Here is a 57,032-nt window from a genome sequence, read left to right as displayed (position 1 = left end):
GCTCGCCAGCCTCACCAGCCAGCGGAAATTTCGCGGGCAGATCGCGCCCACTCATTGCCCCCAGTTTAGGCACTGCGGCGAGCAGCGAACGCGTATACGGCCGTTGCGGGTGGCTGAAAATCGCCTGCACGCTGCCGCTTTCTACCACGTCGCCGCGATACATCACCTGTACCCGATCCGCCATCTCTGCCACCACCCCCATATCATGGGTGATAAAAATCACCGCCATCTGCATCTCTTTTTGCAGCACGCGGATCAGTTGCAGGATTTGTGCCTGAATGGTGACATCCAGCGCGGTGGTCGGTTCATCGGCAATCAGCAGCGACGGGCGGCAGGAGAGCGCCATCGCAATCATCACCCGCTGACGCATGCCGCCGGAAAGCTGATGCGGATAGCGCGCCAGCACATTTTTGGCTTCAGGAATGCGCACCAGGTCGAGCATACGCCGCGCCTCGGTCAGTGCCTGGGCATGGCTTTTCCCCTGATGCAGACGAATTGACTCGGCAATTTGTTCGCCAACCGAAAATACCGGGTTTAGCGAGGTCATCGGTTCCTGGAAAATCATCGCCATATCTGCGCCCCGGATCCTGCGCAGCTCCGACTGCGTCAGGGTAGCCAGATCTACCGCAGGCTTCTGCTGGCGGCGCAGCCATATTGTGCCGCTGTCGATGTTGCCGCCCCCCTGCTCTACCAGCCGCATCAATGCCAGAGAGGTCACTGACTTGCCGGAGCCGGACTCACCCACAATCGCCAGCGTCTCACCGGCATGCACATCCAGCGACAGATTTTTCACCACCTGGATTCGCTGCTGGTCTTCACGCGCAAAGCTGACGCTAAGGTCGCGCACCGAGAGTACCCTGTCATGCTGAGAAAATGCGCTCATCAGGTATCCTCCCGATAAATAGCCACTACGGGCTTTTCGCCCGCCACGCCATATGCGCGGTACATGCCCTCGCTGTTGAACGGCAGTGCCAGATTGCCCGCCGCATCGACGGCGATAAGTCCCCCACTTCCGCCCAGGTCGGGAATTTTTTCCATAATAACCTTTTGCGCCGCCTGGGCTAACGACAGCCCGCCATACTCCATCAGCGCGGCGACATCATAGGCCGCAAGCAGGCGCATAAAGACTTCTCCACTGCCGGTACAGGAGACGGCAACCCCGGAGCTGGCATAACAGCCCGCACCGGGCAGCGGCGAATCGCCTACGCGCCCGGCCTGCTTATTGGTTATGCTGCCCGTTGAGGTGGCTGCCGCCAGTCGTCCGGCACTGTCACAGGCAACAGCTCCCACGGTGCCAAATTTACGATCCGGGTCGAGGGGGCCACCGTCGTGGTCAAGCAGGATTTGGTTGTCGGCAATGGCACGTTCCAGCTGTGCGCGGCGTTGTGGCGTGGAAAAAAAGCGGTTTTCAACCATCTCGAGTCCTTGTGCTGCCGCAAACGATTCCGCACCCTCGCCAATAAACAGCACATGCGGGCTGTTTTCCAGTACGGCACGCGCGGCCAGCACCGGATTACGCACCCGGGTGACGCCAGCCACCGCCCCGGCCGCACGCGTTTTGCCCTCCATCACGCAGGCATCCAGTTCATGTCGTCCCTGGTGGGTAAATACCGCGCCGCGCCCGGCATTAAAAAGCAGGCACTCTTCCAGCTGTCGAACCGCTTCGGTAACCACATCCAACGCGCTATGCCCTGCCGACAACCTGGTCTGCGCGTCGGTGATAATGAGTGATAACGCCTGACGATAGCGCTGCTCATTGCGGGCATCCATGCTGGCGCGCGCAATGGCTCCGGCACCACCATGAATGGCAATCGTCGCTTTGGCCATTATTCAATTTACCCTGTGACAAATCAGCATGAAAAACACTGAGTTAGAATATATTTATCGAGAAAATAACCTTTTTGACTATAGGTAGGCCGTATAGATATGTAAAGCGGAATGTTTGCCCCTCAGTTATAACCAATAGTTATAAGTTAGGCAGCGCAGCGATGAGTGTCTGTTGGTACAGGCAAACGTGACCCTGTACCCGATTCACGCCATAATGAAGCAAGCCTATTCCTTCGTATGCTGGAGAAACAACCGATGGACGCATTTACGACGGGGTTAATCTCCCTGGACGATGCCTTGACTACCCTACTGGCGCGAATTACCCCGCTTGCAGACAGCGAAACCGTTAGCCTGGCACAGGCTGCGGGGCGTATTACTGCCAGTCCGGTGATTTCCCCGCTGAATGTACCGCCTTTCGATAATTCGGCGATGGACGGTTATGCCCTGCGCATGGCGGACCTCAACGCGCGAGAAGCGCTATCGGTCGCCGGAAAGGCCTTTGCCGGTAGCCCGTATAACGGCGAATGGCCCGTGGGCAGCTGCATTCGCATTATGACCGGCGCACCGCTCCCTTCAGGATGCGAGGCGGTCGTTATGCAGGAGCAGACCGCTGCGAAGGATGGCATGGTGAGCATAACCGCTCATGTCAGCGCCGGGCAAAATATTCGTCGGGCGGGGGAAGATATCTCCGAAGGCGCTGAGGTGCTGGCTGCCGGGGTCAAACTCGGCGCGGCGGAACTGCCGCTGCTGGCCTCGCTCGGCATTCCCCAAGTGAAAGTATTGCGCAAACTGCGCGTCGCGATTTTTTCTACCGGAGACGAGTTGCAGGCGGTTGGTCAGCCGCTGGCGGCCGGGCAGATCTATGACACTAACCGCTTCGCGGTACGGCTGATGCTGGATAAACTCGGCTGTGAAGTGATTGATCTTGGCATTATCCGTGACGATCCGGCGGCGCTGCGTGTGGCATTTAAAGAGGCTGATGCCAGCGCCGACGTGGTTATCAGCAGTGGTGGTGTATCGGTCGGCGCAGCCGATTACACCAAAGAGATGCTGGAGGAGCTGGGCGAAATTGGCTTCTGGAAGCTGGCAATCAAACCGGGCAAACCGTTTGCCTTCGGCCGCCTGCCGCACAGCTGGTTCTGCGGCCTGCCGGGTAACCCGGTCTCGGCCGTACTGACCTTTTACCAGCTGGTGCAACCGCTGTTGGCCAGGCTAACCGGACAACATGGCCCGTCATTACCCCCGCGTCAGCGTATCCGCAGCGCCAGCTTTCTGAAAAAAACGCCGGGCCGCCTCGACTTCCAGCGCGGTATTTTACAACGCGATGCTAACGGCGATCTGGAGGTGAAAACCACCGGCAACCAGGGGTCGCACATATTCAGTTCATTCCATCCGGCTAACTGTTTTATCGTGCTGGAGCGCGAGCGCGGCAATGTGGCAGCAGGTGAATGGGTCGACGTTGAGCCATTTAACGCGCTGCTGGAGGGCTGATATGTTACCTGAGCTAAGCGATGAGGAGATGCTGCGCTATAACCGTCAAGTCGTGCTGCGCAGTTTTGATCTTGACGGCCAGGAGCAGCTAAAAGCCGCACGCGTGCTGGTGGTCGGGCTTGGCGGACTGGGCTGCGCCGCCAGCCAGTATCTGGCCGCCGCCGGAGTCGGCCAGCTGACGCTGCTCGATTTCGACGAGGTGACGCTTTCCAATCTGCAACGCCAGGTGTTGCACGGCGAGGCGCAGCTGGGGATGGCAAAGGTCGACTCGGCACGAGCACGCCTCTCCGCCATCAACTCACTAATCGCCATCGAGGCGGTTAACGCCCGCCTTGATGATGACGCGCTGGCGCAGCTTATTGCCCAGCATCAGCTGGTGATCGACTGCTGCGATAACCTCGAGACGCGCGAACAGCTGAACCGACTCTGTTTTGCCAGCAAAACCCCGCTGGTCTCCGGGGCGGCGATTCGTATGGAGGGGCAAATCAGCGTATTCAGCTGGGGCCGCGATGAACCCTGTTACCGCTGTATCAGCCGCCTGTTCGGCGCTGCAACGCTGAGCTGTGTGGAAGCCGGGGTGATGGCACCGCTGGTCGGGGTTATCGGTTCATTACAGGCGATGGAGGCCATTCGCGCCCTGACCCACTACGGCAGCCCGGTAGCCGGGAAACTGCTGCTGTACGATGCCATGACATTGCAGTTCCGCTCAATAAAAGTGGCGAAGGATGCAGGCTGTGAGGTGTGTGGGGATGGCGATCGGCGGGGTGGTTGATGCAGTCATAAGTACTTCAACATGTGAAATTATCTTAATGCAGGAAGAGTTATATGGAGTGGGGTTCTGTTAGCGACTGGATTAGTTCTCTTAGTAGTTTCGGTACCTTAGCTGTAGCCTATATGGCCTATAAAGCAGCGCCGGATTGGATCAATAGAAAAAACATTGAAGATGGTAGCAAGATTGCTCAGGAATTTATCAAAAAACAAGTTGAGGAAGCTTTATTTTAAATTAACAAGACTAAATCACATCTTATATCTCTAATAAAAATAGCCAATTCAAGAAATGCTTTCTTGGCAAGGAGAGTAAACAATAAAAAAATGACTTATTTTCATATATCTATGCTAACTATCGCCAAAAACTGCAATACGCTCAATGAATCACTTGTGAAGCTTCATCGATATGGCTGGAATTTAAAAGATGAATTTAATGAAGGGTTAATGGACTATTTCATTTCAGATGACTGGATTGATGGTTATAATGAAAACATCAGCTACTTTTACTATACTTTGGAAGCCCACGAATTAAAGCATACTGACGATTTTTCTGATTATACCTACGAAGAGGCCAAAGCCATTTTTGATGAAGATACAAATGAATTTATGCTTGAACTGATAAAGTGGCAGGATGCCTTAAATAAAATATCTCATAAATCAGGAAAGTATGACTCTTTCTTCAAAATTATTAAATAGTTGGCATAAATATAACAAGTGGCCTATCTATCATTGGCAAAAAAAAGCGAGATTCCAGTCAAAGGCATGGTGAAGCGGTTAAAGCAGAGGCTGGGAGGGTGTTCAGTATTCTTCTTCATACCATGCAGCGCGATATTCATCATCCTGCATCCACTCACTATGCCGCTCTTCATGGTTTATCAGTTTCACCGGGTACCTCAAGATTCACTGTACTGTGCTTTTTTAGTATCAGTAATTTTGTATGAAAGCACACCAAACAGAACACAAAGGCCAATGCCTATCCACTTATCGGCGGCACCGGAAGCAAGGAAAACGACCAGCAAATAAGCATAGATTGAAAGCAACATCATACGCAGAAAATTTGGTGTCAGAGAGATTCTTTCTTAAAAATCACGTTGAGAATACATCATTAAATACCATCAAGAAGAAAATCAATTGCAGCTTTGACTTCGGTACGATAAAGGGAAGCATCGCAGAACACAGCCCCCAAAGAACGGGCGGGAATACTCGCCATTTCATGCGTCATAACTGCATATTCTTTATCGTCGGTCAGTCTGACAAGCGGAATCAGCCGTTCCGGGCGAGTGCTGGCTGGGTACTTTTCAACAGGCAGCAGCGGGATCACAATCCTGCGGTTCAACTGGCCGATAATATCGCTGGTTACATCAAGCAGCAGGGGATAGACGGCGCTCTTCCCGATATTATTGTATACAGTGAACTGCATTTTTAAAATGTCCTGTACTCATCGCTGAAACAACCGTGTTCGTCGTGAAAACGATTAAGCGCTTCCAGCGCTTCGTTGTTTTGCTCCTGCCATTTTTTCGCTTCATACTGGCGGAGTTCAGCGTCAAGGGCTGCGGTCAGGGTGGCACTGAGATTAATTCCAGCCTCACGCGCACGGCTGAGTAAGGCTCGTTCTACGGTCATAGTAACGCTTTGCGTTGCTCGTCGTGTTGTTGCCATAAATACCTCGCGTCAAGTGTCGTGTAATAAACACGGCTAATTAGACGTAGCATAACATCAAAAAGGCCTTGTTGATTAAATCGGATTTAGATAAAGCGGCTCCCGTCACTGACTTCCTCAGCCAATCCGCGCACTTTCTGGCATCCCTGCATGCGTCATTTTGTTTAAGGCACGGATCATGGCCATCGCCTCACCAACCTGTGCATCGCGCGACGCGTAGCGTGAGGTGAAAACGTGTTTGAACATCAGTACGGTAGAAATAGCGAGCTCAGAATAAAGCGGTGACATATATATTTCTATGGCTTACGAATTTTTACTACACACAGGCTGACTGCGCTTGCAGCCAGCCTGATACTGCTTTCAGGGATTAGGCGATACCCTGGCTACGCAGATAGTCTTCGTAGTTACCGGTAAAGTCATTCATTTTGCCCGGCGTCATTTCAATAACGCGGGTCGCCAGTGAGCTGACAAATTCACGGTCGTGAGAAACGAAGATCAGCGTGCCTTCATACATCTCCAGCGCCATATTCAGCGCTTCGATCGATTCCATATCAAGGTGGTTGGTCGGTTCATCCATAATCAGCACGTTCGGTTTCTGCATCATCAGCTTACCAAACAGCATACGGCCCTTCTCACCACCGGACAGCACCTTAGCCGGCTTTTTGATGTCATCCTGGGTAAACAGCAGACGTCCGAGAATACCGCGTACCGCCTGCTCATCGTCGCCTTCCTGCTTCCACTGGCTCATCCAGTCGAACACGCTGAGATCGTCGCTAAAGTCGTGAGCGTGATCCTGAGCATAGTAGCCAATACGCGCGTTCTCAGACCATTTCACCGCACCACTGTCCGGTAACAGGTCACCGACCAGGGTTTTCAGCAGCGTGGTTTTACCGATGCCGTTCGGGCCGAGGATCGCCAGCTTATCGCCCACTTCCAGCAGCATATTAACCTTGCTGAACAGCGGACCGTTGTCGAAGCCTTTGGTGACGGCTTCCAACTCAAGGGCATTACGGAACAGTTTCTTATCCTGCTCGAAACGAATAAACGGGTTCTGACGGCTGGATGCTTTCACTTCATCCAGTTTAATCTTATCGATCTGCTTAGCGCGTGAAGTCGCCTGACGGGATTTTGAGGCGTTGGCGCTAAAGCGACTGACGAAAGATTGCAGTTCGTTAATCTGCGCCTTTTTCTTGGCATTATCCGACAGCAGGCGATCGCGTGCCTGGGTGGCCGCCGTCATATATTCGTCGTAGTTACCGGAGTAAACGCGCAGTTCGCCGTAATCGAGATCGGCCATATGGGTGCACACCATATTCAGGAAGTGACGGTCATGCGAGATAATAATCATGGTGCTGTTACGTTCGTTCAGCACCTGCTCCAGCCAACGGATGGTATCGATGTCCAGGTTGTTCGTCGGTTCATCCAGCAGCAGAATATCCGGATTAGAGAACAGCGCCTGCGCCAGAAGTACACGCAGCTTCCAGCCGGGAGCAACTTCGCTCATTGGACCATAATGCTGCTCCAGCGGAATGCCCACGCCCAGCAGCAGTTCACCGGCGCGCGCTTCGGCGGTGTAACCATCCATTTCGCCATATTTCACTTCGAGATCGGCGACTTTGTAACCGTCTTCTTCGCTCATTTCCGGCAAGGCATAAATACGATCGCGCTCTTCCTTCACCGCCCACAGCTCGCCGTGGCCCATGATCACCGTGTCCAGCACGGAAAATTGTTCAAAGGCGAACTGATCCTGACGCAGCTTACCGATACGCTCGTTGGGATCAAGGGCTACATTGCCTGCAGAAGGCACCAGGTCGCCGCCGAGAATTTTCATAAAGGTGGACTTGCCGCTGCCGTTGGCACCGATCAGACCATAGCGGTTGCCGCCGCCAAATTTGACAGAGATATTTTCGAACAGCGGCTTACTGCCAAACTGCATGGTGACATTGCTGGAAACTAGCACAGGATAGCCTTTCGTTTGCGAGATGAGTGGGTAAATCAGCGCGCATTATGCCAAAAAAAAGGCGCGGGGCATACAGCACTCTGGCAGAGGAAAAGCGGCAGGCAAAATCAGTACAGCCGGGGGGATCCCCGGCTGAAAGGTTTAATGGCCGGCTGCCTGGCGTTTTACTGCCGCCAGAGACTGCCGTTCATCGTCATCGTTACTTAGCCAGTCATGCAGATAATGTTCGATTTGCTCCAGGCTGCGGTTGCGCGTTTCCGGTACGCACCTGATAACAAAAATACCCGACAGGATACCTATCAGCGCAAAGCTCAGGAATGCACCAGACAGACCTACGCTGGCTAACAGCATCGGGAATGCCAGTGAAATCAGGAAGTTGGCAATCCACATCGCGAAGATCGCACTCCCCATAAACACCCCACGCAGACGGGTCGGAAAAATCTCCGACAGCAGCAGCCAGGTGGCTGGTGACAGGAAGCCCTGCTGGAAGCTGAGGAACATCAGCATTCCGAGCAGCACCAGATAGCCGCGCAGTGCATCCACCTGGCCATTCACGGTTTCCGGCATAAAGAAGCTGACCGCAGCAATAAACAGCAGGCTAAAGGTACAGCCAAACTGGCCAATCAGCGTCATGGTGCGCCGCCCGATTTTGCCCAATAACCAGATGCCCACGCACGCCATCAGTACGGATGCCGCGCCGTTGGCAATGGTGGCAAACAGCGCCGCGTTGGTGCTCATACCCACGGCCTTCAGCATGGTCGGCGCATAGTACATAATGGTGTTCACGCCGGAGGTTTGCTGGATCACCGCGATACCGATACCTATAAAGAACAGCTTCAGCAGCCACGGCTTTGCCAGATCGCGCAGGCCAACTTTTCCGCGATCCTCTTCTTCTGCCAGCGTCTCCTCAATCTCTTCCATTTCCCAGTCAACGTCTTCCCGTGCACGGGTGCGTTCGAGCACCCGTCGGGCTTCCGCCAGCCTGCCGTGCATCGCGTACCAGCGCGGGGTATCCGGCATAAACATCATGCCGAACCACAGCAGCACCGCCGGGACAGTGGCTAAAGCCAGCATCCAGCGCCAGGTTTCGCTGCCACCCCATGCCGCATTGAATCCGGCATTAGAGATATAGGCCAGCAGCTGACCGCTGACGATCATCAGTTCCTGCAAAGTCACCAACTGGCCGCGTTTGTTAGCCGGAGCAATTTCGGCGATATACACCGGCACCGTCGCCGAAGCGCCACCGACCGCGACGCCGAGGATCAGACGGAAGAAAATCATCCACCCGACGTTAGGTGCCAGAGCCGTACCGGCGGCTCCAACAGCAAAAATCATCGCCAGGATAATAATGATTTTCTTACGTCCGGCCGCATTAGCGAAGGCCCCGGAGAGCAGTGCGCCAAAGGCGGCACCAAAGAGCAGTGAACTGGTGACCAGCCCCGTGGTGAAAGGCGTCAGATGAAGTTCATCGCCCATAAACAGCAGTGCGCCGGAAATAACGCCAGTATCATAACCAAACAGCAGGCCGCCGAGCGTGGCAACAGCCGCGATCACCTTCACGAAGGGTTCCGTTTTAGTGCTGCTGTTCGGCCCTGATGCCCGGTTAAGGGTAATATATTGTTCTCTAGTCATGGTGCTACCTTGACCTCTTATCAACCTGGTGAGTAAGGAAATGGACCAGATACGCATCCGTTGGCATCAACAATGGTCACATGCCAGTTTTAATTTAAACCATTTAATTCGTTTTTGTTGATAATGAAATTAAATTTCTGCGTCATAGATCTCATTTTTTCCCACAAACTGTGATCATGGCAGCAATATCGTCTATTTAAGGTTTATTCTGGATAAATATGCTTGCTATCACTGTCTTTTTTTTCTATTTACAATAAAAATGAAATAAAAAATACAAAAAATTGTCGTCGCGTGCCGTGGAGCAAGAGGACTCCGGCGGGCTGCACACTTCGCAAAATGTGGTGGATAGTGTGGGAAATTTATCGTTTAGGTCTGGCTAAAGTTTTGCGCAGATGTTGACGATAACTAATTAACATAGCTCCTCCCCACCACTGGAAATCCCATGCTAAAAAAAGTCAGAACCTCGACCCTGGTATCAAGCATTATTATTGTTTTTGTCCTGCTGCAATGTATCACCGGAGGATTTTATCTTTACACCAGCAACAGCAACAAAAACAGCTTGTCGACCATTACCGAGTCCAATAAAAAAGTCGCACTACTGACTAACACCTGGTTTGCCATGAATGCTGTGCGTAGCAATATGAACAGAACGGTAATCTGGTTGCAGGATGGTGGCCCGGACAGCGAAAAGGCCATCGCCATGATTAATGCAGCAGAGGAGGAACTGCAAAAAACTCAGCAATGGTATACAGAGTTTAAAAAAGCGGGAGACGTTGAAGGACTGGACAGTCAGCTTTCGACAGATCTCGATAAATCATTTGATGATTTTCATCTGCAATTACAGCAAATTGTCACAATCGCTAAAGGTAAGGATTTAAAGCAGATATTATCTTATAATCTTGCGCCTTCTTTTGAACAAATGCTTCAGTCATATGACGCCTGGCGTTCGGCTGCTAATGATATTTCCAGCAAAACCTACGCTGAAAATCAGCGCGTATTTGATTCCATGATCGTCATTCTTTCCTGCCTCGGACTGGTAATGATATTAATGGTGTTTATTTGCTGGAGCGCGCTGCGCACGACGTTGATTACCCCTTTAAATAAAGCGCTGCTGTTTATTGATTCAATAAAATCGGGCGATCTTAGCGGTAAGATTGAGACAAACTCCTCTTCTAAAACCGAAATGAACTTACTAGCCATTGGATTAATGGAAATGCAGCAGTCGCTGTATGCCACGGTGAAAAGCGTGCGTGCCGGTTCAGAAGTGATCCTTGCTGAAATTAACCTGCTGGTGGATGGCAATAACGACTTATCTTCGCGTACTGAACAACAGGCGGCTTCGCTGGAGGAGACTGCGGCCAGTATGGAGCAGATCACGCAAACCGTTGCCAGAAACTCGGAGAATGCCAACCAGGCGGCCAGCGTGGCTTCACTTGCCGCAGAAACGGCAGAAGGTGGCGGCAAGGTGGTGAATGATGTGCGCGATACCATCGCCGATATAGAAGAGAGTTCGAACAAAATTTCCGATGTGACAAATCTGATAAAAAGCATTGCCTTCCAGACGAATATATTAGCCCTGAATGCGGCAGTTGAAGCCGCACGCGCGGGCGAAAGCGGCAGAGGATTTGCCGTAGTGGCTGGAGAGGTAAGAAACCTGGCCCAACGCTGTTCCGATGCGGCAAAAGATGTGGAAAGTCTGATCAAAGAGTCGTCGGGACGCGTTGACAAGAGTTCAGCGCTGGCCGTAACGGCAACAAACAACATCACCGATATTGTTGACTCAGCGAAGAACCTCAGAGATATCATCAATGAGATATCCGTCGCCTCGCAAGAGCAGAAAAGTGGGATTACGCAGGTAGGGATTGCCGTTAATGAGCTGGATAAACTGACCCAACTGAATTACAGCCTGGTCCAGCAATCTTCTTCATCCTGCAATTCGTTAAAAGAGCAGGTTTCACATCTGCACGATACGGTTAAATTGTTCAATCTGGAGCAGGCGCGCTAAGCCTTTTGCTCTCCAGCCATCCGGCTGATAAGCCACGCACGGCCTGATTGATGGCCGTGCGTACTTTACCCCGAATTCCTCACGGCTCCCCAGCCGCGCCAAATACCGGGTAGTCTGGCAACTTAACGTTCTGCCAGATCTCCCACCCGCCGCCGAGCGCCTTATACAGCGCCACCAGGTCAAGACGACTTTGCACCCTCGCCTGCTCAGCCTGCTGCTGCGCCTGCGCCAGCTGGCGCTGCGCGTCAAGGGGTTCAATAAATGATGACAGCCCCTGACGATAGCTATCGCTGGCAAGATGAAAGGCGTTTTGCAACGCCTGTACGCTATCATCCAGCCCGGTGACCTGTTGCAGATCGCTGCGGTAGCTGACTAACGCATTTTCTACGTCCTGTAGCGCCGTCAGTACCGTCTGGCGATATTGCAGCGCAGCGCTGGCCTGCTGCGCTCGCGCCAGTTTTACGCTGGAAACCAGTCTTCCTCCCTGGAAAATCGGCAAAGTCACCGACGGCCCAAAGCTGTAAAAATGGCTGCTCCAGTTATCCAGATAGCTGGCGTCGCTGTTACGCATGCCAAACTGCCCGCTAAGCGACAGGCTGGGGAACAGTTGCGCCACCGAAACGCCAATATTGGCCGTGGCCGCATGCAGACTGGCTTCAGCGGCGCGTACATCAGGACGGCGGCGCGCCAGTTCGGAAGGCACGCCAACCGGTATAGCTGCGGGTAAAACCGGTAGCGTTTTAGGCGGCGTCAGTTCAGCATCCAGCGCGCCGGGCATCCGACCGGTTAAGACCGCAAGCCCGTTCATTGCCTGATGGATCTGCGCCTGGTACTGCGGCAGCTGCGCACGCAGCGAATTTAGCTGCGCGCGTGAATTTTCTACGTTAGTCTGCGACGCCAGCCCATTTTGCTGCTGGCTTTGCGTCAGAAACAGCGTCTGCTGTGCCACATCAATTTGCGTTTGTATCGTCTGGGTTATGGCCTGTGCGCCGCGCAGCTGTAGATAAGCGCGGGCTACTTCGGCTTCCAGCGATACCAGCGCGTCATTGCGCTCTTCTACCGACTGCTGCTGCCGGGCATCTGCCATCTCAACCTGGCGGCGCACCTTGCCCCACAGATCCAGTTCCCATGAAGCATCGAAACTGCCCTGATAGAGGCCAATGGGTTTCTCCAGGCTGTCCAGCGCCGGACGCACCGTGTCAGCGCCGTCTACCCCATTGAGCTGATGGTCGATCCCTTGCGATTCCAGTTCACCTTTGACTCCCAGCTGCTGGCGCGTAAAACGCGCATTGCTGCTCACCGCAGGTGCCCACGCCCCGCGAGCCTGATTTAGCTGCTGACGCGCCCCGGCAATGCGCAGCACCGCCTGTTGCAGGGACAGATTGCCCTGTACCGCCCGCTCTATCAGGCTATTCAACTGCGGGTCGTTAAACGCTTTCCACCAGTCGGTGCGGGTGGCTGACGTCAACGGTTTCGCTCCCCCTTGCGCCTGCACGCTGTTAAATGCAGCCGGTGTGTTGGCCTTGGGTGGCTGATAATCCGGCCCCAGCGCACAGCCGCTAAGCGACATCGCTGCCGCTATCAGCACGCCGTTTCCCGAGCGGCGAAAATAAAAAGGAACGTTCATGTCAGTGTGCTCCCGCACTGCCCTCGCTCTTAATCGGAGCCAGCAGTAAACAAAATGGAATAAGGATCAGGGCAACAATGCTGAGGCCCATAAAAACGTCAATATAGGCAAGGAAACGCGCCTGTACGATCATCTGTTTATACAGCTGCCCGGTGGCAACGGTGAGCGGGTCGCCAGCGGTATGCACAAAGTCCCTGACGCCCTGCGTCCAACGCTCCAGCGCCAAATTAAAGGGTTCGTTGAGTGGGGTCATGCTGTCCGCCAGCTGCGCGCTGCGCACCTGTGAACGCTCGGTGATCATCGCGGTGGATAGCGAAATACCGATCGACCCGGCGACATTGCGGAACATGGTAAATAGCGCCGATGCATCGGCATTCAGCCGCTGCGGGATCGTCACAAAAGCAATGGTGGTCAGCGGCACAAACAGGAAACCCAGACCGATGGTCTGGAAGCTACGCATCAGCACCAGAGTGGTGAAATCAATATTCGGCGTCAGGGTTGAGGAATAGATAAACGACACGCCCAGCAGCATAAAACCAAAGGCAATCAGCAGGCGCGTTTGCACCAGCGGCATGAGTTTTAATACCAGTGGAATAGAGAGCACAATCAGTACTGCTCCCGGCGACAGCACCAGACCCGACAAGGTCGCGGTGTAACCGAGATCCTGCTGTGCCAGCTGCGGAATAACCACCGAACTGCCGTAGAGAATGGCCGCCATTCCCGCCATCAGCAGGCAGGCCACCGCAAAGTTACGGTCCTTCAACACATGCAGATCCACCACCGGCTTTTTGGCATACATCAGCCAATAAATAGCGCCGACAATGCCGGTCAGTGCTAACAGGGCGAAAGTGACAATAAAACTGGACTGGAACCAGTCTGCATCTTCACCGCGATCCATCATCACCTGTAGACAGCCAAGTCCGAGAGTGATCAGCCCGATGCCAATATAGTCAACGCTGAGTTTACCCTTCGCCCATTTGCGCTCCCACGGCGGATCTTCCAGCAATTGATAAATAGCCAGCACGCTGAGGATCCCCACCGGGATATTGATGAAGAACACCCAGCGCCAGCTGTAGTTATCGGTGATCCAGCCACCCAGAGTCGGGCCAAGCACGGGGGCGACGATCACCGCGATGGATGACAGGCCAAATGCCTTACCGCGATCGGCGGGTTTAAAGTAGTCCAGCAGCACCGACTGCTGAACCGGCTGTAAACCACCGCCAAAAAAGCCCTGCAGCACGCGGAACAAAATGATCTGCCACAGCTCCGTGGCAATACCACACAGGAAGGAACAGACGGTAAACATGACGATGCAAATCAGAAAGAACTGTTTACGACCCAGCAGGCGACTAAGAAAGGCCGAGATGGGTAAAACAATGCCGTTAGCCACCAGATAAGAGGTCAGAACCCAGGTGGATTCGTCGTAACTGGCCGATAGCGACCCGGCGACGTGTGGCAAAGCCACGTTGACGATCGTGGTGTCAAGGATCTCCATAAACACCGCCAGCGTCACCGTCATCGCCACCAGCCACGGGTTACTGGCTGGCTTCCAGCTCTGGCCGGAAGTCATTCCAGCGTCACCTTAGGTTCAACCGACAGGCCAATCGGCAAAGGACGGTTGGCATCCAGCCCGCTATCAATCACGATTTTCACCGGCACACGCTGAACGATTTTCACGTAGTTCCCGGTGGCATTTTCAGACGGGAAGGCAGAAAAGCGTGAACCACTGCCCATCTGCACGCTGTCCACATGGCCTTTTAGCTTCAGATCGGGCCAGGCATCGACGCTGATATCCACTTTGCTACCCGGTTTCATGCGCGCAAGCTGGGACTCTTTAAAGTTCGCCACGATCCACATATCCGGTGATACCAGAGAAAACAGAGAAGATCCCGCCTGCACCAGCGTGCCCACCTGCACATTGCGTTTGGTAATAAAGCCATCATAAGGCGCACGCACCTCGGTGTAAGAGAGGTTAAGGCTGGCGGTGTTGAGCTGCGCCTGCGCCTGATCGACCTGGCTCTGACGCGCTTCGACGCTGGTCTCCTGCTGACGGATCTGTAAAGCCACCTGCGAGGCGACGGCAACCTGAGCCTGCGCATTTTTCAGCTCTGCTTTAGCACTGCGTAGCTGGGCGCTGGCGGCATCGATATTACGCTGCGAGGTTGCCCGCGGATCGACGCCGCGCTGACGTTTATCATCTTCACGCGCGTTAAGATAGTTGGCTTCAGCCCGAGCCAGCTGCGCCAACGCCTGCTCTTTCTGTGCCGGATACTGTACCCGCGCCAGCTCCAGCTGCGCCTGTGCCTGATGTAACTGCGCCACGGCAACGCCGAGTTGCGCTTTAGCCTGATCGCGCTGAGCGCTGGCGTCGCGCACATCAATCACCACCAGCAGATCCCCTTTATTCACCCGCTGGTTATCTCGCACCTTTAACTGCGTGATATAACCCGATGCTTTCGGCGCGATAGTCACCGCATCCGCCTCGGTAAAAGCATCATCAGTGGTTTCAATATTGCGGTTCATCAACCAGAAAACCAGCGCAATCAATAGCATGACAACAATCACCATGCCCAGAATAATCAGCGGTTTCTTGCCCGGGCGCGGACGGCTTTTTTCATCGTCCTGACCATCTTCGGCCGGGTGTGATTCAGTTTGTGGCAGGGATTCATCATCGGGTGCGGAGGGGGTTTGCTTAGCCATAGTATCCATCAATGCAGGGCGTCACCAAAGCGGGGACGCAATTATTCAGCCTGATATAACCATAGGAGCAAAACTGACAAATACCAGGCTTTCCTGACAATAAAGATTTATCTGTGGTTAGATGCGGTGAATCAGTACATAAAGACCCCAGCCACTGAGCAAAGACCAGCCTAATACGGGCAGCGAATAATAGTGAAAGCTCCACCAGATACAGTTTCCCTGCGCCATTCTCAACGCAATCAGATTTGCCAGTGAGCCGGGCAGCAGGCCAAAACCGCCGATATTTACCGCCCAGGCCAGGAGTACCGAAGGCGGCTGGTTGCCAAGCAGCAGGATAGTGGCCGGGACATTGCTCATTACCTGCGATAAGCCTGCCGCCAGTAGAAATTGCCCACTTTCCGGGAGTTGATTCACTGTGGGTAACCATGACTGAACAAGCGGCAATCGTGAGAATAAAAACACATCGATGAACATGACAATAAATACCGCCAGCAGGCACCAGTCGATGCTCAACAACAGCCGCCGGGCCAGCACCAGCCAGGTTGCCAGCACCAACATCAGCCCCCATAAGGCAATATCCAGCTCAAGCGTGATGATAAACAGGACGTAAAGCAGCGCGCAAATAAAGAGCAAGCGCCGCTGCCAGGGTGTCTCATTCTGCGGCGAATGCCGTTTGATTTTTCTCGCAGAAAAACAGCAGGCAGTCAGTATAAGAAGAGAGAAAAACAGCCATAGCGCCAGAGGCATCATCTGCCAGATAAATGCACCAAAGCCGGAGGTGCCATGACGCCACAGCAGGATGTTTTGTGGATTACCAATGGGCGTTAACAGTGAACCGGCATTAACAGCCAATGCTTCAAAAATAATCAAACGGGCAATGGGAAGTGACGAATACTTACGCAGAGAAAGCGTGAGAGGCACAACGATAAACAGCGCCACATCATTAGTGAGAAAAGTGGAGAGCAATGCCGCTGCGCTTACCAGAAACAGCGCCAGGTGACGCTGATTTTCAAATCGCTGCAACAGGCGGCGGCCCAACATATCGAAGTAACCGCTGGCCTCAATCCCCTTAGTCAGCATTAGCAGACCACACAAGATGATCATGGTGGGCCAGTCCACGGCCTGCGGGAGTTCAGTGAGCCTGAAAGGCACAAAACAGGCCAACATCACACCCAAAACAATAAGCAGATGCAAAAACCGATCGTGCAAAAAAGGCTTAAAAAGCGACATCATCATAGCTTGCTGAAATCCGGTTAGCTTTCGTGTCACATCGGCGATGGTCAAATAAAGCGATGCTACTGGCACTGGTCATATGACGGTTATTGTCGACTTTCACTAAATTTGCGAAAAATGGCCAAAGTTTCATCGCTGACATGGTGCTCAATGCCTTCTGCATCGCGACGGGCCGTATCCGGGCTGATACCGAGCGCCAGAAGAAATGTTTCTACAATGTGATGGCGTTCACGGCTTTCGCTGGCGAGCTTCTCCCCTTCAGGGGTGAGGAATACGCCGCGATAGGGTACCTGCTCAACCAGACCGCCGGTGGCGAGACGTTTCAACATCTTAGCCACCGTTGGCTGCGATACGCCAAGACGAGCGGCCATATCAACCTGACGCGCTTCGCCAAATTCAAGGATCAGGTCTGAAATCAGCTCAACATAGTCATCGATTAATTCACGACGGTGCGCTTCACGTACCTGGCGGAAGCCTTCGACATGCTCTTCGACATCTTTCAGTGGCGCGGACACTGCAACTTTTGCGCGACGACTCATTCAGCTTCCTCTTTTTATTAACCAATACATTCAACCACCGTATCGGCCGCTTGGTGGCACATTGTAAACGAACCGCCGGGAAGCACAAAATTTTGCATATTAGCTCTGGCTATAGGATATAGCCTATGCTATACCTGTTGATAATTCGTTCATAACCTGACTGACCGGAGGGCCATCAGATGAAACTTCCACTACTGTTAAAATTATTTTGCCGCTCGCCGTTTACGCTGCGCCTGATGCTGCTGGAAATGCTGATAAAACCAGCGCCCACTGCCCGGCCTTCCTGACCCCTTTCCGCCCGACTCCATAACCTACCCTTTATTCACGCAGGATAATGTCGCTGTGTCAGCGCGGCCATCTTGTCGGCCTGACCTGAAGCAGCAAGCCTGAACCGCCAGCCAGCAGGCTCCCTTTTTACGCGTTACACACTCTATCAGCCAGCTGCGGCAGGATGTTGCGCAAAAAAAATCCGCCCCGAAAGGCGGATTTCTACAACGTGAGTCCGGAAAACGGACTTGCGGCGGACAACTTAGAAGCTGTAACCTACGCCAGCAGTCCAAGTGCCAACGTCAACGCTGCGGATACGGCTCTGCTCATAACCTACATCCAGAGCAACGTTCTGGATTGGGTTGAACTGCATGCCGGCACCGTAGGAGAAGCCTACGTCGCTGAAGTCAGACTTGGCGCGATCTGCGCCAGTTGACTGGAATTTACCGTAGCCGATACCGACAACACCGTAGATGCTCGCCCAGTCATTCAGACGGAAAGCAGGACCACCGGTAACGCCATAGTACTGGCCTTTTTTGTAATCACCAGCATCAGTACGATCTTTCTCTGTGTAGGTGAAAGAACCGATCCAGCCCAGTGGATCGCTGCCGTTCTCGTAGCGGTATTTCAGGTTGAAGCCGTTGGCTTTGTTAGCCTGGCCCTGATAATCACTCTGAGCGTAACCGCCAGTAACGGTGCTCTGTGCCATTGCTGAACCAGCAGATACCGCCAGTACACAAGCTAAAGCTGAAAGACATGCAATTTTTTTCATAACCACCTCAAATGTGAAAGTACTTCTCTCCTGACAACGCTGAAAATATAACAAAAAATGACCCGAAACTCTGCCCCGATTTTGTTGTCAAACGAACTGTTTGGTGTAACAGAAAGTTAATGAAAGGACTTATGTCATTCTTTTTTATTATATTTTTGTTAGGAATAATCCCGTTTAATAAGTGAAAAAAAAACCTCATTGAGATAATTCCTAATAAAAGATGACAAATTTTTACCTTCAACGCTTATATTTTGAGCTTTTTTTAGACTTTTTTTTTACCTGTAGAGTCAGTTTATTCACTTCATCCGGTACACTAAACGCCGGGTCTTCACCTACTACGGATCATTAAAGGCTGGAAACAGGATGTCTTCTTTACCGGTAAAAAATGCTATCTGGCAGCCTGTCGCGCTGCTACTTATTGCCATGACGTCTATTCAGGGAGGAGCCGCATTAGCAAAGACGCTGTTCCCCACCGTCGGCGCGGCAGGTATTACCGCGCTGCGCCTCGGGTTGGCTACTCTCATTCTGTGTATCATCTTTAAACCCTGGCGACTGCACTTTAACCGTCAGCAGATTGTGCCGCTCATTATCTACGGTCTGGCGCTGGGTGGAATGAACTACGCGTTCTATCTTTCCATCCGCACCGTGCCGCTGGGTATTGCGGTGGCGCTGGAATTTACAGGCCCGCTGGTGCTGGCTTTAGCCGGTTCGCGCCGTGCGCTGGATTTTGTCTGGATTGCGCTGGCCGTGATTGGGCTGTTCTTTTTATTGCCAATTGGTCATGATATTGGCAGCGTTGACCCTATCGGGGCCTTGCTGGCGTTGACCGCCGGGGGGTGCTGGGCCATCTATATTCTGGCCGGACAGCGTGCAGGCAGTCAGCACGGTCCAGCGACCGTGGCAGCAGGAACGCTGATTGGTGCGCTGGTCTTTGTTCCGCTCGGGCTGGTGTATGCCAACCCAGGTATCTGGACACTGTCACTGATCCCTATTGGGCTGGCGATAGCCGTTTTGTCCAGCGCTCTACCCTATTCGCTGGAGATGATGGCATTGACTCGCCTGCCGGCACGCACCTTCGGAACGCTAATGAGCCTCGAACCCGCTATGGCTGCGATTTCAGGCATGCTGTTCCTCGGCGAGGTGCTAACGCTGACTCAATGGCTGGCGCTGCTCTCCATTATTATTGCATCGGCAGGATCGACTCTGACCATGCGACCAGCGAAACCGAAAATTACCCCGATAAATAAACTCAACGAATAAGAGTTGACTGCCTGCGGGGATCGACTCTCGCAGGTCATGCTCTGGCAGAGAATAAATTATCTGCCAGACATTGACGTATCGTTGACACATTAAGTCATTCGCAAGTAACGAAATACCCCCTCCGACAATGAAGATAAAAAGGGGGAAAACCCGATTAAAAACAAAAAATTAAAATACGAATGAAAATAAAACTCATTATTAGCTTTATTAAGTCCTGAGAATTTAATGTGTTATTCCGTCAACAGCTCACCACTATGTCATCAATAGGTGCGACCTTTCCGGCAGGCTTTAAAATCGGTGCTATACTGATCCCCGTATTCAATTTTGCACAACAAGACCATTAAGAGGATATTAATGATGAGTACCGCTAAACTGGTTAAAACAAAATCTTCTGATCTGATTTACACCCGTAACGATGTGGCTGAAGACGAGAAAAAAGCCACCATCGAGGTGCTTAATCGTCTGGTTACTGAACTTATCGATCTGTCTTTGATTACCAAGCAGGCCCACTGGAACATGCGTGGAGCCAACTTTATTGGCGTGCATGAAATGCTGGATGGTTTCCGCACCGCCATTACCGATCATCAGGATACCATCGCCGAGCGTGTTGTTCAGCTGGGCGGCGTTGCGCTGGGTACTGCCCAGGTTGTTAATGACAGAACGCCGCTGAAAAGCTACCCGCTGAATATTCACAGCGTACAGGATCACTTAAAAGCGCTGGCAGACCGCTACGGCGTGGTGGCTAACGATATGCGTAAAGCCATCAGCGAAGTCGAGGACGAAGATACGGCTGATATCTTCACCGCCGCATCGCGTGACTTGGATAAATTCCTGTGGTTCATCGAGTCCAATATTGAGTAATACCGTCTGACACATCGTCAACGTATTAATCAGGGAGCAGATGGCCAAGCCACCTGCTCTTTTTTATTTATTTGGAGGTATTATGGCCAGTGGTTGGGCACACGATGATGCCGTGCAGGAACAGATTGATTCCACCGTTGATGATGCCGTAGTGCGCGCACGCCGCGCCCTGCATCAGGGTGTTAGCGCCACCGAATGTGAAGAGTGCGGAGACCCCATTCCCGAACCCCGTCGTTTAGCACTACCCGGTGTCAAATTCTGTATTCAGTGTCAGCAGTTGCACGATGACCGTCAGGCAGCCAGCCTGTACAACCGCCGTGGCAGCAAAGACAGCCAGCTGCGCTGAATAGATTTCAGCTCAAAACATGCGCCAACTGGCATTAACAACATTTTCATCTCTGACAGAGTTGTTTTCATCCTGATATTAGCTAAGTATCGTACGCACCATTATGGTCATCATGCACCATAATAGAACCCCAAAAAGGTGCAACGCGCTAACCGTGCCAGGTTTGGTGACACCTGACATATCCAACCTGCTGTTTTAAATAAAAATTAACAAACTGGCACGATTTTTTCATAGGGCTGCGGGCATGTAATTGGGTAAGACCTTTCCCAAAAGCGATAAGGATAAGATGATGAAGTCGATTTTTAAGGTTTCAATTGCCGCTTTGACGCTGGCATTTGCTGTCTCTTCCACAGCTGCCGAAAAAAAATTGGTGGTGGCTACCGATACCGCCTTTGTACCCTTCGAATTTAAGCAGGGTGGCAAATATGTCGGTTTCGATATCGATCTGTGGGATGCCGTTGCCAAACAGTTGAACATGGAATACACGCTGAAGCCGATGGATTTCAGCGGTATTATTCCCGCGCTGCAAACACGTAACATTGACCTTGCGCTGGCCGGGATCACCATTACCGATGAGCGTAAAAAAGCTATCGCTTTCTCTGACGGTTACTACAAAAGCGGCCTGCTGGTGATGGTCAAGGCAAACAACGACGCCGTAAAAGGCATCGATGACCTGAACGGTAAAGTGGTAGCAGTTAAGAGCGGCACCGGTTCCGTTGACTATGCAAAACAGCACATCAAATACAAAGACCTGCGCCAGTTCCCTAATATTGATAACGCCTACATGGAACTGGGTACCAATCGCGCCGATGCGGTGCTGCACGACACGCCAAACATTCTTTACTTTATCAACACCGCTGGTAAGGGTCAGTTTAAAGCCGTAGGTGACTCCATTGAAGCCCAGCAGTATGGTATTGCTTTCCCGAAAGGCAGCGACGATCTGCGTGAAAAAGTCAACGGCGCGCTGAAAACCCTGCGTGAAAACGGCACCTATAACACATTGTATAAAAAATGGTTTGGCAGCGAACCTAAATAAAAACGAAGACTGGTATTAACTTAACGCAAGGGGATTTGCGAAAGCTGTCCCCTTCGTTTTTCCCATAAGCAACAAAGGGTTTTCGACCCGGAGAATAAACATGCAGTTTGACTGGAGCGCTATCTGGCCTGCTATTCCCATCCTGCTCGAAGGCGCGAGGATGACCCTGCTAATTTCCGTCCTCGGGCTGGTTGGCGGGGTGATTATCGGTCTGGTAGCCGGTTTCGCCCGTGCTTACGGCGGCTGGCTGTCACGTAACATCGCGCTGGTTTTTATTGAGCTGATCCGTGGCACGCCGATTGTGGTGCAGGTGATGTTTATCTATTTTGCCCTGCCGATGGCGTTTAACGATTTAAGAATCGACCCGTTCAGCGCGGCGGTGGTCACCATTATGATCAACTCCGGCGCTTATATCGCCGAAATTACCCGTGGTGCGGTGCTGTCCATTAACCGTGGATTTCGTGAAGCGGGACTGGCGCTGGGCCTTTCCAGCCGTGAAACGCTGCGCTATGTCATTATGCCGCTGGCACTGCGCCGTATGCTGCCGCCACTGGGTAACCAGTGGATTGTTAGCATTAAAGACACGTCGCTGTTTATCGTGATCGGCGTGGCAGAACTGACCCGTCAGGGCCAGGAAATTATTGCCGGTAACTTCCGCGCGCTGGAAATCTGGAGCGCCGTTGCCGTTATCTATCTGATTATTACCCTGGCGCTGAGCTTTGTGCTGCGTCGCCTTGAGAGAAGGATGAAAATCCTGTGATTGAATTTAAGAACGTTTCCAAGCACTTTGGCGCGACCCAGGTGCTGCATAACATCGACCTGAACATTAACCAGGGTGAAGTGGTGGTGATAATCGGGCCGTCAGGTTCCGGCAAATCGACCCTGCTGCGCTGCATTAACAAACTGGAAGAGATCACCAGTGGCGAACTGATTGTCGACGGCATAAAAGTTAACGACCCTAAGGTTGATGACCGCCTGATCCGCCAGGAAGCAGGTATGGTGTTCCAGCAGTTCCATCTGTTTCCACAGATGAGCGCGCTGGATAACGTCGCTTTTGGCCCGATCCGCGTGCGCGGCGCTAAAAAAGAGGATGCGCAGCGTCTGGCTCGCGAGCTGCTGGGCAAAGTAGGCCTGGCTGAACGTGCCGATCACTTCCCTTCCGAGCTTTCCGGTGGACAGCAGCAGCGCGTTGCCATTGCACGCGCGCTGGCGGTAAAACCTAAGATGATGCTGTTTGACGAACCGACCTCGGCGCTCGACCCGGAACTGCGTCATGAAGTGTTAAAAGTGATGCAGGACTTGGCCGAAGAAGGCATGACGATGGTGATCGTTACCCACGAGGTTGGCTTCGCGCAGAAAGTGGCATCCCGGCTGATCTTTATCGATAAAGGCCGTATCGCCGAAGATGGTCATCCCGACGAGTTGATCACTAACCCACCCAGTGCGCGTCTGCGTGAGTTTTTGCAGCACGTTTCGTAATACCCTCCAGGGGCGAGCGAATGCCCGCCCCTGCTTTCCTTTGAGTAACAAAATGGCTGTTATTGCTGCCAGCCCGTTCTGACGGTCTATACTTTTCTGCTGCACGTCATGAAAGGAGAAGAGGATGTCGGGACTTACCTCGCTGCTGCGTATACTGCTGTTATTAACGGCCATTGCTGGCTGGCTGCCACAGGCCCAGGCCGTGACATTACCTGCGGCGCTCGCCGCCACGCAGTCGCAGTCTGGCAGTAACAGCCAGCCAGAACCCAGCCCGGACGAGAAAAAAGCCGCCTGGGCCGCCCTTGCCAATATCCTCGACAATGACAGCTCGCGCAGGGAGCTGATCGAGCAGCTACGCACGGCGGCGACCACGCAAGCAGCCTCAACTGAGCCGGTACTGACGCCGCCCGCTGAAGAACAAGAAGATAAAACCGTTTTGCAGAGCGTGACCGACGTCAGCCGTCATTTCGGCGGACAATTTGCCACCCGTCTACAGGTTCTGCATGACAGTATCGTCTATGCCCCACATAAGCCTTTCAATCAGCAGACGTTTTTGAAGGCACTGCGTCATTTCGCCATGCTGACAGCCGCACTGTACGCCTTTTACTGGCTGTTACGCTGGGCGGTCTCACCGCTCTATCGCCGGATGGGAGACTGGGGCCGCCGGAAGAATCAGGATCGCCGCAACTGGCTGCACCTACCGGCCACCATTGTGGGTGCTTTTATTATCGACCTGCTGCTGCTGGCATTAGCGCTGTTTGTCGGCCAGATACTCAGCGATAACCTGAATGCCAGCAGCCGCACTATCGCTTATCAGCAGGGCCTGTTGCTCAACGCCTTCGCTCTGATTGAGTTCTTTAAGTGCATCCTGCGTATGATATTTTGCGCGCGCTACCCACAGCTGCGTTTTTTCCACCTCTCGGACGTGCGCGCCGCCTACTGGAATACTCGTTTAAGCTGGTTGAGCGGATTAATTGGTTACGGGCTACTGGTGATTGTCCCGATTGTCTCCAATCAGATTAACGTGCAGGTCGCAGCACTGGTTAACGTGGTGATTATGGGGCTGGTCACGATCTGGGCGCTGTACCTGATTTTTCATAACAAGCAGCATATCCAGCAGGAGCTGACTCACCTGGCGGATCGCTCTCTGGCCTTTTTCGCGCTATTTATCCGTGCATTTGCACTGTTCTGGCACTGGCTGGCCTGCGCCTATTTTATCACCCTGTTTCTGTTCTCTATATTCAACCCCGGCAACAGCCTGAAGTTTATGATGGCTGCCAGCGTGCTTTCACTGGCGATTATCGGCAGCGCAGCACTGGTTTGCGGCGTGCTAACGCGCTGGATCCATAAAACTATCGTTCTCTCCCCGGAACTGCGCAACAGCTATCCTGAGCTACAGAACCGCGTCAACGGCTGGGTTTCAGCCATGCTTAAACTGGCACGCGTACTGACCGTCTTTGCTGCCACCCTACTGCTGCTGAATGCCTGGAATCTGTTCGACCTGTGGCACTGGCTAACGGAAGGAGCAGGCGAGAAGATGGTCGATATTTTGATCCGCATCGTGGCTATCCTGTTCTTTTCCGCCGTGGGCTGGACCTTACTTGCCAGCCTGATAGAGAGCCGTCTTGCCTCCGACTCGCACGGACGACCCATGCCGAGCGCCCGCACACGCACGCTACTTACGCTATTTCGTAACGCCTTGGCGGTGATCATCAGCAGTATTACCATTATGATCCTGCTCTCCGAGATTGGCGTTAATATCGCTCCGTTGCTGGCGGGTGCAGGCGCGCTGGGGCTGGCGGTATCATTCGGCTCACAAACCCTGGTGAAAGATATTATTACCGGGGTGTTTATTCAGTTTGAAAACGGCATGAACACCGGCGATCTGGTGACTATTGGGGCGATAACCGGGACGGTGGAACGCATGTCGATCCGTTCGGTCGGCGTGCGGCAGGACACCGGGGCTTATCACATTATCCCCTGGTCCTCGATCACCACCTTTGCTAACTTCGTGCGCGGCATCGGCTCTTTCGTCGCCAATTATGATGTCGACAGGCGTGAAGATACCGGGCGGGTCAATGCCACCCTACAGGCGGCGGTTAAAGAACTGCTGGAGGACAACAACATTCGATCGATGGTGATCGGTGAACCCGCATTTTCCGGGCTGGTGGGATTAACTAATCAGTCATTTACCGTACGCGTCTCCTTCACCACTCAACCGCTGAAGCAGTGGACGGTGCGTTTCGCGCTGGACAGCATGGTTAAACAGCACTTCGACGCGGCGGGGATCAGAACCCCGCTACAGACGGTACAGGTCATGCAGAGCGGAACTGATATTGACGGCGCGGCCAGCTTTGCGGTGCTGAACGCGCCAAAATAAGACGCTTATCTGGCCAGCAGCCGGGCACGCTGCGGCTGCTCCATAAAGCTCCAGGCAATAAAGCGACTCTGCTTCTGCCCCTGGGCCATATCAATAGTGCGCATTGCCGCCACGTCGGCCTCTTCCAGCGCCCGCCACAGCTCCGGCAGGTTTTCCTTACGTGACACCAGCGAGCTAAACCAGACGCACTGTCGGCCGAAACTGGCGCTCTCCTCAATCATACGGCGGATAAACGCGATTTCGCCGCCCTCACACCACAGTTCATCTTGCTGACCGCCAAAATTCAGCGGCGAGTGACGGTCGAGGCCGAGATTGCGCAGTTTTCGCTGGCTGCCCTGATGCGCATCGGCGGCCGATGCGTGGAACGGCGGGTTGCACAGCGTGGCTTGGTACAGCTCGTTTTTGTGGATCACGCCGCTAAATATTGCCTGGCTCTCTTTCTGACGACGCAGGCGGATAGCGCGATTCAGTCCCGGATTACCGGCGATAATGGCGTTGGCTGCGGCCATTGCCCGCTCATTCACTTCACTGCCGGTAAAGCGCCACTGGTATTCACTGTGACCGATCAGCGGATAGATCAGATTCGCGCCGCAGCCAACATCCAGCACGTTGATTTCACGTGGCACCACGCGGCGGTTATCCTCCGCCAGCAGATCGGCAAGGTGGTGGATATAGTCAGCGCGCCCCGGCACCGGCGGGCAAAGAAAACCTTCCGGAATATCCCAGTGAGCTATCTGATAAAAATGGTGCAGCAGCGCCTGATTCAGCGCCTTTACCGCTTCAGGATTAGCAAAGTCTATCGACTCGCTACCCCAGTTATTCACCGCGACAAAGGGTGCCAGCGGCGGATGGCTGGCTATCAGCGCAGCAAAATCATAACGGCCGCGATGGCGGTTACGCGGGTGAAGCACGGTTTTTTCAGCAGCGGTTTTCATAAATAAGTCTCTTATCAGCAGGCGCGTAAGATACCTGCTGAGGAAATAATGGTAAACCACTGGCGTCATTTTTCCGCCTCACGTTTTTAAGACGCCCTGTGTCGCGTACCCGCCATAGTCATCCCTTAGATAGGACTGATAAAAAGAAATACGCTTTTCATCGCCAAAAGATGGCCTGATTGTTCGATGTAGGGCGATCTTTGTGACAGGTGATTCATTTTTGTACTTATATATTAACCGTTACTAACGTTTCACTGTACATTTTTCAGGCAAATACAAATTCTTGTATTGGCTCTCATCAAAAAGGAATTTCCATGAGTAAATTACAGCGTGAAATCACCTCAAATAAAGCCCAACTGGTTAATGCAGACGTCTCTGATGGCAACCGGCATCGATGAAAAAACGATAATGGCCAATATTCAGGGATAATGAAATAAAATGATGAAAAGCATAACTCTCTGGGTTCTCAATATTACATCTATCACCCTCACCTTTTTTTCAATATCTACCTCTGCCTATATGAACACACCTGTGACATTAAAACTGAGCTTTGACCAATACGCCACGCCTCATGCAACGTTTGTGATCGATGGTCAGCCGGTTTATGCCATGCTTGATACAGGCTCTTCTTTTGGTTTTCACCTTCATGAATCCCAGCTTAAAAAAATAAAGGGGCTGAAAAAAGAACGTGTTTACCGTAGTACCGATGCAGCAGGTAAAATTCAGCAGAATATAGAGTATCTGGCTGACACTCTCGACATGAATGGGATTAAATTAAAAAACATCACCATCACCCCATTAAAAAAATGGGGGATGGTCATTTCTGGCAAGGGTAACCTGCCAGATAATCCCGTCGTCGGCATCGGTGCATTCAAAGACAAACAGATATTACTGGACTACATATCCCATTCATTAACGATTGCGGAAAATATCCATGACGCATCCTTAACGACAGGAGGATTCAAAGAAATCCCTTTCCAGATGTCTGCTGACGGGATTATTTTTAATGTCGAACAGTCTGGGTTTAAATACAACCTGATTCTGGATACCGGTGCCACTACGTCGATGGTCTGGAGCGAAAGACTAAAACAACATGACGTTGTAAGTTGCCTGCTGGTCAACCCTGAAATGGATAATAAAGGATGCGAAGCCACAATGCTGACGATTAAATCGGGGAACGGAACGTCAGAGCCGTTTGCAGCGGTTATTGTGGCAGGCGATTTTAAACATATGGGCAGCATCGATGGTCTCATCGGAAACAGCTTCCTGGCAGGAAGGAAAATAGTTATAGATTTTAAAAACAGCAAGGTTTTGATCTCTGATGCCCGTCAAAAAGGATAATAACGCCATCTTTCGGGTCGAGGCTTTGCAACACAAACTTGAGGGCTGGTTAGGCCCTTACCGTCTTCACATTCCGTCAAGCCTTACCGTTTGTCTTTTTACCGGAGTTATCGCGTTTGCGCTCCTGGTATTGCTGATCGTATTCGGTCCATACAGTGAGCGGGTAAACGTGACCGGCACGGTGATTTTTTCCCCTCCAGCCGTGCTTATCACTGCCCAAAGTGATGGTGTTATGACCTCCTCATCAGCATTAGAGGCAAAAAAGGTGAAACGCGGCGAACTCATTTTTTCAGTCAGTGGTGATACCCAAACAAACCTCGGAGCCACTCAGGTTGAGATGGCAGAGCTTTTAAAAAAACAACGCGACACACTTGCTAAAAAACTTAATATCCTGACCAGGGAATCAGAGGCAAATAGGATTTATTTATCAAAGAAAATTCAAAATAAAGAACAGGAAATAGCAAGCCTGAAAATATGATAAAGAGTTCTGAAGCACACAGTGCCTGGTTCGAAAAAAAAGCTCATCAGTACGCCAGTCTCAGAGGAAAAGGGATAGCCCTTGACTCTGACCTGATAGAAAGGACGAAAGATTATTATCTGGCAACGGAAACGCTTTCATCGGCAAAGGTGAAAGTGATTACTTTATTGGGAGAATTGATCGATTTTAAAAACAGAACCTCTTCTATTGACGGAGAGTTAGATGAAAAACAGCAATCATTTATTATTGAAGCTGCCGACTTTGATCAAAAAATTCTTGATGCCGAAAAAAATAAACAATACCTGATTGTTGCACCCTTCGACGGGATGATAACCAGCGTGACCACACATGTTGGAGAGCGCGTGACAGCAGGCCAGCAAATAGCCGTAGTGATACCGGATGAAGCGGCGGTCAGGGTTGAATTACTGTCACCGTCGGACTCTCTCGGAGAAGTTGCTAAGGGGCAGCGAGTAAAGATGAGAGTCGCCGCCTACCCTTACCAGTGGTACGGAAAAGTGTCGGGTATCATAGAAACGCTGTCGGCAGCACCGGTTAATATGATGTCACAAGCACAGGTCAAAGATAATAACCCTGGGCGGCGGCAATACACGATGAGATTATGGCTATGCCAATGCAATATGAAACCATGGTTGGCGATATGGGCAGCATTCTTTCGGGCGGACAAAAGCAGCGCGTATCACTCGCCAGAGCGCTGTACAAACGCCCACGCATTCTGTTTCTTGATGAAGCCACCAGCGACCTTGACGTGATTAACGAGCAAAAAATAAACCAAGCGGTGAAGCAGATGCCTATTACTCGTATCTTTGTGGCTCATCGACCCGAGATGATCGCTGTCGCCGATCGGGTCTATAACCTGAAGGAAAAAACTTTTATTACACAACGTTGATGCCGTTGCTGAAGAAATTATCTATGCTCAGACCATCATTTAACAGGAAAGATTTATGACGCATCAACGTTACTCTTATCAGCCCAAACAGGGCCACGGCCTGCCGCACAATCCGCTGAACGCAATTATCGGCCCACGTCCGGTCGGCTGGATCAGTTCACAAAATGCCAGCGGCCAGCGCAACCTTGCACCTTACAGTTTTTTTAACTGCTTCAACTACGACCCGCCGATTATTGGTTTTGCCAGCAGCGGCTGGAAAGACAGCGTACAGAATATCGTTGAAACCGGTGAGTTTGTCTGGAATCTTGCTACCCGTCCTCTGGCGGTGGCAATGAATGAAAGCTCTGCCCCCCTGCCCCACGGCGAGGACGAATTTGCCTTTGCCGGACTGACTGCGCAGCCCGCCAGCCTGATCGCTGCCAGCATGGTGGCAGAAAGTCCGGTGAACTTTGAGTGCCGCCTCACGCAGTGCATCCAGCTGCAAAGCGCCGATGGCGAGGCCATTCCGAGCTGGCTGGTCTTGGGTGAAGTGGTGCTTATTCATATTGATGAGACGCTGCTGGAGGACGGTATTTATCAGACGGCAAAAGCTGAACCCATTCTGCGTGCAGGCGGGCCAAGCGCCTACTACACCATCAATGAAGCACACCGGTTCGATCTAACCCGGCCGGATGCTCGTTAACGGCGACAGAGTGCGTAAAATTCACGGTGGCGCTGCCGTTTCTGTTTTTTATTTTGTTATGATACCGGTTCTTTTTTACCGTTTATCATGGAGTGATTATGAAGCGTATTGCCATTGATATGGATGAAGTGATTGCCGACTTCCATCCTAAAATTGTTGCCACCTGGAACAGCCACTTTACCCAGCAGCTTAGCGCGGAAGAACTGAACCTGTTCGATCTGCACCAGGATTCCCCAGAACAGCTGGCCGAGCTGTTTGCTCTGGTGGATCATCCGACCTTCTTCGACGATCTGGCAGTGATTGCCGACAGCCAGCAGGTTATCGCCCGGCTGAGTGAGCATTACGAGATTTTTATCACCACCGCAGCCATGCTGATGCCGAGTTCGTTCAATGCCAAATTCCGCTGGCTGAACACTCACTTTCCGGCTATTCCGCATAGCAACATCGTCTTCTGCGGCGATAAAAGCATTATCAACGCCGATTATATGATCGATGATAACGTGATTAACTTTGCCAACTTCTGCGGAGAAGGCATTCTCTATTCCGCGCCGCATAACCGCAAGGTGACCGGCTACCGCCGCGCTGAAAATTGGCAGGATATTGCCACCCTGTTGCTGTAATCAGCTTATGGAAAAGGCGCGAAATCTCGCGCCTGATGCGCTACGCCTGGCGGCGATGATGCTGCAACATCGTCTCCATCAGCTGTTTTAGCAGCGGCTGTACGCGCTGCGCTTTATCACTTCGCCAGGCAAAAGGCGGATGCTCATCCATATAGTTACACTGCGCCAGCTCAAGCTGTAACGCATGTTGGTTCTCCCCCGGCTTACCGTAGGCGCGGGTGATGTATCCCCCTTTAAAACGCCCGTTCACGACCCAGCTGAACGCTGACTGCGCCGCGCAGCATTGGGTCAGGCTCTGCGCCATCGCTGGCGTACAGCTCGCCCCCCCGTTGGTTCCCAGATTGATATCCGGCAGCTGACCGTCAAACAGGCGCGGCACCCGCGAGGCAATAGAGTGGGCGTCAAACAGCAGCGCATAGCCAAAACGCCGTTTGATCTGTGCCAGTTCATGCTGAATTTTATCGTGATACGGCTGCCAGATCTGCTGTAACCAGAGGTGACGCAGCGAGGCATCCGGCGTTATACCCGGCTTGAAGGTTGGCGTACCGTCAAACAGCGTTTCCGGATAGAGTCCGGTGGTCGCAGTGGTATAGAGCGCCTGATTGTCCGGCGGGCGATTAAGGTCGATGACAAATCGTGAGTAGTTCGCTGACAGCACGCTCACCCCCATTTCACGGGCAAAATCGTACAGCTCGGGAATATGCCAGTCGGTATCCGGCAGGCTTTGCGCTTCATCGCTAAGCCCGGCCTCAACCTCCGGTGTGAGCATCGTACCCGCGTGCGGAATACTCAGTAGCAGCGGCAGTGTACCGGCACTGAATTGATAAGCATTCATCGTTCTTCTCCACGGAAAATTACCCGGCAGGGCAGCTGCCCGCCCAGCCAGTAAACCAGTTCGGCCGGGCGTGCCAGCGGCCAGTGAACAAAATCAGCCATCTTACCGCTCTCCAACGAGCCGATGCGTTGTGCCAGGCCCAGCGCCCGCGCGGCGTGTAGCGTCACCCCGGCCAGCGCCTCCTCCGGCGTCATGCCAAACAGCGTACAGCCCATGTTCATCATCAGACGTAGCGACAGCGCGGGCGAAGTGCCGGGATTGGCATCGCTGGCCAGCGCCATCGGCACCTGATAACGACGGAATAGTTCCACCGGAGGACGCTGTTTTTCACGCAGCAGATAGAAAGCGCCGGGCAGCAGCACCGCTACCGTGCCATGCTGCGCCATCGCCGCAACGTCACTTTGTGTGGCGTACTCAACATGGTCGGCAGACAGGGCGTCAAATTCAGCCGCCAACGTACTGCCCCCCAGTGATGAGAGCTGCTCCGCGTGCAGTTTCAACGCAAAGCCCAGTGCTTTAGCGGCAATAAACACCCGTCGCACCTGGTCGGGCGAAAAGGCCAGATGTTCGCAGAAGGCATCCACCGCGTGCGCCAGCCCTTCTGCCGCCACCTGCGGCAGCAGCTGGTCGCAAATCACATCAACCCATGCCTCGGGGTCGTGCTGGTACTCCGGCGGGATAGCATGTGCGGCCAGACAGGTGGCCTGAATTTGCGCCGGCACCTGCTGCGCCAGCTGGCGGATAGCCTGCAACATGCGCAGTTCGCTGGCGACCTCCAGCCCGTAGCCAGATTTGATCTCCACGGTCGTCACCCCCTCTGCCAGCAAATGTTGTAAGCGCTGTCGGGCAGCGTCCACCAGCTCGGCCTGCGAGGCGCTGCGCGTGGCGCGCACCGTGGCGAGGATCCCCCCACCCTGTGCGGCGATCTCACTGTAGCTCACGCCATTGAGACGCTGTTCAAATTCATCACTGCGGTCGCCGCCAAACACCAGGTGCGTGTGGCAGTCCACCAGACCCGGAGTGACGATCCCGCCGCCAAGATCGGTTCGCTGGCGTGCCTGAATATGCGTTGAATCGGCATAAGGTCCTACCCAGACGATCTGTTCGCCGCTGACCGCTATCGCACCCTGTTTAATGATGCTGTAGCTTCCGCCCTGCATGGTGACGATATCCGCCCCGAACCATAAATGGTCACAGCTGAGTTGCTGGTTCATCCGTTCTTCCACCTTGTGCACTTTACTGTTGGATCATAAGTATGTATATGTATATACAACCTCATTGCACAGGAAGCAACCATGACTCGCTTTTTTGCGCCACGCGCACTTATGGCCGATGGCTGGCAACATAACGTTCTGATTGAAGTCGATGCCCAGGGATTTATCAGCGCCACCACCGCCAACGCCCAGCCTCAGGATGCGCGGTGTCTTAATGGCAGCGTGCTGCCCGCAATGGCTAATCTGCATTCTCATGCCTTCCAGCGGGCAATGGCCGGACTGGCCGAAGTGGCAGGTCATCCGCAGGATAGCTTCTGGACCTGGCGTGAACGGATGTACCACATGGTAGAGCGCCTGACCCCTGAGCAGGTCGGTGCCATTGCCACCCATCTCTACGTCGATATGCTGAAAGGCGGCTACACCCAGGTAGCGGAATTCCACTATCTTCACCACCAGCCTGACGGGCAGCCCTATCCCGATGACGCCATGCTACACCAGCTGATCGCAGCAGCAGAACGCAGCGGCATCGGCCAGACGCTGCTGCCAGTGTTGTACAGCTATGCCGGCTTCGGCAGTCAGCCAGCCCAGGCAGGACAAAAGCGATTTATCCAGGATGCGCAAAGCTATATGGCGCAACAGCGACGCCTGCAACAGATGATTAAGGCCAGACCGCTGCACAACCAGGGCCTGTGCTTTCATTCACTGCGCGCCGTCGATGAACAGCAAATGCATGACGTTCTGGCGGCCAGTGAGCCACATCTGCCGGTACATATTCACATCGCCGAACAGGAAAAAGAGGTCAGCGACTGCATGGCATGGAGCGGCGAACGTCCGGTCAACTGGCTGCTGGACCGTTTTCAGGTTGATGCACGCTGGTGCCTGATCCACGCCACCCATCTTAACCAACAGGAAATCAGCCGCCTGGCCGCCAGCAAGGCGGTCGTTGGCCTGTGTCCAACCACCGAAGCCAATCTCGGCGATGGTATTTTCCCTGCCTGCGACTATATTGCGCAGGGTGGCCGCTGGGGGATCGGCTCCGACAGTCATGTTTCACTGGACGTAGTGGAAGAGCTACGCTGGCTGGAATACGCGCAACGACTGCGCGACCGCCGTCGCAACCGCATTGTCACGCCACAACAGCCATCGGTTGGCGAAGTCCTGTTTCAGCAGGCGCTGACGGGGGGCGCTCAGGCCTGTGGGGTAAAGACCGGCAGCCTGCAACCGGGTTACCGGGCCGACTGGCTGGTTCTGAGCGATGATGCACTGCTCGCCAGCACCGCAGATAGCGCCCTGCTTAATCGCTGGCTGTTTGCCGGTCATCGCGCGCAAATTCAGGATGTGTTCGTCGCCGGGCAACAGCGTATCCATGCCGGGCAGCATGCGCAGCAGGCGCAGATTGATGACGATTTGCGTCAGGCGCTGGCGGCACTGCAATGATCCATCCCTATGACAGCCGCACTCTGCCGGTCAGCCGCTGGCGTAACGGTGGAGGTGAGACGCGGGAAATTATCAGCTCTCCCCCCGGCGTGGAGGATTTTGACTGGCGCATCAGTATTGCCACCATCGCCGCCGATGGCGATTTTTCGCTATTTCCGGGCGTTGATCGCCTCATCACTGTGCTAAGCGGCGGGGTAACGCTCTACTGCCAGGACAAGCTCTACCAACGACTGGCGCTGAATCAGCCTTTTGCCTTTGCCGGGGAAGAGAGCATCACCGCGCGTATTATCGGTCACAGCAGCAGCGATTTTAATATTATGGTGCGGCGCGACCGATTTCGGGCGCAGGCAGGTATCAGCCACCAGCCTCTGACGCCCGCGTCAGTCAGCGGCGTGGTCTATGTCATTTCAGGGCGCTGGCAGCATGGGGAAACCCGGCTGTCGGTTGGTCAGGGGGCATGGTGGCAGCAGGGTGCGGAAACCTTTGTTCCGCTCTCCACAGATGCGCAGCTGTTATGGGCAACGATCGTGCCGCGCTAAACATCAGCCGTGCCCTTTGAAGCGCCCCAGCAGCTGATAACGTGAACCGGGATACAGCAGGCGGGCATAGGTCACGATTTTGCTGTCACTCCAGGTCTGGCGGCGGATTAACAGACAGGGATCCTGCGCCGCAATCGCCAGATGCTGGCACTGGCTGGCGTCCGGTAGCACCGCTTCGACGATATGCTCCCCCGCCGTCAACGGCGCGACCTGCATCAGATAGGTGTAGGGCGTCAGGCTGTGGTAATCCTGTTGCAGATAATCGGGTGCGATTTGCGGGTTAACCAGCCGATCCTCCAGCTGCACCGGCAGTTCATTCTCAAAGTGCACCATCAGCGAGTGAAATATCGTCTGCCCGGTGCTTAAACCCAGCATGGCCGCCTTCTCCGGGCTGGCTTTACTTTCTCCCAGCGTCAATATTTTACAGCTGTGGCGATGACCGCGCTCGGCGATCTCTTCAGCAATATTGTGGACTTCCAACATGGCGGTGTAGCCTTTCATCTGTGCAACGAAGGTGCCCACCCCCTGCATACGCATCAGATAGCCTTCACTGGTCAGTTCGCGCAGCGCACGGTTAATCGTCATGCGGCTGACGCCAAGCTCGTTCACCAGCTCGCTTTCTGACGGTACGCGCTGATTGGGCTGCCATACCCCTTCGCTAATCTGACTGACAATGGCCTCTTTCACGCGTTGATAAATCGGAGCAGGTCGATCGCTCATGGCTGCTGAAAGTTGAGAAATGGCGGTCTGGCGAACCATAACGAATTCCTTGTTGTCGTAATGGATGCAGTTTACTGGCTAATATCCGATATGTATAGACATGTGGGTTGCACCCCTTTGTAGCACGGTGAACCCTAAAAGTGCAGCCCGCCAACGGCGAATGTGTTGACTCCTGCGCCATCCTTGTCCTGGAATTTTGTGACAGAGCTGGCACAACCCTTGCTAGTTGTATAGACAAGACTATACAGATGTGATTCACTCGAAGTTATTCAAACAAGAGTCACTGCAAACACACTTGTCTATACAGGAGTAAACATGTCACTAACCGCGCATCACTGCCTGCTGACCCCGGGCAAAGTGGATCTCGCCACCCTCAAATCCATTTATCGCGGCGGGGTCACACTGGCGCTGGACGCCGCCTCACGCCATCTTATTGAGCAGGCACATGCTACGGTTACGGATATCGTCCGTTCGGGCAAAGTGACCTACGGGATTAACACCGGGTTTGGCAAACTGGCCCAGACCACCATTCCCGCCGAGCGTCTTGCTGAACTGCAACGCAACCTCGTGCTGTCTCACAGCGTTGGACTGGGCGAATTGCTGCCGGACGACGTGGTGCGGCTGATCGTGGCAACCAAAGTGATTAGCCTGGCGCGCGGTCACTCCGGCATCCGCATCGAGCTGGTTGACGCCCTTATCGCACTGTTTAACGCCGGGGTTATGCCCTGCATCCCGGAAAAAGGTTCGGTCGGTGCCTCGGGGGATCTGGCACCGCTGGCTCATCTGTCGCTGATGCTGCTGGGCGAAGGCGATGTGCGCGTGGCGGGTAAACGGCTGCCTGCTACGCAAGGTTTAGCCCTGGCTGGACTGCAACCGTTTGTTCTCGGCCCCAAAGAGGGCCTGGCATTGCTGAACGGCACCCAGGTATCCACGGCGTTGGCATTACGCGGCCTGTTTGAGGGCGAGAATGTTTTCGCCGCCGGACTGGTGGCAGGCGCCCTGTCGCTGGAAGCGATTAAAGGCTCGGTGAAACCTTTCGACAGTCGTATCCATGCCGCACGCGGTCAGCCGGGGCAAATTGCCGTGGCGGCGGCGGTTGCTACGCTGCTGGAGGGCAGCAACATCCTGGCTTCCCACGTTAACTGTGGACGTGTTCAGGATCCCTACTCGATTCGCTGCGTACCCCAGGTGATGGGGGCCTGCCTTGATAACCTCAATCATGCGGCGCGGGTACTGCAAATTGAGGCCAACGCCGCCTCCGACAACCCGCTGGTGTTCACCGATAGCGGCGAGGTGATTTCCGGCGGTAACTTTCACGCCGAGCCGGTGGCGTTTGCCGCCGATATTATTGCGCTGGCGGTGGCCGAAATTGGCGCAATCTCAGAACGCCGTATGGCGCTGCTGCTGGATAGTAGCCTCTCCGGCCTGCCGCCGTTCCTGGTCAATGATGGCGGAGTAAATTCCGGCTTTATGATCGCTCAAGTCACCGCTGCAGCGCTGGCCTCTGAAAACAAATCTCTCGCTCATCCGGGCAGCGTTGACAGCCTGCCGACCTCCGCGAACCAGGAAGACCACGTATCAATGGCGACCTATGCCGCGCGTCGCCTCGGCGCAATGTGCTTTAACAGCGCCGCCGTGGTGGGTATTGAGGCGATGGCCGCTGCTCAGGGCATTGATTTTCATCTTCCGCTTACCAGCTCACCGCAGCTGGAAAAGGTCATGATAGCCCTGCGTGAACGGGTCGCATTTTTGGAAAAAGATCGCCTGATGGCACCGGATATCGAACAGATGCGCCAGTGGGCCAGCGCCGACTGCTGGCCGGAAGCGGTCGCCGCCCTGCAACCTTCACGCGCTGTTAAATTTTGATTTAAAAAGGAATAAACCATGACTGAATCCCTGAACCATGCCGTTGCCCGTACCATTCGCGCCCCACACGGCAACCAGCTGCACTGTGCCAACTGGCTGATAGAGGCGGCCTGGCGCATGATCCAGAATAACCTTGATCCAGACGTTGCCGAGCGGCCCGAAGACCTGGTGGTCTATGGCGGCATCGGTAAAGCGGCGCGTAACTGGGAGTGCTTTGAGCAGATCCTGCGATCGCTACAGGCGCTACAGCCGGAAGAAACCCTGCTGGTACAGTCCGGTAAGCCGGTTGGGGTGTTCCGCACGCATGCAGATGCCCCACGCGTGCTGATCGCCAACTCCAACCTGGTCCCCCACTGGGCGACATGGGACCACTTCCACCAGCTGGATAAAGCGGGCCTGATGATGTATGGGCAGATGACCGCCGGCTCCTGGATCTACATTGGCGCGCAGGGCATTGTGCAAGGCACCTTTGAAACCTTTGCTGAAGCGGGCCGCCAACATTATAACGGCAGCCTCGCGGGCCGCTGGATCCTGACGGCGGGGCTGGGCGGCATGGGCGGCGCACAGCCGCTGGCGGGCGTGCTGGCAGGCGCATCGGTGCTGGCTATTGAGTGTCAGGAATCACGTATTGATTTCCGCCTGCGCACCCGCTATCTGGATCATAAAGCCTTCTCGATTGACGAGGCACTGGCGCTGATTGCCAAAGCCAATGATGAAAAGCGGGCCATTTCCGTCGGTCTGCTGGGCAACGCCGCAGAGATCCTACCTGAACTGGTGCAACGCGCCAAAGCGGGAGGGATCAGGCCAGATATCGTTACCGATCAAACCTCTGCGCACGACCCGATCAACGGCTATCTGCCCGCCGGTTGGGATGTGGCCCGCTGGGAGTCAGAGCGTAAAACCAATGCCAAAGCGGTGGAAAAAGCCGCTCGTGCCTCGATGGCCGTTCACGTACAGGCGATGCTCGACTTCTGCCATATGGGCATTCCTACCGTGGACTATGGCAACAATATCCGTCAGGTGGCGCTGGATGAAGGCGTGAAAAACGCCTTTGATTTCCCAGGCTTCGTCCCCGCCTATATCCGTCCGCTGTTTTGTGAAGGTAAAGGGCCGTTCCGCTGGGTCGCGCTCTCCGGTGACCCGGAAGATATCTATAAAACCGATGCCAAGCTGAAAGAGCTGTTTCCGCAGCACCAGAACCTGCACCGCTGGCTGGATATGGCCCAGGAGCGCATCGCCTTCCAGGGATTACCGGCGCGCATCTGCTGGCTTGGGCTGGGTGAGCGCCATCTTGCCGGTCTGGCCTTCAATGAGATGGTGCGCAACGGCGAGCTGAAAGCGCCCGTGGTGATCGGTCGCGACCATCTTGACTGTGGATCGGTGGCATCGCCAAACCGTGAAACCGAAGCGATGATGGATGGTTCCGATGCCGTTTCCGATTGGCCGCTGCTGAACGCCCTGCTGAATACCGCTGGCGGAGCCACCTGGGTCAGTCTGCATCACGGTGGCGGCGTGGGGATGGGCTTCTCTCAGCACTCTGGCGTGGTGATAGTCTGTGACGGGAGTGAGGAAGCCGACCGGCGTATTGCCCGCGTGCTGTGGAACGATCCGGCAACCGGCGTGATGCGCCATGCCGATGCGGGTTACGAACAGGCCAAAGCCTGCGCCCGTGAACACCAGCTTAATCTGCCGATGATCTCATAAACCTTTTACGGGCCTGCCTGCAAACGGCAGGCCCCTCCTGCCACGACCGCCCTCTCAACACTAATTTGTGCTAACTTAGTTTCTGTACGCTAGCGGATAGCCCACTCTGTACAGGAGAATTCCCCTATGACCATCCCCCTTTCGCTTATCGCTGAAGCTACCGCCTGGCGCAGAAAGCTGCACGCCTGCCCGGAACTCGGTTATCAGGAGCATCAGACGGCACACATGGTGGCGGAACAGCTGACGGCGCTGGGGTTGCAGGTACATCGCGGGCTGGCAGGCACCGGAGTGGTCGCCACGCTGGAAAACGGCCCCGGCCCGGCGATTGGGCTGCGCGCAGATATGGATGCCTTACCGATCACCGAACTCGGAAACGTCGATCACCGCTCCACCCGACCTGGCGTAATGCATGCCTGCGGCCATGACGGACACACCGCCATCCTGCTGGCTACCGCCAAACATCTCTCAGCCACCCGCCGCTTTAGCGGTAGCGTGCACTTTGTTTTTCAACCGGCAGAAGAAAACCTCGGTGGCGCACGCCGTATGGTGGAAGAAGGTCTGTTTACCCTCTTCCCGATGGAAGCCATTTACGGCATGCACAACTGGCCCGGGCTGGCTGTGGGTGATGTTGCGGTCAACGACGGGGCGATGATGGCCTCGCTGGATTCATTCGAAATCACGCTGCGCGGCCGCAGTTGCCATGCGGCAATGCCGGAGAACGGTGCCGATCCGGTGGTGGCAGCGGCCCAGCTGATCCTGGCGCTGCAAACCATTCCGTCGCGCCGCCTTTCTCCGCTGGCCTCGGCGGTGGTCAGTATTACCCAAATCAACGGCGGCGAGGCGATAAACGTTATTCCGGAAGTGGTGGTGCTGCGCGGCACCCTGCGCTGTTTACAGGCCGATGTGCGCATTCGCGTGCGCCAGATGATCGACGAATTTGTCACCGCTTTTACCGCCCCGTTCGGCATTGTCGGGCATATCGACTATCAAACCGGCTATCCGGTGACGGTAAATAATGCGCTGCAGGCGGCCCGGGTGCGTGACTGTGCGCTGACGCTGCTACCGGCTGAACGGGTACACAAAAATATCAATCCCTCAATGGCATCGGAAGATTTTGCCTGCATGCTGGAAGCCTGTCCGGGCGCTTATTTCTGGCTGGGAGCCGACGGTGCCAGCGCTTCCGCACCGCTGCATAATGCCCATTATGATTTTAACGACGAGCTGATTGCTCCGGGCATCGCGCTGTGGACGGCGCTCGTCGAGCGCCTGCTGACGCAGCAGTAACTCCCCGGCGCGGCCAGACGACTGCCCGCGCGGAGATGACTTAATATCCTGCCTGAACGATCTGCGTCAGTGCCGCATCGAGATCCGGCGTGCGCCCGGTCGCCATATAGCAGCAGGCAATTTGCAGTCGCAGCGACTGCGGCACGGCGACCTGACGATCCAGGCAGCGGCGGATCCAGGCGGCGGTGGTCAGCGCATCCTTCGCTGACGGCAGCTGGTCAGAGCCCGTCACCAGGTCGGGCTGGCGCTCTGTCAGTACCTGCGGCTCATCTCCGGCAATCAGGCTGATAGACGGGCAGCGTTGCGGATTGGCATACACCTCACCCTCCGTGCCGTTGAGCAGCAGCCCACGGCCGCCGACGGCGCTGAAAAATTTGGCGATGCGCGGAATGTATTCCGGGTGCGACACGCTGGCGAGGCGCAGCGCGGCGTCTTCGGCAAACGGCGTCGCCAGCTTGGCAAGGGTATGTGCACTGTTGCGCACTCCCATGCGCCAGCGCAGCGCCAGCTGCTGCTCCAGCGGGGCACACAGCACCCCCACCGGCATAAACACCAGCTCGCCCGCATCCAGCTTCGTCTGGGCTTCTGCGGCTGAACGTACGGCGGGAACGCCGAGCGCGGCAAATACCGCTTCACTGGTAATACGCGTGGCATCGTCGCTAACGCCGTGCACCACGACCGGGAAACCGAGTTCAGCCAGCAACAGCGCCAGCAGCGGCGTCAGATTGCCCTGCTTACGCGCTCCGTTATAGCTGGGGATCACCACCGGCATCGGGCGCTGTGCGGGGGGCGTCAGACGCGGCATCAGCTCCTGCATCGCCCGGTAAAAACCGAGCATCTCCTGCTCACCTTCACCTTTAATACGCAGTGCTATCAGTATCGCTCCCAGCTCCAGCGGCGGCACCTCTGCGGCCAGCATCTGGCGATAGAGCGCACACGCCGTGTCGGCGTCGATATCACGGGCATGGTTCTTACCCCGGCCAATCTCTTTGATAATCTTGTTGTATTCCATGCTTATCGGCTCGCTAAATTTGGTTAACGTCGCCGCCGTGCGGCAGGTTTCTTATGCCCGGCGGCAGGAACGGCTTTGGGCAGCTCGCCTTCCGGCATCGGCGGCTGCTCTATCGGAAATACCGGCAGCGCCCCCAGCAGGCGCGCGCCATAGCTTTTGTTAATCAGCCGACGATCGTAAATCACGATTTCGCCGTAACAGTCGTGGCTGCGGATCAGCCGTCCGACCTGCTGGATCAGATTAAAAGAGGCGCTGGGCAGACTTTGCACCTCAAAAGGATAGCGCTTCAGGCTTTTCAGCCACTCTCCCTCAGTCAAAATAACCGGGCTGTCCACCGGCGGGAAGGCAATTTTATGAATATGCACCTGCGACAGCAGCTCACCTTTCAGATCCAGCCCCTCGGCAAAGGACTGTAAGCCAACCAGGACGCTGGTTTCGCCCTGCTCCACGCGTTTACGGTGCAGCGCCACCAGCGCGGGGCGCGGTTTATCCCCCTGCACCAGCATCATCAGACGCAGTTCCGGCAGATAGCTGAGAAACTGCTGCATGGCGCGATTGCTGGCAAACAGCACCAGGATGCCTTTATGCGCCGCCAGGCGGATCTGCTGGCGGAAGAAGTGCGCCATTTCCGCCAGGTGCTGTACCTCGTTGGCGAGCATGGGCTCAACCGTCATCTGCGGGATAACCAGCTTGCCCTGCACAACATGGTTAAACGGCGAATCCAGCGCCACAAAACGATCGCCGACTTTTTCGCTAAGACCGGACATCTCCTGTAGACGCTGGAAACTGTTGAGCGAGCGCAGCGTGGCCGAGGTCAGTACCACATGAGGGATTTTGCGCCACAGCAGTTTTTCCAGCTGTTCGCTGACGCGGATACCGGCACAGTGCAACAGGTAATGTGCGTTGCCATCGCGTATTTCACGCGTGATCCATTTCGACACCGGCGCACCGGACGCCTGCTCCATTGACGCCAGCCGCCACAGCTTGCTGCTGGCCTCAAAGGCACCCAGCGCCCTGCTCATCTGGATCAACGTGCGCTGCAAGCGCACCACGTCATACTGGCCGGTTTTTTCACTTAAATCGTTCATCATCCCTTCTGCCAGCCCGCGCAGTGCGTCACTGAGCTTAAACAGCCGGGCGCACAGGGTCATTATCTCTTCGGACAAGCGCCCCATCTCAAAGCGGAATTCATCTTCCGGCCCCTCTGGCGGCAGATACAACGCGAAAATCTGCGTGAGCATCTGCAACTGCTCGCGCATCTCTTCACAGTGGGATTTCAGCTTGTCAGGATGGCTGAGCGGCGGCGGTCGTTTCGGGCGGAACTGCGCCAGGCACTGCTCCACCAGGCGGCAGAACAGATCGAGCTGCAACGCGTTCCAGCCCGGCGTGACGTCCCCGCTCATCTCCAGCGCATCACGCGCCACCTCCGGCAGATGATGACCTTCATCCAGTACTAACAGCAGATCTTTCGGCGGCGGCAGCACCGATTCGGTTTCCAGCGCCGCCATCACCAGCGCGTGGTTTGCTACCACCACGTCGGCATGTTCAATTTCACGCCGCGCGATATAAAACGGACATTCACGGAACCAGTGACAGTGACTGCCCAGGCAGTTGGCCTTATCGGTACTGAGGCGCTGCCAGAGAGAGTCTTCAATATTGTCCGCACTGTGATCGCGCAGTCCGTCCCACTGATGGCGGTTAAGGGATTTTTCCAGTTCGCGACAGACCTCGCGCTCATCCTTACTGGCGGTCATCTCGTCGTCGAGAAACAGCAGCAGATCGCCCTGCTGCTTATCGTCGCCAGCCAGCGCCGACAGGTTGCGCGGGCAGACGTAGCGCCCACGACCAAAGGCGGCGGTGAACTTGAGTTCAGGGATAATCTTTTTTAACAGCGGCAGATCTTTGCTGAAGATCTGATCCTGCAACGCCACGTTAGCGGTACTGACCACCAGCGGTTTTTCCTCGGCACGGCTCACGGCAATGCCGGGGATCAGATATGAGAGGGTCTTCCCCACCCCGGTAGGGGCTTCTATCGCCAGATGGCGGCCGTCGTCCCCCGCCAGCGTTTTCGCCACTTCGGCGATCATCTGCCGCTGCGGGGCGCGCGGAATAAAATCGGGGACTTGCTGTTGCAGGGCTTTATACCACCCGGCAATCTGCGTTTTTAACGCGACAGTTAACGCCATGACAACCACTTCCAGCTAAACAAGGCTGTATTTTTACACAGTATGGCGTCGCCGTCAGCCTGCAAACGCCCGTTGGCAAAAACTCTTGCGCTGGCAGCGAAAGCGGTTAGCCGCTGCGTTGTTTATACATCACCGTGGTGCTATCCAATTCGCCTGCCGTGGACCGGGCATAGGCGGGGATCTGCCCGGCGACCTGCCAGCCGAGCTGATGGTAGAGTGATTCGGCAATATCGCCGCTGCGCGTATCCAGCACCAGCAGGCTACGTCCGGCCTGCCATGCCCGCTCTTCGGCCTGGCACATTAGCTGGCGGGCAATGCCGCGTCGCCGTGCGTCCGGATGCACCAGCAGCTTAATAATTTCACCGCGATGCGCCCCATTAGCCGGCATTGCCAGCACCAGCATCACCGTCGCCACAATCCTTCCTGCGATGCGCGCCACCAGCAGCTGCTTATCGCCACAGGCCAGGCTAAGCACCGCATCCTGCCAGAAGTGATGCAACACCTCCGGATCGCGATGGATAAAGCCGATACTGGCACCTTCAGCAATACAGCCATCAAGCACCGTACAGAGTGCCGGAAGTTCGGCCTGCGCCTGCTGTGCCGTTAACCATTGATATTCTGTCATGGGCGTGCCACCACCAGCGCGTAGTGCGCGCCCGTGGCCTCCGGCGCATGAAAAGAGCTACGACCAAACAGATGAAAGCGCAGACAATCTCCCTGCTCCAGCCGCCACTGACGATCGTCCAGGGCAAACTCCAGCACGCCGCCAAGCATCCAGATATGCTGCTCCAGCCCGGCCAGAGGCGGTATGTCGTAATCGATACGCGCACCGGCATCAAGCCGTGCTTCAATCAGTTCCGCATGAAATGCGGGTGCGGGGGGAGAAACGCTACGCCGCTGATAGCCGTTCTGTGCATCGCGCCAAACGCTCTGCCGATCGGGACGCAGAAGCTGAATGTCGTCCAGCTCCACTTCACTGAGCAGGCGTGACATGGTTAAGCCATAGACGTTGCACAGACGATTGAGCAAGGTGGCTGTCGGGCTGCTCTCCGCACGCTCGATGCGCGATAGTGAGGCACGACTTATGCCGGTAAGTTCTGCCAGCGTCTCCAGCGACCAACCTTTTTCACTACGCAGGTCGGATAGTCGTTGGGCGAGCCGCTGCTCTGTTGGGTGGATATCCATTGCGCCATCTCATTTTTGGGAAATAATCTCTTATGTGAGATATAACCCACTTTGCCCGCCTCACCAAGTTGTACACAAAAAAATAGTTTGTACAACAAAGCAGAATTGAGTAGTTTGTTTGCAGGTCTGACAGTGAGTAAGAGGTAAATCATGACCCTGTACAGTATCGGTGACGTCGCTGAACGCTGCGGCATCAACCCAGTTACACTGCGCGCCTGGCAGCGACGTTATGGACTGCTTAAACCCCAGCGCACCGAAGGTGGCCACCGCCAGTTCGACGATGAAGATATTCAGCGCATAGAAGAAATAAAACGCTGGATTGAGAGCGGCGTGTCGGTTGGCAAAGTTAAGGCTTTGCTGGAAGGCGAAAATAGCCATAAAGATGACGGACTGGTCGCGCTTCAGGAAGAGATCCTCAGCCTGGTCCGTCTGGCACGCCCGGCTAAGCTACGTGTAAAAATTGCGTCTTTAGGAAAAGAAGTCCCGGTTGATACCTTAATCGACCATGTTTATATCCCTATTCGCCAGCGCCTGGGTCTTGACCAACATACGGCACGCACTCTGTGCAGTTTTCTGGATGGCGCGTTAATTGATTACATCTCTTTCTGTCTGACCGGCGTGCGCAAGAAAGCCGGAAAGGACGCTCTCCTGATGGGATGGGGAGTCACCGACCGCACACGCCTGTGGCTGGAAGCCTGGCGGCTGTCGCAGCAGGGATGGCGTATTGATCTGCTGGCCGAACCGCTGGAATTACCGCGACCTGAACTTTTTCCGGGCCAACATATTTTTGTCTACAGCGGTAAAACGCTGACCATGCGCCAACAGGAACAGCTGGCCCATTGGCAGGAGCAGGGACTCTCCATCACCTCGCACGGTATCTGAAGGAACCCCCTATGACGCAGCAGGCCGCACTGAACCAACTGGTGTCGTTTTATCAACAGCTCGATACCAGCCGCCTGCCGATGCTGGCCAATATCTACCACCCGCATATCCGCCTGTGCGACCCGGTTGGCGAACATCAGGGGCTGGATGTGGTGGAGGATTACTTTGCCGCACTGCTGAAAAATATGCGTTATTGCCGCTTTGTGGTGACGCTAACCCGCGAATTTGACGCCGATGCCCTGTTGCTGTGGCGTATGGAATATGCGCACCCGGCGCTTCAAGGGGGCGCAGCTCAGACTCTGGAAGGCAGCAGCTACCTGCAATTGCAGGATGGCAAGGTGATTTTCCAGCGTGATTACTACGATATGGGCGCGATGCTGTACGAAAAGCTACCGCTGCTGGGCACGATAGTTCGCCGGGTTAAAAAGAGGCTACAACCATGAAACGCGTCCTGATCACCGGAGCCAGTTCCGGTATTGGCCTACAGCTGGTGCGCGATTACGCCGCCGACGGCTGGCATGTCACCGCCTGCGGGCGCAACCAGAAAAAGCTGGAGGCGCTGCACGCCGGGCATCCGCACATCGACATTTGCACATTTGACATCACCGACCTGGCGGCCACCCGGGCCGCTCTTTCCGGCATTCTTGTCGACCTGGCGATCCTTTGTGCAGGCACCTGTGAATACATCGACCACGGGATTATCGATGCCGAAAAGGTTCACCGCGTGATGCTGACCAACTTTAGCGGCCCGATTAACTGCCTCGACATCCTGCTGCCCCAGATGCAGCCCGGCAGTCGCGTGGCGCTGGTGGGATCTGTCGCCAGCCTGGTCGCCCTGCCGCGCGCCGAAGCCTATGGTGCGTCAAAAGCGGCGCTGGCCTACTTCGCCCGTAGCCTGGCACAGGATGTTAAACGCCAGCAGATCGGCATCAGTCTGGTGTTGCCCGGCTTTGTCGACACCCCGCTGACACAACGTAATGACTTTGCCATGCCGATGATGGTCGATACGGTACAGGCTTCGCGTTTTATCCGCCGTGGGCTGGCTAAAGGACAGACTGAAATTGCCTTTCCCCGTCTGTTTGCCTTTATGCTGCGGGTAACCTCACGTTTGCCCCTTGGCCTTCAACGTCTGCTCACGCAAAAAATAGCGAGGTAATCCGTGCGGGTTGCAATTATTGGTAGTGGTATTGCGGGTATGAGCTGCGCATGGAAGCTGGCTGCACACGCAGAGGTCGATCTGTATGAATCTGCATCAACCCCCGGTGGCCATACCGCCACGGTTGATGTCGAAGTGGAAGGTGAGAACTGGTCTATCGATAGCGGATTTATTGTCTATAACGATCGCACCTATCCACGCTTCCTGGCGCTGTTAGCCGAGCTGGGGTTGGAAAGCAGGCCGACTGAAATGAGCTTTTCGGTGCAGAATCAGCGCACGGGGCTGGAATATAATGGCCACTCGCTCAGTAGCCTGTTTGCCCAACGTCGTAACCTGCTTAAACCCTCCTTTTACCGCTTTCTGCTGGAAATTGTGCGCTTTAACCGCTGCGGTAAAACGTGGCTGGCGCAACCCCGCCAGCAGGGAGTGCTTGATGATTTTCTGCGTGAGAACGGATTCAGCGACTTCTTTGCCCAGCACTATATCCTGCCGATGGGAGCCGCTATCTGGTCCACCTCGCTGGCACAGATGCGCACGATGCCGCTGGCACAGTTTCTCAACTTCTTTCACCATCACGGCCTGCTGGATTTAAGGCAGCGCCCGCAGTGGTTCGTCGTACCCGGCGGCTCGCGCGAGTATATCCGGCGTATGATGCAGCTGATGGGTGAACAGATAAATCTGTGGCTGGCAACGCCGGTCACCCGCGTGATCCGCGATGCTGAAGGCGTCACGCTGGAAAGCACGCGGGGTGCGCAGCGCTATGACCAGGTGATTTTCGCCTGTCACAGCGACCAGGCGCTGGCCCTGCTGGCTGACGCCTCCCCGGATGAGCGCACCATGCTGGCTGGCGTACCCTATGGCGCTAATGAAGTGGTGCTGCATACCGACACCAGCCTGCTCCCACAGGCACGCGCCGCCTGGGCCAGCTGGAACTACCACCTTGACGACAGCGGTGCAGGCGATGAGCAGGCTGCTGCCAGCGTCACCTACAATATGAATATCTTGCAGGGCCTTAACGCCAGACACACCTTCTGCGTCAGCCTGAATCCCACGCGCTCCATTGATACAACCAAGGTGTTACGCCGTTTCACCTACCATCATCCGCAGTTTGGTGCAGACTCGCCGCAGGCTCAGCAGCTACGGCTGCGGCTCAACGGCGACAACCGCAGCTGGTTCTGCGGTGCCTGGAGCTATAACGGCTTTCATGAGGATGGCATCCGCAGCGCGCTTGACGTTATCAGTGGCATGGCACAAAAGGGGCTGCTGTGAACAGCGTGCTCTACAGCGGCCATGTCCGTCACCGCCGTTTCACCCCGGTGGATCATCGCTTTAGCTATAAAATTTTTATGCCGCTGATCGATCTTGATGAACTGCCGCAGCTGAGCGAAGTCGGTATCGGCAGCGGGCGTCTGTGCGCGGCCAGCTTCTGTCCCGACGATTACCTGGGCGGCGGCGATATCAAGCAGCGCGCTCAGGCCCGTATTGCCGAACTGACCGGAGAGCACCTGAGCGGACGGGTGATGTTACTCACCCAGCTGCGCTACTTTGGCTGCTCTTTTAATCCGGTCAATTTTTACTATCTCTATGACGACGCCGATATCCTGCGCTGGATGCTGGCGGAAGTGCGCAATACGCCGTGGAATGAGCGTCATACCTACGCGGTCAAACCGGATGGCAGTGAAACCACCGAGAAGGCGTTCCATGTTTCACCGTTTAATCCACTGGAGATGATTTACCACTGGCGGCTCTCTGCGCCCGGTAAATCGCTGCTGGTGCATATTGAGAATCACCGCGTCGGCCGAGAGTTTGACGCCACTTTACATCTGCGGCGCCAGCCGTTAACCCGAAAAAATTTGCGCTATTTTCTCTGGCGTTTTCCGCTGATCACCGCACGTACCGCGCTGGCCATTTACTGGCAGGCCTGGAAGCTATGGCGCAAAGGTGCGCCGGTTTATCCTCACCGCAAAGCAGAGAAATGATCGATGACTGACACAAATATTAGCCTGACACGCCGTGACAAAATGGGTAAATGCTGCCCGGCGTCGCGCCGTGCGGTCTTCTCCCTGCTGCAAGCCGTTCAAGGCGCGGGGCTCACCCTGCACGATCCGCATCTGGGTCGGCAGTTCTTTGGTGATAGCGAAGCGGCGCTACAGGCAGAAATGGTGGTGCTCCACGGGCGCACTTACCGCCGGATACTGCTGGGCGGTACTATCGCCGCCGCCGAAAGTTTTATGGATGGCGACTGGGAAACTCCGGATCTCACCGCCCTGCTGCTGCTGCTGGCTAAGAATATTCACGTTGCTGATAAAATAAAGTCGCGCCTGAGCTGGCTAACAGCACCGCTGAATCAGCTGGTCCACGTCCTGCGCAGCAATAACGTGCGCCAGGCGAAGCGCAACATTGCCGCGCACTATGACCTCGGCAACGATTTCTATGCCAGCTTTCTTGACCAGGCGATGCTCTACTCCAGCGCCTGGTTCCCCCAGCCGGAGATGACGTTGGAACAGGCGCAACAGGCTAAAATGCAGCGCCTGTGCGACCAGCTTGCTCTTGGGCCGCAGGACCATCTGCTGGAGATCGGCAGCGGCTGGGGGGCAATGGCAGAATATGCCGCACGGAAATACGGTTGCCGCGTGACCACCACCACCATCTCACGCGAACAGTATGAATATAGCTGCCAGCGTATTGCCGCAGCGGGGTTAGCCGACCGCGTCACGGTATTGTGTGAGGATTACCGCCATCTCAGCGGGCAGTACGACAAGATTGTTTCGATAGAGATGATCGAAGCGGTCGGTAAAGCCTATATCCCACTGTTTATCCAGCGCTGCCAGCAGCTACTGAAACCCGGCGGTCGCATGGCATTGCAGGCGATCACCATCAGCGAAGAGCGCTTTGCTTCTTACGCACGCGGCGTCGACTTTATTCAGCGCTATATCTTCCCCGGAGGCTTCCTGCCCTCCGTCAGTTTGTTAGATGACACGCTGAAAGCGGTCAGTGATTTCAGCATCATCGACCAGTTTGAGATAGGTGAAGATTACGCACAGACCCTGAGATGCTGGCGACAGCGCTTTGACCTTGCCTGGCCGCAGCTGGCACAGGGGCGTTTTGACTCGCGTTTCCGTCGTATGTGGCTGTTCTATCTCTGCTACTGTGAAGCGGGCTTCCGCGCCCACACTATCGGCACCGTGCAGCTCACGCTGCAACGGCATGAACCGCTGGTACTCTGACACTGACCTTTTGGCGCGACGAAAGCGCCACTTTCGCTTAATTCTGGCAGGGGAAGGCGCTATACTGCGCCCTTCTTTGGAAAATGCAGGTCACGAAATGAACTGGCAAAAAATCGGTGTGATATTTATCTTTCTGCTGATGGCGATTGGCGGTATCGGCGGCGTTATGCTGACGGGGTATACCTTTATCGTTCGTTCCTGAGGCGTTGTCAGGCGGCATTCTGCCGCCGTCCTATGCCATCGCCAATGCTCATCCTTTAGTCATTGCTGGTTTAATGTCAGAACACTTCGGAAAAGCGGTTGCGCAAAACGTCACGCTATATTCTCCTCTTAATGCGCTTTTGCCTTAAAATTACTAACGTGGCTTGAGAAACAGAAATATCCCATGCATCAGGCGCACTTCCATGTCATATTCTGCACTACTGAACATATAAACCAGCACTCGCTCATTTTTAGCTTGAATTTAACTTCGCTATAAATGGCCGCACCTGATATAAACCAATAAGTTACCCCGGAGTAATAATGAAAATAATTACCAGCGATCAGAAATATCCGGAAAAGAGAAACATAATCACTGACAGTAACAATACCTATGTGAATTTCAGATATAAAAACATTTGGCTCTATATCAATGCTCTAAGAAAGAAAATTCTTAAAAAGAATAAATCTTTCATATTTCAGACTATCCCCTCTTTAATTCCGAAAGATGCGTCTATTATCCATCTGTTCAATGAAGTCGCCAGAACCAATAAAAAATGGGTCTCAACGTTTGAAACCGAGATACCTCGCGTGTTGCCTGCTAAAGGAATATCTAAATTATCTAACCCGGAGCTTCATTCACAGCTTCAGTTGGCAGCAGCACCACAGTGTATTGCTCTTATTGCTATTTCTGCCGCCACGCGAAATATAGAGTTAAAACTTTTGCATTCATTTCCGGCAGTAAAGCAGGCTATTTCCGCTAAACTGCACGTCTTACATCCGCCTCAGCCATTACTGCACGAAGAGGCCCGCGACCATAGCGAAGCAAAGATAACATTCACCTTTATCGGATCGGATTTCTACCGCAAGGGGGGAGCCGAGGTGGTGCTTGCCTTTAGCCAGCTGGTTGAGGAAGGTCTGATTAATGCAGATACGGTGCAGGTTAACGTTATCGGTGAGCTGGCGCGCAGACACAATATCGCCCACGGCCCGTTTCAGGATGATGAACTCTTCTATCGCCGGATAGAAAAGCTGCTGGCCGAAAACCCCGTTTTCAAACATCATAATTCGCTGCCGAACGCGCAGTTTCTGGCGCTGCTGAAAGAAACCCAGGTGGGCCTGCTGCCAACCTGGCAGGACACCTATGGCTTTTCGGTGCTGGAGATGCAGGCCTGCGGCTGCCCGGTGATCACCACTAACGTACGCGCCCTGCCGGAAATTAATCCTGAACAGGCGGGATGGATAATTAAATGCCCACTCAACGACACGTATGAACTGAATGTCTCTTCCGAACAGGAAAAGAGCGATCTTCGGCAGCTGATTATTTCGCAGTTGAAGCAGCACATTACTGCCATCCTGCATGACAGGGATCTGCTTAATTCACGTTCGGCGGGATCTTTAGCCAGGATCCGTCAAGAGCACGATCCCGCCGCGTTTCGTCGCCAGCTGAATACAATTTATCAGTCTTAACAGAAATTCAGCCCCGAACCTAAGCGTCTCACTTTGACCGTACCCAGTGAGGTGAGGCGTTTCTCCATCAGCCGACAGCAGGCTGCTGCGCAATGTACTGCGCGAACTCGTCAGGGATGCGGGCAAAGGTGTACAAAAACCACGGGGTGAAACGCTCAGGGTGAGCCTGAATTTCATGCTGAATATCCGCCAGTGAGCCGTAGCGCCAGTCGTCCGCTTCTTCAGGATTTATCGTTGGCAGGGCATCGCTGATAGCGAAGTAGACGTGGCCGTACTCATGTTCGGTGAGACCATTACTGAGCGGCAGGTTGTAGCTGAGTTCAAATACCGGCTGTAAACTGACATCAAGCCCCATCTCTTCACGCAGGCGGCGTTGCGCGGCTTCTGCGGTCGACTCCTGCGGATAGGGATGACCGCAGGTGGTGTTACTCCACAGGCCGCCACAGTGATATTTACCGTGCGCACGCTGTTGCAGCAGCAGCTGATGCTGCGAGTTAAACACGTAAATAGTCACCGCACGATGCAGTAACCCCTTTTCATGCACCTCAAGTTTTTCCATCTTACCGGTGGGACGGTCGTGGCGATCGACCAGAATAACTTCAATAGCTGACATGCCGACTCCTTAACGCGAATGCCAACTATTTTGACATAAGACAAGGAGATCGATCTGTATATAATAGTGCGAAAAATAACGTTAACGTGTGAATTGAACGCCGCAAGCAGGATTCAGGACGCGCTATCCCCTTATATTCCGGGCTCTAACACCTGCGGACGCGCACGGAAGATATGCCCGCAATCATGCTGTAACAGTCGCTCCACCAGCTGCTGTCCCCCGTCGGTGTCGCGCTGGGCAAAATCCAGCTCCGGCGCGGTGGCGGGTGCAGCCCATAGCAGATTGACCTTATCGCCGCTGCGCCTGGCTAACGGCAGCTGCCCGGCGTCCCCCGCCAGCGCGCTGGAGAGAACAAAGCCAGCGAAACCTACCGGAGCGAGCGCTGATTCCAGCGTATGCCCTTCCCCCAGCCAGCTAAGACGTGACCACGGCATATGGGCAAAACCCGCCAGCGCGCTGGCCATCTGCACCGCGTTGTCTTCCGTCATCACCGCACCATCGATGGCGAGAGCCAGTTCACAACGGCGATACGCCGGGGCCAGATCCTGATAGAGAAAATCAACCTGTGGCATCGGGCGAACGGACATGCCCAGCGTCAGGAAATACCAGTTCCCCTGATGATAATGCTGCGAGATGGCCATCGGCGGCCAGTTGCCTTGGTCGATGGCGTAGTATTTCAGGGAGTCGCCATACTGCGCCTGATAACACTGCAACGTCTCCTGCTGTATTAGCTCCCACGGCTGGCCATCCTGCCAGTCACGCCAGAACTGACGATGTTGCTGTGCCGCCGCGTAGTATTCGTTAGTTGAGGCCGAGCCGAGTGGTGCGGTCAGGCGACCGGCTTTGATACAGCCCGCCGAGAAGCTGACCTGCCGATCCTGATACAGGCTCCAGCCGGGGATCACCGCCAGCAGTTGCCCCTGATACCACAGCGCTGCGCCATCATCGCTCGGCTCCCAGACGATTTGCAGCGCGGCGGGGTCGAGCATCGGTTCCGCCTCCAGCGTGCGGCAGTATTCGGCGCTCAGCAGCGGTGCGATGCCCTGCTGCATTGCCGTCACGTCTTCCTGCTGCGGCGCGGGCAGCAGGTTGCGTAACCAGCAGCCGCGTACGGCAAACTGCGTGCGAAATCCTTCTGATGGCCAGATATAGAAATAAGCCGTGCGTGCGTCCTGTTCGACTATGGCGATCAGCGTCTGTTGCTGATTGCTCACTTCAGCAATCTGATGGGGCTGTGTCATAACGCCTCGACGATAGTATGGCGGGAAACCGCTGTTCCTGATAATGAGGCAGAATGCCGCGTGGGCCCCCTCGCGGCAAGGGTAATAGTCTCAAAATTCGGCAGGAGGCTAACGCCCTACCCGCGTCATGGCGCGCTGAAAGGCACCGCGATGGATCGCCCAACGCAGTAGCGCGGCGATTAAATGAATACGTGCACGAATAACGCGCCTTCTGAATGATGAAAAATGCAGGCCAAAAGCCTGCTGTGCCCAGCCGGGCAGCAGTTCGACACCGCCCGACAGCATGGCTTTCATTGCCGGACGCGCTTGCCACGCCGGAGCCGGGGCATTCATTAACAGCGTTAACACCTCCTGCGTACGCGCATCGCAGCGCAGCTGTGGGCGCATGGACTGCAAATAGGCCTCCACGGCCGCCACGCTCTTTGGCACGTTTTCCGCGCCCAGCGCTTCTGCCACCCGCGCCGCTTCGCGGTAATATCTGTCCTGCTGCGCAAGGCAGAGGTGCGGGTTTTTATAGCGCAAATGTGCCGCAAGGAAGCTGCTGGTTTCCGCCACATGAACCCAGGTCAGCAGCTGCGGATCGCTGGCTGCGTAGGGGTTTCCCTGCGCATCCTCACCGTAAATATGCTGATGAATGCCTTTGACGCGGGCGATCAGAATATGTGCATCCTCGGTGTTTCCAAAGGTGGTGACGGCAATAAACTGGCTGGTGCGCCGCAGGCGTCCCATCATATCGGTGCGGAAGGTTGAGTGATCCCAGACTCCGGCCAGCGCCAGTGGGTGCAACATCTGTAGCAGCAGCGCCGAAATACCGCCGCACAGCATCGATGAGAAATCACCATGCACTCGCCAGATAACGCTGTCCGGGCCGTAAAGCCCGGGATCGCCCGGCGGTTGTGAGAGATCAAACTCATTCAGCGACAGACCGTTGATGCGGAAAACCTGCTGCTGAATTTTATCGCGCAGACCGGACATCAGCACTGCGCCTTGGGTTCAGAGCAGGGCAAGCCCCGCAGCCGTTTACAGATAGTCAAATTCGGCATTCTCCGTGCGTACCGAGTCCAACCCGATCATCACGCTGAATTTACCCGGCTCAGCCACCTGCTGCATTTTGGCATTCCAGAATTTAAGCGCATTGACATCGATTGGGAAGGTGACGGTTTGCGATTCCCCGGCCTTCAGCATAACGCGCTTAAAGCCCTTCAGCTCTTTTACCGGGCGGCTGAAGCTTGCCACCTCGTCGCGCAGATAAAGCTGTACCACCGTCGCCCCATCGCGTTTGCCACTGTTGGTCACCGTGATGCTGGCATTGACCGATCCGTTTCTCGTCATGGTGGCAGCCGACATTTTCACCGCCGAGAGCGTAAAATCGGTGTAGCTCAGGCCATAGCCGAACGGGAACAGCGGGCCATTAGCCTCATCGAAATAGTGCGAGGTATATTTGTTGGGATGTTCGAAATTATAGGGCCGCCCGGTATTCAGATGGTTGTAGTACATCGGGATCTGCCCCACGGAACGCGGGAAGGTCATTGGCAGCTTGCCGGAGGGGTTATAATCCCCGAACAGCACGTCGGCAATGGCGTTACCGCCTTCGGTGCCGCTGTACCAACTCTCCAGCAGCGCATCAGCCTGCTGCGTTTCCTCTGCCAGGGTTAACGCCCGCGCATTCATCAGCACCAGCACCAGCGGCTTACCGGTGGCTTTTAACGCGCTAATGAGCTGGCGCTGGCTGTCCGCCAGCGTCAGATCGGTACGGCTGGAAGCCTCGTGCGCCATTCCGCGCGCCTCACCCACCGCCAGTACCACTACATCCGCTTTCTTCGCCGTTGCTACCGCTTCATCCCGCATCTGTTGAGGCGTGCGCGCATCGACGGTGACCGCTTTTTCATACAGGTTAAGGAAGTCCTGAATGCCCTTATTATCGGTGACGTTAGCGCCTTTGGCATACAGCAGCGTGGCCTGCCCGGCGGTGGCATTTTTCATCCCCTGCAACAGCGTCACCGACTGGCCCGCAACCCCGGCAGCCGACCAGCTGCCCATAATGTCGATCTGGCTGTCGGCCAGCGGGCCAATCAGCGCAATGGTGCCGTTTTTCTTTAGCGGTAGCGTATCCAGACGGTTTTTTAACAGTACCAAGGTTTTCCGCGCCACATCGCGCGCTTCTGCGCGGTGCAGACGGCTTTCCGCATTGGTATCGACCGGATCGCTGCCGGCCGGGCCCAGGTGACTGTAAGGATCGTTAAACAGCCCCATATCGTATTTCACATTGAGTACGTGGCGGGTGGCGTCATCAATCTCCTGCATGCTGACCGCACCACTTTTCACCAGGTCCGGCAAGTATTTGCTGTAGTACTCATCGCTCATGCTCATATCGATGCCGGATTTCAGCGCAATACGCACCGCATCCTGCGGATCGCGCGCCACGCCATGCTGGATCAGCTCTTTAATCGCGCCGTGGTCACTGATGGTAATGCCCTTGAACTTCCAGTCATTGCGCAGAATGTCTTTTAGCAGCCAGCTATCGGCGCTGGCCGGAACGCCGTTCAGCGAATTCAGCGCCACCATCACGCCGCCGCTGCCCGCATCCAGCGCCGCTTTATACGGCGGCAGATAGTCCTGGAACAGGCGCTGAGGGCTCATATCCACGGTATTATATTCGCGCCCACCTTCCACCGCGCCGTAGGCGGCAAAATGTTTCACGCTGGTCATCACCGAATAGCGATCCGCCGGACTGTTGCCCTGCATCGCTTTGACCAGTGCGCGTCCCATTTCACCAGTCAGCAAGGTGTCTTCACCAAAACCTTCCGACCCCCTGCCCCAGCGCGGTTCACGGGTGACATCCACCATCGGTGCCCAGGTCATATTAAGACCATCATCGGCCGCTTCATAAGCCGCAATACGCCCCACTTCAGTCACCGCGTCGATGTCCCAACTGGCGGCCAGCGCCAGCGGGATCGGGAACTGGGTGCGCTGTCCGTGGATCACATCATAGGCGAAAAATAACGGGATCTTGAGACGGCTAAGCTGCATCACCTGATCCTGCATCTGACGAATGTCCTGACGGGTCACGGTGTTAAAAATCGCCCCCACCTGCCCCTGCTGGATCATGTCACGAATGGCGGATTTGGGATTTTCCGGGCCAACGGTGATCAGCCTGAGTTGGCCAATCTTTTCATCAAGGGTCATTTTTTTCAGCAGTCCGCTGACAAAAACGTCACGCGCCTGCGGATTAAGCTGATGAGGGCCAATAATATCGTCGGCGAAAGCTGGCTGAAACGCCAGAGTAACGGCAAGGCTGACAGAACAAATCCAATTCATCAGATGATCTTCTCTCAAGTGATTGTGGCGAATCGATTATTTATGGCGTGCGAACAGATGCGCGCAGTGTGTCATACCTTAATCATAGCAGCCAGTTTTACCACCATAAATTGCCGCATTTTTAGCATGGGCTTTATCGA

54 protein-coding genes and 2 pseudogenes (1 of these 56 only partly in view) are annotated in these 57,032 nt (G+C 54.8%); 31 read left to right on the top strand and 25 right to left on the bottom strand.

Going from position 1 to position 57,032, the window contains the following annotated elements:
* Positions 1–883, bottom strand: partial view of a dipeptide ABC transporter ATP-binding protein gene (locus EPIR_RS06675; protein WP_023654567.1) — the 5' portion only. 971 nt of this gene lie to the left of the window's left edge; the window shows 883 of its 1,854 coding nt (coding positions 1–883); the start codon lies at positions 881–883; its stop codon lies off the left edge, out of view.
* Entirely contained in the window at positions 883–1,827 is a 945-nt protein-coding gene (locus EPIR_RS06670) for an isoaspartyl peptidase/L-asparaginase (protein ID WP_023654566.1), read from the bottom strand. The genes EPIR_RS06675 and EPIR_RS06670 overlap by 1 nt, the downstream gene beginning before the upstream one ends.
* Before the next feature lie 255 nt (positions 1,828–2,082).
* On the opposite strand from EPIR_RS06670, the gene moeA reads away from it, so the two are divergent.
* The 4 genes from moeA (at position 2,083) to EPIR_RS06655 (ending at position 4,782) form a co-directional block, all read left to right on the top strand.
* Positions 2,083–3,318 carry a molybdopterin molybdotransferase MoeA gene (moeA, locus tag EPIR_RS06665; RefSeq protein ID WP_023654565.1) on the top strand — a complete coding sequence of 412 codons (1,236 nt, stop codon included), beginning with the start codon at positions 2,083–2,085 and terminating at the stop codon, positions 3,316–3,318.
* Between the two features lies 1 nt (position 3,319).
* Positions 3,320–4,090 (top strand): molybdopterin-synthase adenylyltransferase MoeB, encoded by a 771-nt coding sequence (moeB, locus tag EPIR_RS06660; protein ID WP_023654564.1) that lies wholly within the window; start codon positions 3,320–3,322, stop codon positions 4,088–4,090.
* A 53-nt stretch (positions 4,091–4,143) separates the two neighbouring features.
* On the top strand, positions 4,144–4,320 hold the full coding sequence (locus EPIR_RS18690; protein ID WP_157037505.1) for a hypothetical protein: 177 nt from the start codon (positions 4,144–4,146) through the stop codon (positions 4,318–4,320).
* A 156-nt stretch (positions 4,321–4,476) separates the two neighbouring features.
* Entirely contained in the window at positions 4,477–4,782 is a 306-nt protein-coding gene (locus EPIR_RS06655) for a hypothetical protein (protein WP_157037504.1), read from the top strand.
* Positions 4,783–5,191: 409 nt separating this feature from the next.
* On the opposite strand, the gene EPIR_RS06650 is transcribed toward EPIR_RS06655, so the two are convergent.
* The 5 genes and pseudogenes from EPIR_RS06650 to EPIR_RS06635 all read right to left on the bottom strand — a co-directional run bounded on the left by EPIR_RS06650 (position 5,192) and on the right by EPIR_RS06635 (position 9,337).
* The gene (locus tag EPIR_RS06650) at positions 5,192–5,506 is read right to left on the bottom strand and encodes a CcdB family protein (RefSeq protein WP_023654561.1); all 315 of its coding nucleotides are present in this window, start codon (positions 5,504–5,506) and stop codon (positions 5,192–5,194) included.
* 2 nt (positions 5,507–5,508) lie between these two features.
* Positions 5,509–5,745, bottom strand: a complete 237-nt coding sequence (locus tag EPIR_RS06645; protein ID WP_023654560.1) for a type II toxin-antitoxin system CcdA family antitoxin — start codon at positions 5,743–5,745, stop codon at positions 5,509–5,511.
* A gap of 117 nt (positions 5,746–5,862) precedes the next feature.
* Positions 5,863–5,952 (bottom strand): annotated as a pseudogene (locus EPIR_RS19040) (hypothetical protein); the annotation flags it as partial.
* 160 nt (positions 5,953–6,112) lie between these two features.
* Complete coding sequence (locus tag EPIR_RS06640) at positions 6,113–7,705, bottom strand: ABC-F family ATPase (protein WP_023654558.1); 1,593 nt, start codon at positions 7,703–7,705, stop codon at positions 6,113–6,115.
* A 141-nt stretch (positions 7,706–7,846) separates the two neighbouring features.
* Entirely contained in the window at positions 7,847–9,337 is a 1,491-nt protein-coding gene (locus EPIR_RS06635; RefSeq protein ID WP_023654557.1) for a sugar porter family MFS transporter, read from the bottom strand.
* A 442-nt stretch (positions 9,338–9,779) separates the two neighbouring features.
* Between EPIR_RS06635 and EPIR_RS06630 the strand changes: the two genes are divergently transcribed.
* Positions 9,780–11,342, top strand: a complete 1,563-nt coding sequence (locus tag EPIR_RS06630) for a methyl-accepting chemotaxis protein (RefSeq protein WP_023654556.1) — start codon at positions 9,780–9,782, stop codon at positions 11,340–11,342.
* A 79-nt stretch (positions 11,343–11,421) separates the two neighbouring features.
* On the opposite strand, the gene EPIR_RS06625 is transcribed toward EPIR_RS06630, so the two are convergent.
* The 5 genes from EPIR_RS06625 to mntR form a co-directional block, all read right to left on the bottom strand.
* A complete protein-coding gene (locus EPIR_RS06625) occupies positions 11,422–12,969 on the bottom strand; it encodes an efflux transporter outer membrane subunit (protein ID WP_023654555.1) in 1,548 nt (515 codons plus the stop codon).
* Between the two features lies 1 nt (position 12,970).
* A complete protein-coding gene (locus EPIR_RS06620; protein ID WP_023654554.1) occupies positions 12,971–14,539 on the bottom strand; it encodes a DHA2 family efflux MFS transporter permease subunit in 1,569 nt (522 codons plus the stop codon).
* Positions 14,536–15,678, bottom strand: a complete 1,143-nt coding sequence (locus EPIR_RS06615; RefSeq protein WP_023654553.1) for an HlyD family secretion protein — start codon at positions 15,676–15,678, stop codon at positions 14,536–14,538. Before EPIR_RS06615 ends, EPIR_RS06620 begins: the two co-directional genes overlap by 4 nt.
* A 108-nt stretch (positions 15,679–15,786) precedes the next feature.
* On the bottom strand, positions 15,787–16,905 hold the full coding sequence (locus tag EPIR_RS06610) for an SLC13 family permease (protein ID WP_023654552.1): 1,119 nt from the start codon (positions 16,903–16,905) through the stop codon (positions 15,787–15,789).
* 83 nt (positions 16,906–16,988) lie between these two features.
* On the bottom strand, positions 16,989–17,441 hold the full coding sequence (gene mntR / locus EPIR_RS06605) for a manganese-binding transcriptional regulator MntR (RefSeq protein WP_023654551.1): 453 nt from the start codon (positions 17,439–17,441) through the stop codon (positions 16,989–16,991).
* 179 nt (positions 17,442–17,620) lie between these two features.
* Between mntR and EPIR_RS19335 the strand changes: the two genes are divergently transcribed.
* Positions 17,621–17,728 (top strand): hypothetical protein, encoded by a 108-nt coding sequence (locus tag EPIR_RS19335; protein WP_476729624.1) that lies wholly within the window; start codon positions 17,621–17,623, stop codon positions 17,726–17,728.
* 242 nt (positions 17,729–17,970) lie between these two features.
* Here the strand turns inward: EPIR_RS19335 and ompX are convergent, their stop codons facing one another.
* Complete coding sequence (gene ompX / locus EPIR_RS06600; protein ID WP_048697060.1) at positions 17,971–18,480, bottom strand: outer membrane protein OmpX; 510 nt, start codon at positions 18,478–18,480, stop codon at positions 17,971–17,973.
* Between the two features lie 363 nt (positions 18,481–18,843).
* Here ompX and rhtA point away from each other — a divergent pair, with 363 nt between their 5' ends.
* The 7 genes from rhtA to ybiO all read left to right on the top strand — a co-directional run bounded on the left by rhtA (position 18,844) and on the right by ybiO (position 25,842).
* Positions 18,844–19,740 (top strand): threonine/homoserine exporter RhtA, encoded by an 897-nt coding sequence (rhtA, locus tag EPIR_RS06595; protein WP_023654548.1) that lies wholly within the window; start codon positions 18,844–18,846, stop codon positions 19,738–19,740.
* A gap of 357 nt (positions 19,741–20,097) precedes the next feature.
* Entirely contained in the window at positions 20,098–20,601 is a 504-nt protein-coding gene (dps, locus tag EPIR_RS06590; protein WP_048697057.1) for a DNA starvation/stationary phase protection protein Dps, read from the top strand.
* Between the two features lie 82 nt (positions 20,602–20,683).
* Positions 20,684–20,947: a DksA/TraR family C4-type zinc finger protein gene (locus tag EPIR_RS06585; RefSeq protein WP_048697168.1), complete on the top strand. Its 264-nt coding sequence runs from the start codon at positions 20,684–20,686 to the stop codon at positions 20,945–20,947.
* 289 nt (positions 20,948–21,236) lie between these two features.
* Positions 21,237–21,983, top strand: a complete 747-nt coding sequence (gene glnH / locus EPIR_RS06580) for a glutamine ABC transporter substrate-binding protein GlnH (RefSeq protein WP_048697054.1) — start codon at positions 21,237–21,239, stop codon at positions 21,981–21,983.
* Positions 21,984–22,083: 100 nt separating this feature from the next.
* Complete coding sequence (glnP, locus tag EPIR_RS06575; protein WP_023654543.1) at positions 22,084–22,743, top strand: glutamine ABC transporter permease GlnP; 660 nt, start codon at positions 22,084–22,086, stop codon at positions 22,741–22,743.
* Positions 22,740–23,462 (top strand): glutamine ABC transporter ATP-binding protein GlnQ, encoded by a 723-nt coding sequence (glnQ, locus tag EPIR_RS06570; RefSeq protein WP_023654542.1) that lies wholly within the window; start codon positions 22,740–22,742, stop codon positions 23,460–23,462. The genes glnP and glnQ overlap by 4 nt, the downstream gene beginning before the upstream one ends.
* Positions 23,463–23,586: 124 nt before the next feature.
* On the top strand, positions 23,587–25,842 hold the full coding sequence (gene ybiO / locus EPIR_RS06565; RefSeq protein WP_023654541.1) for a mechanosensitive channel protein: 2,256 nt from the start codon (positions 23,587–23,589) through the stop codon (positions 25,840–25,842).
* 5 nt (positions 25,843–25,847) lie between these two features.
* Here ybiO and rlmF read toward each other — a convergent pair whose 3' ends face one another.
* Positions 25,848–26,777 carry a 23S rRNA (adenine(1618)-N(6))-methyltransferase RlmF gene (gene rlmF, locus EPIR_RS06560; RefSeq protein ID WP_048697166.1) on the bottom strand — a complete coding sequence of 310 codons (930 nt, stop codon included), beginning with the start codon at positions 26,775–26,777 and terminating at the stop codon, positions 25,848–25,850.
* Positions 26,778–27,218: 441 nt separating this feature from the next.
* Here rlmF and EPIR_RS06555 point away from each other — a divergent pair, with 441 nt between their 5' ends.
* The 5 genes and pseudogenes from EPIR_RS06555 to EPIR_RS06535 all read left to right on the top strand — a co-directional run bounded on the left by EPIR_RS06555 (position 27,219) and on the right by EPIR_RS06535 (position 30,805).
* Positions 27,219–28,118, top strand: a complete 900-nt coding sequence (locus EPIR_RS06555; protein WP_048697162.1) for a pepsin/retropepsin-like aspartic protease family protein — start codon at positions 27,219–27,221, stop codon at positions 28,116–28,118.
* Positions 28,099–28,596 carry a hypothetical protein gene (locus tag EPIR_RS19035; protein ID WP_023654537.1) on the top strand — a complete coding sequence of 166 codons (498 nt, stop codon included), beginning with the start codon at positions 28,099–28,101 and terminating at the stop codon, positions 28,594–28,596. The genes EPIR_RS06555 and EPIR_RS19035 overlap by 20 nt, the downstream gene beginning before the upstream one ends.
* A 598-nt stretch (positions 28,597–29,194) precedes the next feature.
* Positions 29,195–29,503 (top strand): annotated as a pseudogene (locus tag EPIR_RS06545) (ATP-binding cassette domain-containing protein); the annotation flags it as partial.
* 55 nt (positions 29,504–29,558) lie between these two features.
* On the top strand, positions 29,559–30,185 hold the full coding sequence (locus tag EPIR_RS06540; protein WP_023654534.1) for a flavin reductase family protein: 627 nt from the start codon (positions 29,559–29,561) through the stop codon (positions 30,183–30,185).
* Between the two features lie 98 nt (positions 30,186–30,283).
* Positions 30,284–30,805 carry a 5' nucleotidase, NT5C type gene (locus EPIR_RS06535; protein ID WP_023654533.1) on the top strand — a complete coding sequence of 174 codons (522 nt, stop codon included), beginning with the start codon at positions 30,284–30,286 and terminating at the stop codon, positions 30,803–30,805.
* Positions 30,806–30,845: 40 nt separating this feature from the next.
* Here the strand turns inward: EPIR_RS06535 and hutG are convergent, their stop codons facing one another.
* Together hutG and hutI are read right to left on the bottom strand one after the other, a co-directional pair.
* Entirely contained in the window at positions 30,846–31,640 is a 795-nt protein-coding gene (hutG, locus tag EPIR_RS06530) for an N-formylglutamate deformylase (protein WP_023654531.1), read from the bottom strand.
* Positions 31,637–32,854, bottom strand: coding sequence for an imidazolonepropionase (gene hutI / locus EPIR_RS06525; RefSeq protein WP_023654530.1), 1,218 nt, complete (start codon positions 32,852–32,854; stop codon positions 31,637–31,639). Before hutI ends, hutG begins: the two co-directional genes overlap by 4 nt.
* A gap of 81 nt (positions 32,855–32,935) precedes the next feature.
* Here hutI and EPIR_RS06520 point away from each other — a divergent pair, with 81 nt between their 5' ends.
* The gene (locus tag EPIR_RS06520; protein ID WP_023654529.1) at positions 32,936–34,291 is read left to right on the top strand and encodes a formimidoylglutamate deiminase; all 1,356 of its coding nucleotides are present in this window, start codon (positions 32,936–32,938) and stop codon (positions 34,289–34,291) included.
* Entirely contained in the window at positions 34,288–34,830 is a 543-nt protein-coding gene (locus EPIR_RS06515; protein WP_023654528.1) for a HutD/Ves family protein, read from the top strand. Before EPIR_RS06520 ends, EPIR_RS06515 begins: the two co-directional genes overlap by 4 nt.
* A 3-nt stretch (positions 34,831–34,833) precedes the next feature.
* On the opposite strand, the gene hutC is transcribed toward EPIR_RS06515, so the two are convergent.
* Positions 34,834–35,589: a histidine utilization repressor gene (gene hutC, locus EPIR_RS06510; RefSeq protein ID WP_023654527.1), complete on the bottom strand. Its 756-nt coding sequence runs from the start codon at positions 35,587–35,589 to the stop codon at positions 34,834–34,836.
* Between the two features lie 276 nt (positions 35,590–35,865).
* Here hutC and hutH point away from each other — a divergent pair, with 276 nt between their 5' ends.
* The 3 genes from hutH (at position 35,866) to EPIR_RS06495 (ending at position 40,404) form a co-directional block, all read left to right on the top strand.
* Complete coding sequence (hutH, locus tag EPIR_RS06505; protein WP_023654526.1) at positions 35,866–37,416, top strand: histidine ammonia-lyase; 1,551 nt, start codon at positions 35,866–35,868, stop codon at positions 37,414–37,416.
* An 18-nt stretch (positions 37,417–37,434) separates the two neighbouring features.
* A complete protein-coding gene (gene hutU / locus EPIR_RS06500; protein WP_023654525.1) occupies positions 37,435–39,120 on the top strand; it encodes a urocanate hydratase in 1,686 nt (561 codons plus the stop codon).
* A 126-nt stretch (positions 39,121–39,246) separates the two neighbouring features.
* Positions 39,247–40,404, top strand: a complete 1,158-nt coding sequence (locus tag EPIR_RS06495; protein WP_023654524.1) for a M20 aminoacylase family protein — start codon at positions 39,247–39,249, stop codon at positions 40,402–40,404.
* A 40-nt stretch (positions 40,405–40,444) separates the two neighbouring features.
* On the opposite strand, the gene ybiB is transcribed toward EPIR_RS06495, so the two are convergent.
* From ybiB to EPIR_RS06475, 4 genes are all read right to left on the bottom strand, one after another.
* Complete coding sequence (gene ybiB, locus EPIR_RS06490; protein ID WP_023654523.1) at positions 40,445–41,416, bottom strand: DNA-binding protein YbiB; 972 nt, start codon at positions 41,414–41,416, stop codon at positions 40,445–40,447.
* Between the two features lie 23 nt (positions 41,417–41,439).
* A complete protein-coding gene (gene dinG / locus EPIR_RS06485; RefSeq protein ID WP_023654522.1) occupies positions 41,440–43,602 on the bottom strand; it encodes an ATP-dependent DNA helicase DinG in 2,163 nt (720 codons plus the stop codon).
* A gap of 106 nt (positions 43,603–43,708) precedes the next feature.
* Positions 43,709–44,227, bottom strand: coding sequence for a GNAT family N-acetyltransferase (locus EPIR_RS06480; RefSeq protein ID WP_023654521.1), 519 nt, complete (start codon positions 44,225–44,227; stop codon positions 43,709–43,711).
* Positions 44,224–44,787 (bottom strand): helix-turn-helix domain-containing protein, encoded by a 564-nt coding sequence (locus EPIR_RS06475; RefSeq protein ID WP_023654520.1) that lies wholly within the window; start codon positions 44,785–44,787, stop codon positions 44,224–44,226. Before EPIR_RS06475 ends, EPIR_RS06480 begins: the two co-directional genes overlap by 4 nt.
* A gap of 150 nt (positions 44,788–44,937) precedes the next feature.
* Between EPIR_RS06475 and EPIR_RS06470 the strand changes: the two genes are divergently transcribed.
* The 8 genes from EPIR_RS06470 to EPIR_RS06435 all read left to right on the top strand — a co-directional run bounded on the left by EPIR_RS06470 (position 44,938) and on the right by EPIR_RS06435 (position 51,720).
* On the top strand, positions 44,938–45,669 hold the full coding sequence (locus EPIR_RS06470) for a MerR family transcriptional regulator (protein ID WP_023654519.1): 732 nt from the start codon (positions 44,938–44,940) through the stop codon (positions 45,667–45,669).
* A gap of 11 nt (positions 45,670–45,680) precedes the next feature.
* Positions 45,681–46,112 carry a nuclear transport factor 2 family protein gene (locus tag EPIR_RS06465; protein ID WP_023654518.1) on the top strand — a complete coding sequence of 144 codons (432 nt, stop codon included), beginning with the start codon at positions 45,681–45,683 and terminating at the stop codon, positions 46,110–46,112.
* Positions 46,109–46,825: an SDR family NAD(P)-dependent oxidoreductase gene (locus EPIR_RS06460; RefSeq protein WP_023654517.1), complete on the top strand. Its 717-nt coding sequence runs from the start codon at positions 46,109–46,111 to the stop codon at positions 46,823–46,825. The genes EPIR_RS06465 and EPIR_RS06460 overlap by 4 nt, the downstream gene beginning before the upstream one ends.
* 3 nt (positions 46,826–46,828) lie before the next feature.
* Positions 46,829–48,094, top strand: a complete 1,266-nt coding sequence (locus EPIR_RS06455) for an NAD(P)/FAD-dependent oxidoreductase (RefSeq protein WP_023654516.1) — start codon at positions 46,829–46,831, stop codon at positions 48,092–48,094.
* Positions 48,091–48,804: a DUF1365 domain-containing protein gene (locus EPIR_RS06450; RefSeq protein WP_023654515.1), complete on the top strand. Its 714-nt coding sequence runs from the start codon at positions 48,091–48,093 to the stop codon at positions 48,802–48,804. The genes EPIR_RS06455 and EPIR_RS06450 overlap by 4 nt, the downstream gene beginning before the upstream one ends.
* Before the next feature lie 3 nt (positions 48,805–48,807).
* Complete coding sequence (locus EPIR_RS06445; RefSeq protein ID WP_023654514.1) at positions 48,808–50,052, top strand: SAM-dependent methyltransferase; 1,245 nt, start codon at positions 48,808–48,810, stop codon at positions 50,050–50,052.
* 97 nt (positions 50,053–50,149) lie between these two features.
* Positions 50,150–50,254, top strand: a complete 105-nt coding sequence (locus EPIR_RS18145) for a protein YohO (RefSeq protein WP_012441952.1) — start codon at positions 50,150–50,152, stop codon at positions 50,252–50,254.
* Between the two features lie 587 nt (positions 50,255–50,841).
* The gene (locus tag EPIR_RS06435; protein WP_240987351.1) at positions 50,842–51,720 is read left to right on the top strand and encodes a glycosyltransferase; all 879 of its coding nucleotides are present in this window, start codon (positions 50,842–50,844) and stop codon (positions 51,718–51,720) included.
* Positions 51,721–51,787: 67 nt separating this feature from the next.
* Here the strand turns inward: EPIR_RS06435 and idi are convergent, their stop codons facing one another.
* The 4 genes from idi to bglX form a co-directional block, all read right to left on the bottom strand.
* Positions 51,788–52,333, bottom strand: a complete 546-nt coding sequence (idi, locus tag EPIR_RS06430; RefSeq protein ID WP_023654511.1) for an isopentenyl-diphosphate Delta-isomerase — start codon at positions 52,331–52,333, stop codon at positions 51,788–51,790.
* Positions 52,334–52,464: 131 nt separating this feature from the next.
* Positions 52,465–53,574 (bottom strand): suppressor of fused domain protein, encoded by a 1,110-nt coding sequence (locus tag EPIR_RS06425; protein WP_023654510.1) that lies wholly within the window; start codon positions 53,572–53,574, stop codon positions 52,465–52,467.
* A 108-nt stretch (positions 53,575–53,682) separates the two neighbouring features.
* Positions 53,683–54,549, bottom strand: a complete 867-nt coding sequence (locus EPIR_RS06420) for an oxygenase MpaB family protein (RefSeq protein WP_023654509.1) — start codon at positions 54,547–54,549, stop codon at positions 53,683–53,685.
* 45 nt (positions 54,550–54,594) lie between these two features.
* Positions 54,595–56,892 (bottom strand): beta-glucosidase BglX, encoded by a 2,298-nt coding sequence (bglX, locus tag EPIR_RS06415; RefSeq protein WP_023654508.1) that lies wholly within the window; start codon positions 56,890–56,892, stop codon positions 54,595–54,597.
* Positions 56,893–57,032: the final 140 nt, after the last annotated feature.

Source organism: Erwinia piriflorinigrans CFBP 5888, from assembly GCF_001050515.1.
GTDB classification, from domain to species: Bacteria; Pseudomonadota; Gammaproteobacteria; order Enterobacterales; family Enterobacteriaceae; genus Erwinia; species Erwinia piriflorinigrans.
The sequence above is the reverse complement of the archived record's forward strand: the minus strand, read 5'-3'. Positions and strand labels throughout refer to the sequence as shown.

Excerpts from the sequence above, each read along its gene's own strand:
- moeA (WP_023654565.1), top strand. The coding sequence starts at position 2,083 with ATGGACGCATTTACGACGGGGTTAATCTCCCTGGACGATGCCTTGACT.
- EPIR_RS06670 (WP_023654566.1), bottom strand. The coding sequence starts at position 1,827 with ATGGCCAAAGCGACGATTGCCATTCATGGTGGTGCCGGAGCCATTGCG.
- EPIR_RS06460 (WP_023654517.1), top strand. The coding sequence starts at position 46,109 with ATGAAACGCGTCCTGATCACCGGAGCCAGTTCCGGTATTGGCCTACAG.
- EPIR_RS18145 (WP_012441952.1), top strand. The coding sequence starts at position 50,150 with ATGAACTGGCAAAAAATCGGTGTGATATTTATCTTTCTGCTGATGGCG.
- EPIR_RS06625 (WP_023654555.1), bottom strand. The coding sequence starts at position 12,969 with ATGAACGTTCCTTTTTATTTTCGCCGCTCGGGAAACGGCGTGCTGATA.
- EPIR_RS06555 (WP_048697162.1), top strand. The coding sequence starts at position 27,219 with ATGAAAAGCATAACTCTCTGGGTTCTCAATATTACATCTATCACCCTC.
- EPIR_RS06425 (WP_023654510.1), bottom strand. The coding sequence starts at position 53,574 with ATGACACAGCCCCATCAGATTGCTGAAGTGAGCAATCAGCAACAGACG.
- EPIR_RS06465 (WP_023654518.1), top strand. The coding sequence starts at position 45,681 with ATGACGCAGCAGGCCGCACTGAACCAACTGGTGTCGTTTTATCAACAG.
- glnH (WP_048697054.1), top strand. The coding sequence starts at position 21,237 with ATGAAGTCGATTTTTAAGGTTTCAATTGCCGCTTTGACGCTGGCATTT.
- EPIR_RS18690 (WP_157037505.1), top strand. The coding sequence starts at position 4,144 with ATGGAGTGGGGTTCTGTTAGCGACTGGATTAGTTCTCTTAGTAGTTTC.
- EPIR_RS06635 (WP_023654557.1), bottom strand. The coding sequence starts at position 9,337 with ATGACTAGAGAACAATATATTACCCTTAACCGGGCATCAGGGCCGAAC.
- hutI (WP_023654530.1), bottom strand. The coding sequence starts at position 32,854 with ATGAACCAGCAACTCAGCTGTGACCATTTATGGTTCGGGGCGGATATC.
- dinG (WP_023654522.1), bottom strand. The coding sequence starts at position 43,602 with ATGGCGTTAACTGTCGCGTTAAAAACGCAGATTGCCGGGTGGTATAAA.
- EPIR_RS06420 (WP_023654509.1), bottom strand. The coding sequence starts at position 54,549 with ATGTCCGGTCTGCGCGATAAAATTCAGCAGCAGGTTTTCCGCATCAAC.
- EPIR_RS19035 (WP_023654537.1), top strand. The coding sequence starts at position 28,099 with ATGCCCGTCAAAAAGGATAATAACGCCATCTTTCGGGTCGAGGCTTTG.
- EPIR_RS06495 (WP_023654524.1), top strand. The coding sequence starts at position 39,247 with ATGACCATCCCCCTTTCGCTTATCGCTGAAGCTACCGCCTGGCGCAGA.
- moeB (WP_023654564.1), top strand. The coding sequence starts at position 3,320 with ATGTTACCTGAGCTAAGCGATGAGGAGATGCTGCGCTATAACCGTCAA.
- EPIR_RS06585 (WP_048697168.1), top strand. The coding sequence starts at position 20,684 with ATGGCCAGTGGTTGGGCACACGATGATGCCGTGCAGGAACAGATTGAT.
- EPIR_RS06645 (WP_023654560.1), bottom strand. The coding sequence starts at position 5,745 with ATGGCAACAACACGACGAGCAACGCAAAGCGTTACTATGACCGTAGAA.
- EPIR_RS19335 (WP_476729624.1), top strand. The coding sequence starts at position 17,621 with ATGAAACTTCCACTACTGTTAAAATTATTTTGCCGCTCGCCGTTTACG.
- EPIR_RS06535 (WP_023654533.1), top strand. The coding sequence starts at position 30,284 with ATGAAGCGTATTGCCATTGATATGGATGAAGTGATTGCCGACTTCCAT.
- EPIR_RS06630 (WP_023654556.1), top strand. The coding sequence starts at position 9,780 with ATGCTAAAAAAAGTCAGAACCTCGACCCTGGTATCAAGCATTATTATT.
- EPIR_RS06470 (WP_023654519.1), top strand. The coding sequence starts at position 44,938 with ATGACCCTGTACAGTATCGGTGACGTCGCTGAACGCTGCGGCATCAAC.
- dps (WP_048697057.1), top strand. The coding sequence starts at position 20,098 with ATGAGTACCGCTAAACTGGTTAAAACAAAATCTTCTGATCTGATTTAC.
- hutG (WP_023654531.1), bottom strand. The coding sequence starts at position 31,640 with ATGAATGCTTATCAATTCAGTGCCGGTACACTGCCGCTGCTACTGAGT.
- ybiO (WP_023654541.1), top strand. The coding sequence starts at position 23,587 with ATGTCGGGACTTACCTCGCTGCTGCGTATACTGCTGTTATTAACGGCC.
- glnP (WP_023654543.1), top strand. The coding sequence starts at position 22,084 with ATGCAGTTTGACTGGAGCGCTATCTGGCCTGCTATTCCCATCCTGCTC.
- EPIR_RS06480 (WP_023654521.1), bottom strand. The coding sequence starts at position 44,227 with ATGACAGAATATCAATGGTTAACGGCACAGCAGGCGCAGGCCGAACTT.
- EPIR_RS06610 (WP_023654552.1), bottom strand. The coding sequence starts at position 16,905 with ATGATGATGTCGCTTTTTAAGCCTTTTTTGCACGATCGGTTTTTGCAT.
- bglX (WP_023654508.1), bottom strand. The coding sequence starts at position 56,892 with ATGAATTGGATTTGTTCTGTCAGCCTTGCCGTTACTCTGGCGTTTCAG.
- EPIR_RS06520 (WP_023654529.1), top strand. The coding sequence starts at position 32,936 with ATGACTCGCTTTTTTGCGCCACGCGCACTTATGGCCGATGGCTGGCAA.
- hutH (WP_023654526.1), top strand. The coding sequence starts at position 35,866 with ATGTCACTAACCGCGCATCACTGCCTGCTGACCCCGGGCAAAGTGGAT.
- ompX (WP_048697060.1), bottom strand. The coding sequence starts at position 18,480 with ATGAAAAAAATTGCATGTCTTTCAGCTTTAGCTTGTGTACTGGCGGTA.
- rhtA (WP_023654548.1), top strand. The coding sequence starts at position 18,844 with ATGTCTTCTTTACCGGTAAAAAATGCTATCTGGCAGCCTGTCGCGCTG.
- EPIR_RS06540 (WP_023654534.1), top strand. The coding sequence starts at position 29,559 with ATGACGCATCAACGTTACTCTTATCAGCCCAAACAGGGCCACGGCCTG.
- EPIR_RS06445 (WP_023654514.1), top strand. The coding sequence starts at position 48,808 with ATGACTGACACAAATATTAGCCTGACACGCCGTGACAAAATGGGTAAA.
- ybiB (WP_023654523.1), bottom strand. The coding sequence starts at position 41,416 with ATGGAATACAACAAGATTATCAAAGAGATTGGCCGGGGTAAGAACCAT.
- EPIR_RS06475 (WP_023654520.1), bottom strand. The coding sequence starts at position 44,787 with ATGGATATCCACCCAACAGAGCAGCGGCTCGCCCAACGACTATCCGAC.
- mntR (WP_023654551.1), bottom strand. The coding sequence starts at position 17,441 with ATGAGTCGTCGCGCAAAAGTTGCAGTGTCCGCGCCACTGAAAGATGTC.
- idi (WP_023654511.1), bottom strand. The coding sequence starts at position 52,333 with ATGTCAGCTATTGAAGTTATTCTGGTCGATCGCCACGACCGTCCCACC.
- EPIR_RS06650 (WP_023654561.1), bottom strand. The coding sequence starts at position 5,506 with ATGCAGTTCACTGTATACAATAATATCGGGAAGAGCGCCGTCTATCCC.
- EPIR_RS06515 (WP_023654528.1), top strand. The coding sequence starts at position 34,288 with ATGATCCATCCCTATGACAGCCGCACTCTGCCGGTCAGCCGCTGGCGT.
- EPIR_RS06615 (WP_023654553.1), bottom strand. The coding sequence starts at position 15,678 with ATGGATACTATGGCTAAGCAAACCCCCTCCGCACCCGATGATGAATCC.
- rlmF (WP_048697166.1), bottom strand. The coding sequence starts at position 26,777 with ATGAAAACCGCTGCTGAAAAAACCGTGCTTCACCCGCGTAACCGCCAT.
- hutU (WP_023654525.1), top strand. The coding sequence starts at position 37,435 with ATGACTGAATCCCTGAACCATGCCGTTGCCCGTACCATTCGCGCCCCA.
- EPIR_RS06620 (WP_023654554.1), bottom strand. The coding sequence starts at position 14,539 with ATGACTTCCGGCCAGAGCTGGAAGCCAGCCAGTAACCCGTGGCTGGTG.
- hutC (WP_023654527.1), bottom strand. The coding sequence starts at position 35,589 with ATGGTTCGCCAGACCGCCATTTCTCAACTTTCAGCAGCCATGAGCGAT.